50 protein-coding genes and 2 tRNA genes (1 of these 52 only partly in view) are annotated in these 57,252 nt (G+C 71.0%); 27 read left to right on the top strand and 25 right to left on the bottom strand.

What is annotated here, in order from left to right; genetic code table 11:
- Positions 1-1,715: the 3' portion of a carbohydrate porin gene (locus tag ABIC30_RS26865; RefSeq protein ID WP_026605318.1), read on the top strand. It extends 409 nt beyond the left edge of the window; only the last 1,715 of its 2,124 coding nucleotides appear in the window; its start codon lies off the left edge, out of view; it ends in the stop codon at positions 1,713-1,715.
- A 148-nt stretch (positions 1,716-1,863) separates the two neighbouring features.
- Here the strand turns inward: ABIC30_RS26865 and lipB are convergent, their stop codons facing one another.
- Positions 1,864-2,595 (bottom strand): lipoyl(octanoyl) transferase LipB, encoded by a 732-nt coding sequence (gene lipB / locus ABIC30_RS26860; protein WP_020095634.1) that lies wholly within the window; start codon positions 2,593-2,595, stop codon positions 1,864-1,866.
- An 88-nt stretch (positions 2,596-2,683) separates the two neighbouring features.
- Here lipB and ABIC30_RS26855 point away from each other — a divergent pair, with 88 nt between their 5' ends.
- Positions 2,684-2,989: a FliM/FliN family flagellar motor switch protein gene (locus ABIC30_RS26855; RefSeq protein ID WP_020095633.1), complete on the top strand. Its 306-nt coding sequence runs from the start codon at positions 2,684-2,686 to the stop codon at positions 2,987-2,989.
- Positions 2,990-3,107: 118 nt separating this feature from the next.
- A tRNA-Leu gene (locus tag ABIC30_RS26850) sits at positions 3,108-3,192 on the top strand.
- A gap of 230 nt (positions 3,193-3,422) precedes the next feature.
- Here ABIC30_RS26850 and ABIC30_RS26845 read toward each other — a convergent pair.
- Entirely contained in the window at positions 3,423-4,400 is a 978-nt protein-coding gene (locus ABIC30_RS26845) for a helix-turn-helix domain-containing protein (RefSeq protein WP_354456370.1), read from the bottom strand.
- A gap of 577 nt (positions 4,401-4,977) precedes the next feature.
- On the opposite strand from ABIC30_RS26845, the gene ABIC30_RS26840 reads away from it, so the two are divergent.
- Positions 4,978-6,528: a DEAD/DEAH box helicase gene (locus ABIC30_RS26840; protein WP_020095631.1), complete on the top strand. Its 1,551-nt coding sequence runs from the start codon at positions 4,978-4,980 to the stop codon at positions 6,526-6,528.
- A gap of 170 nt (positions 6,529-6,698) precedes the next feature.
- Here ABIC30_RS26840 and ABIC30_RS26835 read toward each other — a convergent pair whose 3' ends face one another.
- Entirely contained in the window at positions 6,699-8,837 is a 2,139-nt protein-coding gene (locus ABIC30_RS26835) for a molybdopterin-containing oxidoreductase family protein (protein ID WP_020095630.1), read from the bottom strand.
- A 228-nt stretch (positions 8,838-9,065) separates the two neighbouring features.
- Here ABIC30_RS26835 and ABIC30_RS26830 point away from each other — a divergent pair, with 228 nt between their 5' ends.
- From ABIC30_RS26830 to ABIC30_RS26815, 4 genes are all read left to right on the top strand, one after another.
- Entirely contained in the window at positions 9,066-9,251 is a 186-nt protein-coding gene (locus tag ABIC30_RS26830; protein WP_026605317.1) for a YegP family protein, read from the top strand.
- A 162-nt stretch (positions 9,252-9,413) separates the two neighbouring features.
- Positions 9,414-9,683: a hypothetical protein gene (locus ABIC30_RS26825; protein ID WP_020095628.1), complete on the top strand. Its 270-nt coding sequence runs from the start codon at positions 9,414-9,416 to the stop codon at positions 9,681-9,683.
- A gap of 149 nt (positions 9,684-9,832) precedes the next feature.
- Positions 9,833-9,970 (top strand): hypothetical protein, encoded by a 138-nt coding sequence (locus ABIC30_RS26820; RefSeq protein ID WP_020095627.1) that lies wholly within the window; start codon positions 9,833-9,835, stop codon positions 9,968-9,970.
- A gap of 26 nt (positions 9,971-9,996) precedes the next feature.
- Positions 9,997-10,449 (top strand): acyl-CoA thioesterase, encoded by a 453-nt coding sequence (locus ABIC30_RS26815; protein ID WP_020095626.1) that lies wholly within the window; start codon positions 9,997-9,999, stop codon positions 10,447-10,449.
- Here the strand turns inward: ABIC30_RS26815 and ABIC30_RS26810 are convergent.
- Entirely contained in the window at positions 10,442-10,981 is a 540-nt protein-coding gene (locus tag ABIC30_RS26810) for a superoxide dismutase family protein (RefSeq protein WP_020095625.1), read from the bottom strand. The two genes, ABIC30_RS26815 and ABIC30_RS26810, sit on opposite strands and share 8 nt — an antisense overlap.
- Positions 10,982-11,090: 109 nt before the next feature.
- Here ABIC30_RS26810 and ABIC30_RS26805 point away from each other — a divergent pair, with 109 nt between their 5' ends.
- From ABIC30_RS26805 to ABIC30_RS26730, 16 genes are all read left to right on the top strand, one after another.
- Positions 11,091-11,882 carry a TlyA family RNA methyltransferase gene (locus ABIC30_RS26805; RefSeq protein ID WP_020095624.1) on the top strand — a complete coding sequence of 264 codons (792 nt, stop codon included), beginning with the start codon at positions 11,091-11,093 and terminating at the stop codon, positions 11,880-11,882.
- Complete coding sequence (locus ABIC30_RS26800) at positions 11,879-13,144, top strand: class I SAM-dependent RNA methyltransferase (protein ID WP_042672474.1); 1,266 nt, start codon at positions 11,879-11,881, stop codon at positions 13,142-13,144. Before ABIC30_RS26805 ends, ABIC30_RS26800 begins: the two co-directional genes overlap by 4 nt.
- Before the next feature lie 53 nt (positions 13,145-13,197).
- Positions 13,198-13,470 carry a hypothetical protein gene (locus ABIC30_RS26795; RefSeq protein WP_020095622.1) on the top strand — a complete coding sequence of 91 codons (273 nt, stop codon included), beginning with the start codon at positions 13,198-13,200 and terminating at the stop codon, positions 13,468-13,470.
- A gap of 490 nt (positions 13,471-13,960) precedes the next feature.
- Complete coding sequence (locus tag ABIC30_RS26790; RefSeq protein WP_103986039.1) at positions 13,961-15,889, top strand: methyl-accepting chemotaxis protein; 1,929 nt, start codon at positions 13,961-13,963, stop codon at positions 15,887-15,889.
- Positions 15,890-15,943: 54 nt separating this feature from the next.
- Positions 15,944-17,527: a chemotaxis protein CheW gene (locus tag ABIC30_RS26785; RefSeq protein ID WP_020095619.1), complete on the top strand. Its 1,584-nt coding sequence runs from the start codon at positions 15,944-15,946 to the stop codon at positions 17,525-17,527.
- A gap of 50 nt (positions 17,528-17,577) precedes the next feature.
- On the top strand, positions 17,578-18,633 hold the full coding sequence (cheB, locus tag ABIC30_RS26780) for a chemotaxis-specific protein-glutamate methyltransferase CheB (protein WP_091980855.1): 1,056 nt from the start codon (positions 17,578-17,580) through the stop codon (positions 18,631-18,633).
- 19 nt (positions 18,634-18,652) lie between these two features.
- Positions 18,653-19,252, top strand: a complete 600-nt coding sequence (locus ABIC30_RS26775) for a HEAT repeat domain-containing protein (protein ID WP_100253164.1) — start codon at positions 18,653-18,655, stop codon at positions 19,250-19,252.
- Positions 19,253-19,264: 12 nt separating this feature from the next.
- Positions 19,265-20,128, top strand: a complete 864-nt coding sequence (locus ABIC30_RS26770) for a CheR family methyltransferase (protein ID WP_091927700.1) — start codon at positions 19,265-19,267, stop codon at positions 20,126-20,128.
- A gap of 1 nt (position 20,129) precedes the next feature.
- Positions 20,130-20,501, top strand: coding sequence for a response regulator transcription factor (locus ABIC30_RS26765; protein ID WP_020095615.1), 372 nt, complete (start codon positions 20,130-20,132; stop codon positions 20,499-20,501).
- Complete coding sequence (locus ABIC30_RS26760; RefSeq protein WP_354456369.1) at positions 20,498-23,080, top strand: chemotaxis protein CheA; 2,583 nt, start codon at positions 20,498-20,500, stop codon at positions 23,078-23,080. Before ABIC30_RS26765 ends, ABIC30_RS26760 begins: the two co-directional genes overlap by 4 nt.
- A complete protein-coding gene (locus ABIC30_RS26755) occupies positions 23,080-23,349 on the top strand; it encodes a hypothetical protein (protein ID WP_042672513.1) in 270 nt (89 codons plus the stop codon). Before ABIC30_RS26760 ends, ABIC30_RS26755 begins: the two co-directional genes overlap by 1 nt.
- A complete protein-coding gene (locus tag ABIC30_RS26750) occupies positions 23,346-24,143 on the top strand; it encodes a ParA family protein (protein WP_234081280.1) in 798 nt (265 codons plus the stop codon). Before ABIC30_RS26755 ends, ABIC30_RS26750 begins: the two co-directional genes overlap by 4 nt.
- A 51-nt stretch (positions 24,144-24,194) precedes the next feature.
- Positions 24,195-24,563 (top strand): response regulator, encoded by a 369-nt coding sequence (locus tag ABIC30_RS26745; protein WP_085986780.1) that lies wholly within the window; start codon positions 24,195-24,197, stop codon positions 24,561-24,563.
- Positions 24,564-24,656: 93 nt separating this feature from the next.
- Positions 24,657-25,904 carry a methyl-accepting chemotaxis protein gene (locus ABIC30_RS26740; RefSeq protein WP_042672510.1) on the top strand — a complete coding sequence of 416 codons (1,248 nt, stop codon included), beginning with the start codon at positions 24,657-24,659 and terminating at the stop codon, positions 25,902-25,904.
- 138 nt (positions 25,905-26,042) lie between these two features.
- The gene (locus ABIC30_RS26735) at positions 26,043-27,047 is read left to right on the top strand and encodes a magnesium transporter CorA family protein (protein ID WP_012320756.1); all 1,005 of its coding nucleotides are present in this window, start codon (positions 26,043-26,045) and stop codon (positions 27,045-27,047) included.
- Between the two features lie 97 nt (positions 27,048-27,144).
- Positions 27,145-28,830, top strand: coding sequence for a methyl-accepting chemotaxis protein (locus ABIC30_RS26730; protein ID WP_234081282.1), 1,686 nt, complete (start codon positions 27,145-27,147; stop codon positions 28,828-28,830).
- 15 nt (positions 28,831-28,845) lie between these two features.
- Here the strand turns inward: ABIC30_RS26730 and ABIC30_RS26725 are convergent, their stop codons facing one another.
- The 5 genes from ABIC30_RS26725 to ABIC30_RS26705 all read right to left on the bottom strand — a co-directional run bounded on the left by ABIC30_RS26725 (position 28,846) and on the right by ABIC30_RS26705 (position 34,601).
- Positions 28,846-29,166: a DMT family transporter gene (locus ABIC30_RS26725; protein ID WP_020096241.1), complete on the bottom strand. Its 321-nt coding sequence runs from the start codon at positions 29,164-29,166 to the stop codon at positions 28,846-28,848.
- A 128-nt stretch (positions 29,167-29,294) separates the two neighbouring features.
- Positions 29,295-30,980, bottom strand: coding sequence for a B12-binding domain-containing radical SAM protein (locus ABIC30_RS26720; protein WP_020096240.1), 1,686 nt, complete (start codon positions 30,978-30,980; stop codon positions 29,295-29,297).
- Positions 30,981-31,244: 264 nt separating this feature from the next.
- Positions 31,245-32,087 (bottom strand): SDR family NAD(P)-dependent oxidoreductase, encoded by an 843-nt coding sequence (locus ABIC30_RS26715; protein WP_234081285.1) that lies wholly within the window; start codon positions 32,085-32,087, stop codon positions 31,245-31,247.
- Positions 32,084-32,851 (bottom strand): enoyl-CoA hydratase-related protein, encoded by a 768-nt coding sequence (locus ABIC30_RS26710; RefSeq protein ID WP_331327263.1) that lies wholly within the window; start codon positions 32,849-32,851, stop codon positions 32,084-32,086. Before ABIC30_RS26710 ends, ABIC30_RS26715 begins: the two co-directional genes overlap by 4 nt.
- A 10-nt stretch (positions 32,852-32,861) precedes the next feature.
- On the bottom strand, positions 32,862-34,601 hold the full coding sequence (locus ABIC30_RS26705; RefSeq protein WP_354456368.1) for an acyl-CoA dehydrogenase family protein: 1,740 nt from the start codon (positions 34,599-34,601) through the stop codon (positions 32,862-32,864).
- A 137-nt stretch (positions 34,602-34,738) separates the two neighbouring features.
- Here ABIC30_RS26705 and ABIC30_RS26700 point away from each other — a divergent pair, with 137 nt between their 5' ends.
- On the top strand, positions 34,739-35,737 hold the full coding sequence (locus ABIC30_RS26700) for an L-threonylcarbamoyladenylate synthase (RefSeq protein WP_234081292.1): 999 nt from the start codon (positions 34,739-34,741) through the stop codon (positions 35,735-35,737).
- Positions 35,738-35,870: 133 nt separating this feature from the next.
- On the opposite strand, the gene wrbA is transcribed toward ABIC30_RS26700, so the two are convergent.
- The gene (gene wrbA, locus ABIC30_RS26695) at positions 35,871-36,473 is read right to left on the bottom strand and encodes an NAD(P)H:quinone oxidoreductase (protein WP_091683025.1); all 603 of its coding nucleotides are present in this window, start codon (positions 36,471-36,473) and stop codon (positions 35,871-35,873) included.
- A gap of 135 nt (positions 36,474-36,608) precedes the next feature.
- On the opposite strand from wrbA, the gene ABIC30_RS26690 reads away from it, so the two are divergent.
- A complete protein-coding gene (locus ABIC30_RS26690) occupies positions 36,609-37,481 on the top strand; it encodes a LysR family transcriptional regulator (protein WP_234081294.1) in 873 nt (290 codons plus the stop codon).
- Between the two features lie 6 nt (positions 37,482-37,487).
- Here ABIC30_RS26690 and greA read toward each other — a convergent pair whose 3' ends face one another.
- On the bottom strand, positions 37,488-37,961 hold the full coding sequence (gene greA / locus ABIC30_RS26685; protein ID WP_020096234.1) for a transcription elongation factor GreA: 474 nt from the start codon (positions 37,959-37,961) through the stop codon (positions 37,488-37,490).
- Between the two features lie 129 nt (positions 37,962-38,090).
- Here greA and ABIC30_RS26680 point away from each other — a divergent pair, with 129 nt between their 5' ends.
- Positions 38,091-38,900 carry a class I SAM-dependent methyltransferase gene (locus ABIC30_RS26680; RefSeq protein WP_100253155.1) on the top strand — a complete coding sequence of 270 codons (810 nt, stop codon included), beginning with the start codon at positions 38,091-38,093 and terminating at the stop codon, positions 38,898-38,900.
- Positions 38,901-38,912: 12 nt separating this feature from the next.
- Here the strand turns inward: ABIC30_RS26680 and acuI are convergent, their stop codons facing one another.
- The 14 genes from acuI to ABIC30_RS26610 all read right to left on the bottom strand — a co-directional run.
- Complete coding sequence (gene acuI, locus ABIC30_RS26675) at positions 38,913-39,899, bottom strand: acrylyl-CoA reductase (NADPH) (protein WP_026605425.1); 987 nt, start codon at positions 39,897-39,899, stop codon at positions 38,913-38,915.
- A gap of 73 nt (positions 39,900-39,972) precedes the next feature.
- Positions 39,973-40,557 (bottom strand): hypothetical protein, encoded by a 585-nt coding sequence (locus ABIC30_RS26670; RefSeq protein WP_020096231.1) that lies wholly within the window; start codon positions 40,555-40,557, stop codon positions 39,973-39,975.
- Between the two features lie 212 nt (positions 40,558-40,769).
- Complete coding sequence (locus tag ABIC30_RS26665) at positions 40,770-41,867, bottom strand: cell wall hydrolase (protein ID WP_103986048.1); 1,098 nt, start codon at positions 41,865-41,867, stop codon at positions 40,770-40,772.
- 425 nt (positions 41,868-42,292) lie between these two features.
- Positions 42,293-46,504, bottom strand: coding sequence for a DNA-directed RNA polymerase subunit beta' (rpoC, locus tag ABIC30_RS26660; RefSeq protein ID WP_026605423.1), 4,212 nt, complete (start codon positions 46,502-46,504; stop codon positions 42,293-42,295).
- 176 nt (positions 46,505-46,680) lie between these two features.
- Positions 46,681-50,805, bottom strand: coding sequence for a DNA-directed RNA polymerase subunit beta (gene rpoB, locus ABIC30_RS26655; protein ID WP_020096228.1), 4,125 nt, complete (start codon positions 50,803-50,805; stop codon positions 46,681-46,683).
- A 245-nt stretch (positions 50,806-51,050) separates the two neighbouring features.
- Complete coding sequence (gene rplL, locus ABIC30_RS26650) at positions 51,051-51,428, bottom strand: 50S ribosomal protein L7/L12 (RefSeq protein WP_020096227.1); 378 nt, start codon at positions 51,426-51,428, stop codon at positions 51,051-51,053.
- Positions 51,429-51,477: 49 nt separating this feature from the next.
- The gene (rplJ, locus tag ABIC30_RS26645; protein WP_026605422.1) at positions 51,478-51,996 is read right to left on the bottom strand and encodes a 50S ribosomal protein L10; all 519 of its coding nucleotides are present in this window, start codon (positions 51,994-51,996) and stop codon (positions 51,478-51,480) included.
- A gap of 539 nt (positions 51,997-52,535) precedes the next feature.
- Positions 52,536-54,179: a B12-binding domain-containing radical SAM protein gene (locus ABIC30_RS26640; RefSeq protein ID WP_020096225.1), complete on the bottom strand. Its 1,644-nt coding sequence runs from the start codon at positions 54,177-54,179 to the stop codon at positions 52,536-52,538.
- A gap of 258 nt (positions 54,180-54,437) precedes the next feature.
- On the bottom strand, positions 54,438-55,136 hold the full coding sequence (gene rplA / locus ABIC30_RS26635; protein WP_020096224.1) for a 50S ribosomal protein L1: 699 nt from the start codon (positions 55,134-55,136) through the stop codon (positions 54,438-54,440).
- An 11-nt stretch (positions 55,137-55,147) separates the two neighbouring features.
- Positions 55,148-55,597 carry a 50S ribosomal protein L11 gene (rplK, locus tag ABIC30_RS26630; protein WP_010686899.1) on the bottom strand — a complete coding sequence of 150 codons (450 nt, stop codon included), beginning with the start codon at positions 55,595-55,597 and terminating at the stop codon, positions 55,148-55,150.
- Between the two features lie 218 nt (positions 55,598-55,815).
- Positions 55,816-56,349: a transcription termination/antitermination protein NusG gene (gene nusG, locus ABIC30_RS26625; RefSeq protein ID WP_012320778.1), complete on the bottom strand. Its 534-nt coding sequence runs from the start codon at positions 56,347-56,349 to the stop codon at positions 55,816-55,818.
- A 76-nt stretch (positions 56,350-56,425) separates the two neighbouring features.
- Positions 56,426-56,722, bottom strand: coding sequence for a preprotein translocase subunit SecE (secE, locus tag ABIC30_RS26620; protein ID WP_020096222.1), 297 nt, complete (start codon positions 56,720-56,722; stop codon positions 56,426-56,428).
- A gap of 182 nt (positions 56,723-56,904) precedes the next feature.
- A tRNA-Trp gene (locus ABIC30_RS26615) sits at positions 56,905-56,981 on the bottom strand.
- Positions 56,982-57,157: 176 nt separating this feature from the next.
- On the bottom strand, positions 57,158-57,252 hold a 95-nt coding region (locus ABIC30_RS26610; protein WP_454102806.1), incomplete at its 5' end, for an EF-Tu C-terminal domain-related protein.

The following is a 57,252-nucleotide window of genomic DNA, read 5'->3' as shown; positions in this document are numbered from 1 at the left end:
ACGCGAACGTGGACCCGGCCTTCAACATCGTGCGCGCCAAGACGGATCTCTACGGCACCCTGCGCGCCCGGCTCGGCTACAGCTTCGACCGCTACCTGATCTACGGCACCTTCGGCCTCGCGGGGGCGAACGCGCGCATCCTGGCGAATTACCCGGACCTCGACACGGGCGGCCAGACCACCGCGCGGCGGGACCTCGGCTACGTCGGCTTCACCCTCGGCGCGGGCGTGCAGTACGCCATCACCGACAGCCTCGCGCTGGGCATCGACTACCGCTACATCGATCTCGGAGGCAGCCGGCGCTTCCCGCTGGGCATGGTGCCCGGCGACGCGGGCGGGCCGGTCACGACCCGGGCGCGCTTCACGTCCAACGAACTGTTCGCGCGGCTGATGTGGTTTCCGGACGGGCTGAAGGTCCCGCCGGACCCGGACGAGACCGCCCCGCACGATCCCGACAACGGCGATACTGGCCGCTTCTCGCTCCACGGCCAGACGACGCTGATCGCGCAGGGCGTTCCCGGCTTCCGCTCGCCCTACGAGGGCGCGCAGAGCCTGATCCCCCATCAGGCCCGGCAGACCACGACGGCCACGATCTTCCTCGGCCTCAAGCTCACCGACAGCACCGAGATCTACTACAATCCCGAGTTCAGCCAGGGCTTCGGCCTGTCGCGGACGCTCGGCGTCGCCGGCTTCGTCAACGGCGAGGCGCAGAAGGCCGGCGCCCCGTTCCCGAAGCTGCGCTCGAACCGCTACTACGTGAAGCAGACCTTCGGGCTCGGCGGCGAGACCGTGGAGGTGCCGGACGGACCGAACCAAGTGGCCACCCGCTACGACGCCGAGCGGATCACGCTGATCGCCGGCAAGTTCGCGCTGGGCGACTTCTTCGACGGAAACATCTACGCGCACGACCCGCGCGTGGACTTCTTCAACTGGTCGCTCTGGGGTTCCTCGGCCTGGGACTTCCCGGCCAATCTCCCGGGCTTCACGCAGGGCGTCTACGCCGAGTACAACCGCCCCGAATTCGCGATCCGCGCCGCCTACACGCAGGTGCCCAAGGAGCCGTCGAGCGACGTGCTCGACCCGCGGGTGTTCCGGCGCGCGGGGCTGAACGTCGAGTTCGAGGAGCGGCACGTGCTCCCGTGGCTGGAGCAGCCCGGCAAAATCCGCATCGGGCTGTTCTCGAATGTCGGCGTCTCGGCCAACAACCGCGACGTCGTCACCCTGACCCAGCTCGGCCTGTTCGACGACATCAACGACGCCGTCGCGGCGACCCGGCGTCCCCGCCGCAAGACCGGCGGCTACATCAACCTGGAGCAGGCGCTGACGCCCGAACTCGGGCTGTTCGCCCGGGCGAGCCTGAACGACGGGGGCACCGAGAACATCTCGTTCACCGACATCGACCGGAGCTTCTCCGGCGGCCTGTCGCTGAAGGGCAAGGCCTGGGACCGCCCCGACGACACGGTCGGCATCGGCGCCGCAATGAACGGGCTCTCGCCCTCGCACCGGGCCGCCTTCGCGGCCGGCTATCTCGGGCTGCTGATCGGCGACGGGCGTCTCAACTACGGCACCGAGCGCGCGCTGGAGACCTACTACGCCCTGAACCTCACGAAGTTCGTCACCCTGACCTTCGACTACCAGTTCATCGACAATCCCGGATACAATCGCGACCGCGGGCCGGCGCACTTCTTCGCCTCGCGGCTGCACGCCGATTTCTGATCGGCGCCGGTGAGACGGCCTCCGGCCGGAGCGTTCGGACGCTATGCGTATTCGCGAGCGAAGCGATCCGGTCCGGGCTCCGGACGACACGCCCCCTGGGTCGCTGCGCTCGCGACGACGGCGGCATCGCCCGATGGCGCGGCCCTGCTCACTCCGCCGCCTCGATCGCGGTCGCCCCGAAGATCGCCTCGAAGGCGGCGCGGAGCTGCATGTCGACCTCGGCCATGCTCACCGGCAGGCCGAGGTCGACGAGGCTCGTCACGCCGTGCTCCCGGACGCCGCACGGCACGATCCCGTCGAAATGCGCGAGGTCGGGCTCCACGTTCAGGCTGATGCCGTGGAAGCTGACCCAGCGGCGGACCCGGATGCCGATCGCCGCGATCTTGTCTTCGCCGCCGGGCCCCTTCTCGGGCCGGCGCACCCAGACGCCGACCCGGTCCTCGCGGCGCTCGGCGCGGACGTTGAAGGCGGCCAGCGTCTCGATCAGCCACGCCTCCAGGCTCGCCACGTAGGCGCGCAGGTCGCGGCTGCGCCGGTCGAGGTCGAGCATCACGTAGGCCACCCGCTGGCCGGGGCCGTGATAGGTGTACTGCCCGCCCCGCCCCGTCGCGTGGACCGGGAACCGGTCCGGCGCGACGAGATCCTCCGGCCGGGCCGACGTGCCCGCCGTGTAGAGCGGCGGGTGCTCCAGCAGCCAAACGCATTCGGGCGCCGCGCCGCGGGCGATCGCCTCCGCGCGCGCCTCCATCCAGGCGAGGGCGGCGGCGTAATCCACTGCCGCGTCGCTCACGCGCCAGCCCACCGGGCCGGCGACCGGATCGGTGCCGGGCCGCTTCGGGAAGGCGGGCGGGCTGACCGTGAGGCGGGGCGCGTTTACCAAGAGTTCACCATCCTGCGTCGATGGTCGAAGCCTCAACATCCGCGGCCGGCGGTTGCAAGGTTCCGGCTGCGAGACGGGATGGCGGACGGTGGCGGTCTTCGAGACCCTGAAGGTCGATCTGACGGTGGTGCTGGGCCGGGCCCGCATGCCGCTGCACATGCTCCTCCGGATGGGCCGCGGCGCCGTGATCGAGCTCGAAGCCAGCGACAGCGACATGGTCGAGATCCTGGCCAACGACCACCCGATCGCGCGCGGGCAGATCGTGGTGACGGGCGACCGCATCTCCGTGGAGGTGACCGAGCTGATCCGCAAGGCGGCCTCGATCGTCGAGCCGGGCGTCAGCATCGGCGACGGCGCGGCGCCTTTCCTGGAGGGCGGCTACGATTCCCCGTGACTGCGCTTGTCGGCGGCCGGACGATCTGTTATCCGCTGCGCCGCGCGACACGAAAGCGGCCCCGGGTTCTCCCGCGGCGCGCGACGGTCGGGCGAACGGACCGGTCTTCGCGTCCGATGCGGCCATGGCGGAATTGGTAGACGCGCTAGCTTGAGGTGCTAGTCCCGAGAGGGGTGGAGGTTCGAGTCCTCTTGGCCGCACCACATTGTTTCGGTTGCCCGGACCTGCGGCAACCCGGATGTGGTGCATGACAGGGCGGTGCGCCGCCGATCACGATACACCATTATCTGAGCCGACGCGCCGGGTCGCGACGCGCGTGCCGTTCGCACGCCGGGCGCAGGCGCCTGCGCCCGGCCAGGGGTTGCGCGAGGACCGCGCGCATCATTCCGCGCCGGGACGTCGCGGGATCGGCGGAGGCCGGCCACCGTCCCGATCAGGGAGCCGACGGAGCACCGGAAGCCCGCAGCAGGGCGGCCTCCCTGTACCCGCGCGGGGTCAGGCCGTGGCGGTCCTTGAACCGGCGGGAGAAGTGCGCCTGGCTGGTGAACCCGCAGCCGTAGGCGAGCATCCCGATCGACAGGTGCAGGCAGGCTGGGTCGGACAGCCGCTTGGCCGCCGCCGCCAGTCGGCGCTCCCAGATCCAGTCGGAAATGTGCTGGCCGCGCTCGTGGAACAGCTCCTGGAGCCGGCGCAGCGAGACCCCCGTGGCGGCCGCGAGCTGGGGCGGGTCCAGTCCCGGATCGTCCAGATGGGCCTCGACATGCGCCTTCGCGCGCTGAACGACGACGCTGCCGTGGACGGGGCGAGGCACATCCTGCGCGAGCCGCTCGGCGAGGCTCGCCACGATCAGGTCGACCGCGATCGCCGACATGCGCTCGGCGGCGTCGGGCGTGAGCTGGTGCCGCACCCGGATCAGGTCGTGGATGAAGCCGGTCGCCAGCGTGGCCGAGGCGAGGTCCGCCCCGACCGACAGGCCGGTGTAGAGCCGTGTCGAGCCGAGCACGCCTTCCAGGCGCTCCCGCGGCAGCTCCAGGAACAGGGCCTGGCTGTCCCTGTGGGTCGTCAGCACGGAGGGGCGATGGTCGAGCACGACCATGTCGCCCGGCCGCTGCACGGCCTCCCGGCCGTCCTGAACGCTCGTCGACAGGCCCGCGAGCTTGAACAGCACCACGACCATCCCGGCCCTGTCGTGGCGCCGGGCCGCGCTGGGCGTCGTCTCGCATCGCAGGGCGCTCTGCGTCAGGCGCGAGAGGTACAGCGCGCCGATCTCCGCGACGTCGAGCCTGCCCCGGAACGGCCCGTCGTCGAGGCGCTCGACCTCGATCGGCACGAGCCGCTCCCCGAGAAGGTCTCGCCAGAGCTTGAAGCCGCTCCGGGGGTGGAGACCCTCCGTCGAAAACACTGTCTGCATAGGCAATATCTGAAGTCGCGGCCGCGCAGCGATCGTTGAATACCGATCGCTGCGTATCTTTAGATACACTTTCACGCTCGGACGATCCAACGATACCGTCAATTCTGAAACAATTATATCTCAACGGACAGATCAGAGGCGATCCTCGGTCACAACGACGATAAACGCCCGCCCCGACCACATCGGGAAGACGTGATCGACACGTATCGGCAGCCGAGCCGCGTCTTCGGGCGATCCCGAGTGCACGGGGCACGGCACCGTCGGACGAGCGCCTGCTGTTCACCGGCGCGACGGCGGCGCTCAGCCTGAGCGGACCGCAACCCGGCCCTGCATTGACTTCGCAGCCGCACACACGCATATCGGCGATGCAGCGTCAGCGGCCGCCACGGCCCGCTTGAGGGGGCTGCGTGACGGATCGGGCGCCACCCGGCGTGATCCGGCCCCCCTCTTCATAACGTGCATGCACCCGGGCCGCCCCATCACGCGGGCTGCCCCCTGCCAACGGACCGGCTCATACACGGCACAGCTCGCGAGCGACGCGAGGCGCCCGGCCGGCCCTGCTGCATCGGATACATCCTTGACCCAATTCACCGATTTCGGCCTCGCCCAGCCCGTGCTGCGGGCGCTCAGCGAGGCCGGCTACGTCGCGCCGACCCCGATCCAGGCCCAGGCGATCCCGCCGGCCATGGCGGGCCGCGACCTCTGCGGCATCGCCCAGACCGGCACCGGCAAGACCGCGGCCTTCGCGCTGCCGATCCTGCACCGCCTCTCGCTCTCGGACCGCCGCGCGCCGCGCCGCGGCTGTCGGGTGCTGGTGCTCTCGCCGACCCGCGAGCTCGCCAACCAGATCGCCGAGTCGTTCACCGATTACGGCCGGCACCTGTCCTACACCACGACGGTGGTGTTCGGCGGCGTCACCATCAGCCGCCAGGAGCGGGCGCTGGCGCCGGGCGTCGACGTCCTCGTCGCCACCCCCGGCCGGCTGATCGACCTCGTCGACCGCCGCTCGCTGACCCTGGAGGGCGTCGAGATCCTCGTCCTCGACGAGGCCGACCAGATGCTCGACCTCGGCTTCATCCACGCCCTCAAGCGCATCGTGAAGATGCTGCCGCAGAAGCGCCAGAGCCTGTTCTTCTCGGCCACCATGCCCAAGAACATCGCGGGCCTGGCGTCCCAGTACCTCACCGATCCGGTCCAGGTCGCGGTGACGCCGGTCGCCACCACGGCCGAGCGGGTCGAGCAGGAGGTGATCTTCGTCCATACCGGCGCCAAGCAGGCGCTGCTGGGGCACATCCTGCGCGATCCGGCGATCGAGCGCGTGCTCGTCTTCACCCGGACGAAGCACGGGGCGGACCGGGTCGTGCGCGGCCTCGACAAGGTCGGCATCGCGGCTGCCGCGATCCACGGCAACAAGAGCCAGCCCCAGCGCGAGCGGGCGCTGGCCGCCTTCAAGGACGGCTCCTGCCGGGTCCTGGTCGCCACCGACATCGCGGCCCGCGGCATCGACGTCGAGGGCGTGAGCCACGTGGTCAACTTCGACCTGCCTAACGTGCCGGAGAGCTACGTCCACCGGATCGGCCGCACGGCCCGCGCCGGCGCCGACGGCCTCGCCATCTCGTTCTGCAACGACGAGGAGAAGGCCTACCTGCGCGACATCGAGCGCGTGACCCGGCAGAAGGTCCCGGTGGCGGGCTTCCCCGAGGGCTTCACCCCGCCGTCCCGCCAGGAGGCCGCCGAGATTGCCCGCGAGGAGGAGCGCCGGCCCGAGCGTCCGCAGCAGCGCCCCGGCGGCGGCCGCCAGGGCCAGCGGCCCCGGCAGCAGCAGGGCCGTCCCCAGCAGGGCCGGCCCGAGGGCGGCCGCGGCTTCGGCGGTCCCGGCCAGGGCGCGCCCCGGCAGGGCCGACCCCAGGACGGCCGCGGCGACAACCGCGGTGACAATCGCGGCCACGCCCCGCAGGGCCGCGACGCCCGCGCGGACCGGCCCGCCCGCCCGCAGGGCGAGCGCCCGAATCAGGGTCGCCCGAGCCGCGACGCCCGGCCCCAGCGCGCCGATGCCCGTCCGCGCAGCGGCGGTGGCGGCGGCGAGGGTCGCAGCATCGGCTGGCTGGAGCGGGCGCCCCGTTCCTGAGCGAAGATGGCCTGAGTGACGATCGAGCCGCCCGGGACGGATCCGTCCCGGGCGGCTTCGTTTCCGGTGACCGCGCCGGACGAGCGGCGAAACCGCAACCGGATGACGGCTCGACCCTCCGTGTGAACCCGGCGCGGCGATCGGGAGCGGATCGCCGCGCGCGGAGCCGTTCAGTTCGCCCGTGAGACCTCGACGAGGTTGTCGGAGAACGAGGGCGCGTGGCCCATATCGGTGAAGGCGCCGGACGAGATGCTGTTCACCGTGCCCTCGTTGAGCTGGCGCCAGTAGCCCAGCGTCGCCACCACGATCCCTGCCTTCACGTCGTCGGTGATGCGGGCCACGCCCTTGAAGGCGCCGCGGTCGTTGGCGACCTGCACCCGGTCGCCGTCCCGGATGCCGCGCGCGCCGGCGTCGGCTTGGCTGATCATCACGAACTGCTCGCCCTGGCCCTTCTGCTTGTCCTCCATGTTGGCGTAGCAGGAGTTCAGGAAGTAGTGGCTCTTGGGCGAGACGATGTTGAGCGGGTAGCGCTTGGCGAGTTCGGGATCGTTCGTGTGCGACTCGCGCGGGCCGAGGTAGTCCGGCAGCGGGTCGAGCGCCTCGCCGGGCTGGAAGCCCTCGTACATCTGCCGGAAGGGCGGGGCGACGAAGTTCGTGGCGCCCTCCACCTTCAGCATGCACTTGCCGGTCGGTGTCGGGAAGTTGCCCTCCCGGTGCGGCGCCCGGTCGTCCGGCGTGCCGACCTTGAGCCGGGCGAAGCCGTGCTCGCGCATGTACTGGAGGTCGATGCCCTCGCAGGCCGGCGATGACCAGTCGACGTAGTGCTCAAGGCACTCGCTGTCGCTCCACTTGAAGTTCTCCTCCTCGAAGCCGAGCCGGGCGGCCAGCCGGCGGAAGATCTCGTTGTTGGGGATCGCCTCGCCCGGCGCCTCGGCGCACTTGGTGTTGTAGGTCAGGTAGAGGTGCCCCCAGGAGAGGATCATGTCCTCCATCTCGGCGCCCATGGTGGCGGGCAGCAGGATGTCGGCGTAGGAGGCGGTGTCCGAGATGAAGTGCTCGGCCGAGACCATGAACAGGTCCTCGCGCATCAGCCCCTCGACGATCTTGTCGGTCTCGGGCGCCTGCGTCACGGGGTTCGAGTTCCAGCACATCATCGACATGATCGGCGGGTCGAGCTGCATCTCGCCGGTGAGCGCCCGGCCGATCTGAAGGTTCGAGACGACCCGGGTCCCCTCCGGGATCAGGTCCGGGCGGCAGATGACGTCGAACTTGTAGGGATGCTCCCAGACGCCGAACTGCGTGATGCCGCCGCCGACATGGCGCCACGCGCCGGTCAGCGCCGGGATGCAGGTCACCGCCCGGATGGTCTGGCCGCCGCCGTAGTGCCGCTCCAGCGCCACGCCGATGCGGATGCCCACCGGCTGCTCGGTCGCCATCTCGCGGGCGAGCTTCCGGATGTCGTCGGCGGAGACGCCGGTGATCGCCGCGGCCCATTCGGGCGTGCGCGTGCTGGCCCGCTCCTTCAGCTCCGCGAAGCCGACCGTGTGGTTGTCGACGTAGTCCTGGTCGACGAGGCCCTGTTCGATGATCGAGTTGATCAGCGCCATGGCGAGCGCGCCGTCGGTGCCGGGCTTCGGCGCGATGTGCCAGTCGGCGGCCTTGGCGGTGCGCGACGCGTAGGTGTCGATCACCACGACCTTGGCGCCCTTCTTCTGGGCGTCCTTCACGATCGCCCAGTGGTGCAGGTTCGTGCTGACCGAGTTGCAAGCCCAGATGACGATGTACTTGGAATGGATGTAGCTGTCCGGGTCGAGGCCGGCCGTCGGACCGACGGTGAGGAGCCAGGCCGTGCATGAGCCCTCGCCGCAGAAGGTCCGCTCGGTCACGGTGGCGCCCATGCGGTTGAAGAACGCGTCGCCGCCGTTCAGCCCGTGCACGAGGCCCTGGTTGCCGAGGTAGCTGTAGGGCGCGATGGCCTGCGGCCCGTACTGGTCGATGATCGCCTTCCAGCGGGTGACGATGGTGTCCAGCGCCTCGTCCCAGGTGATCCGCTCGAACTGCTTCGAGCCCTTCGGGCCGACGCGCTTCATCGGGTAGAGTAGCCGGTCGGGGTGGTAGTGGCGCTTCTCGTAATCCTTCAGCTTCACGCAGAGACCGCCGCGGGTCATCGGGTGGTCCGGGTTGCCGCGCACGCTCAGGAGCTCGCCGCCCTTCACCTCGAACAGCATCGAGCACGTGTCGGGGCAATCGTGCGGGCAGCCTCCGTAGAAGACCTCCGAGTAGGCCTCGGGCTGGACGATCTCGTTCATACTCTCTTCCTCACCGGCCGCGGGCGTCCCGTTATTGTTCAGGCGTCCCGGATCCCGATCGGCGAAGCGTACAATGAGAGGAAGAAAAATTCTAACTCGAATCCCGGCGGCCGATCGCGCACGCGCGCCGCTCGGTGGCCCGTCCGCCCCGCGGCGCCCTCACCGCCCCGCCTTCCCTTGCGCGGGCGCGCCCCCATCTGAGGGATGGACGAAGCGGGGGCCTGCGACATGCGGTTCGAACTCTACCGGGACGCCAAGGGCGAGTGGCGCTGGCGCCTGCGGGCGCGCAACGGCGAGGTGATCGCCGATTCGGGCGAAGGCTATGTCCGCCGCGAGGATTGCGAGCACGGCATCGCGTTGGTCCGCCAGAGCGCCGAGGCGCGCATCGAGGACATGACGACGAAGATCGCCTGACCCCGCGCGTCTCAACCTGCGATCAACCCTGTCCGAAACGTCGCAGCGGTTAAGCTGCAACGCTTCCGCTCGCCCACGCGTTGCAGCGGTTCGGACCGAGCGGAGCCCGTCGCCCTGCGCGGTTCGTCGACCAGGACGAATGACACAAAGGGAGTCGAGACCGTGCTGAGGAAATTCCTGCTCGCGGCCCTGCTGGCGCTGGGCTTCGCGGCCGCGGCGCCGGAGGGCGCGTCCGCCGCGCCCATCGGCCCGGGGCTGGCTCTGCCCGCCGAAGCCGCGCCGGCGGTGGCCGAGAAGGCCCAGTACTACTACCGTCGCCGGTTCTACGGCCCGCGGCCCTACTGGCGCCGCCCGTACTACGGCCGCCGGTTCTACTACGGCCCGCGGCCCTACTACCGTCGTCCCTACTGGCGCCGTCGGTTCTACTACTGATCGGCTCTCCGACCTGACCGGCCCGGCGGCTCCAGCGAGCCGCCGGGCTTTTTCACGCCCCGATTCGGGGTGCGCGACCGCGAGCCTTGCTTTATCGTGCCGGTAACGGGACCGCCGACGGCAGATCGGCGCACCCGAGAGGAAGCTCGATGAACGATATTGCGCAACGCGCCGAGCCCGCGGCGGCGGCGCCGGACCTCTGGCAATCCATCCCGCTCGAATGCATCCTGAGCGCGGTCGCCGTTCTGCTGGCGGCGGGGCTCAAGCTCGCCGGCGTGATGTCCTGACGGCGTGCGGGGGGCGGATGGACGGCATGCAGCACGTCGCACTCTCACCGGCCGGAGGCGCGCCGCCCGCTGAGGTCGATCTGCCCAAGGGCGATCTCACGGTGCGCACCATCGCCATGCCGGCCGACACCAACGCCAACGGCGACATCTTCGGCGGCTGGGTGCTGTCGCAGATGGACCAGGCCGGCGGCATCGCGGGCGTCGACCGGGCGCAGGGCCGGGTGGTCACCGTGGCGCTGGAATCGATGACCTTCATCCGGCCGGTCCGGGTCGGCGACGTGCTGTGCGTCTACACCCGGGTGTCGCATGTCGGCCGGACCTCGATGAAGATCGAGGTCGAGGCCTGGGCACGGCGGTTCTGCACCCAGGTCCGCGAGCGGGTCACGCAGGCCACCTTCACCTTCGTGGCCATCGACGAGGACGGCCGGCCGCGGCAGATCCCGCCGGCCGTGCCGTCCCCGTCCGCGACGACTACTTGATCACCCCGCAGGCGACGCGGTCGCCGGCACCGCCGATCGGCTGGGTGTTGTGGTCGTCCTCGTTGGCGTGGATGATCAGCGCCGCGCCGTCCCCGTCCTTCAGGCCGCCCTCGCCGTTCAGCGGCGTCTCGCTGGAGACCTCGGCATTGGCCGAGCCGTCCTGCGCCGCGTAGAGGTTCGGCAGGTCGCCCTCGTCGGGGCCCTCCGCGTTGAGCAGCCCGTGCTTGCTCTGGTCGTGGTTCACGTGCGCCTTGGAGTTCATGAACTTCGGGTCCGAGCAGTCGCCCACGGCGTGGAAATGCATCCCGTGCCAGCCGGGCGGCAGGCCACCGGGCTGGATCGTCACGCGCAGGACCAGGGCATTTGCCCCGTCGCGGATCGCCAGCGTGCCGATCGGGTCGCCCTTCGCGTTCTTGATCGGCGCCGTGTAGGTCTCTGCCGGTTTGGCCGCCTCCTTGGGAGGCTCCTGTGCCAGGGCGCCGCCGGCGGCGGCGGTCCCGAGCAGTGCGAGCAGCGGCAGGGTGCGGGTCATGCGGTGGCTCTCCTTTACGGCCCGGTCTAGTTAGGGAGCGCGCCGGCCTTCGACAGGGCGGCGGCCCGAAACCTCCGCCGCAGACCTGCCGGAACCGCACGAAGCCCCGATGACCCGAGACCGGACCAGCCCGGACCGCGCGGCCCCCGCGGACGATCCCGCGGAGAACCCTGCGCCGCGGCGCGCCGACCTGTATCTCGTGGCGCACGGCCATTTCGAGAGCCGGGCCCGGGCCCAGGCGGCGATCCGTGCCGGGCTCGTGCGGGTCGACGGGCGCCCGCTCGCGCGCGCCTCGGACCCGATCGCCCCGGGGGCGCGGGTCGAGGCGGAGCCCGAGCACCCCTACGCCTCCCGCGGCGGCCTCAAGCTCGCCGCCGCGCTGGACGCGTTCGGCGTCGATCCGGAGGGCCGGGTCGCCCTCGACGTCGGCGCCTCGACGGGCGGCTTCACCGACGTGCTGCTCGCCCGCGGCGCCCGCCACGTCCACGCCCTCGACGTGGGCCGAGGCCAGCTCCATCCGCGGCTCGCCGGGGACCCGCGCGTGACCAACCGCGAGGGCACCGACATCCGCGGCCTCGGCCCGGAGGCCCTCGTCCCGCCCCCCGACCTCGCGAGCGTGGACGTGAGCTTCATCGGCCTGCGCCTCGTGCTGCCGGCCCTCCCGGGCCTGCTGAGGCCGGGCTCGGCGATCGTCGCGCTGATCAAGCCGCAATTCGAGGCCGGCCGCGCCCGGGTCGGCCGCGGCGGCCTCGTGCGCGACCCGGCGGTCCACGCCGAGGTCTGCGCGGCCGTCCGCGGGACCCTCGAGGGGCTCGGGGCCGCGATCCTGGGCCTGATCGACTCGCCGGTGCCGGGCGGCGACGGCAATGCCGAATTCCTGATCGGTGCGAGGTTGCCGTGAGCGAGCCAGCGGATAGCGAGACGGTCACGATCCGGGAGCTCGGCGCCCGCGGCGACGGGATCGCCGAGGACGGGACCTTAGTCCCCTACACGCTGCCCGGGGAACGCGCGGAGATCCGCCGGGAGGCGCGGCGCGGCGCCCTGCTCGGCCTAGCGCAGGCCTCGCCCGACCGGGTCGAGCCGTTCTGCCCGTACTACATGCGCTGCGGCGGCTGCCGCACCCAGCACCTCGCGCGGACCGCGGAACTCGCCTGGAAGCGCGACCTCGTCGCCCAGGCCCTGTCCCAGGCGCGCCTCGACGTGACGCCCGGGCCGGCCATCGACGCCCACGGGGCGGGACGCCGCCGCCTCACCCTGCACGTGCGGGAGATCGGCGGCCGGGCCGAGGCTGGGCTGATGCCGGCGCGCAGCCACGCGCTGGTGCCGATCGACCATTGCCCGATCACCGTGCCGGCGCTCCACCCGGCCCCGGAGGTCGCGCGCCGCCTCGCCGCCCCGCTGGGCCACGGGCGCAAGCCCCTCGACGTCGCCGTGACGGCCACCGACCAGGGCCTAGACGTCGACCTGCGCGGTCACGGACCGGTCAGCGCCGGCGTCGGCGCCGCGCTGGTGCGGATCGCCGGCGAACTCGGCCTCGCTCGGCTCTCCCTGCACGGCGAGCGCCTGATGGAGGCCGAGCCGGTCTCGGTCACGGCGGACGGCCCCGCCGCGGCGACCCGCCTCTACCCGGCCCCCGGCGGATTCCTCCAGGCGACCGCGGCCGGTCAGGCGACGCTCTGCGACCTGACTCTGGCGGCCCTCGGCCCCCGCATCCGGCGCGTCGCCGACCTGTTCGCGGGCTGCGGGCCGCTGACGCTGGCGATCGCCCGGACGGCCGCGGTCCACGCCGTCGAATCCGATGCCGCGGCCCTCGCGGGCCTCGAGCGGGCCGCGCGCGCCGCCGCGGGCCTGCGCAAGATCAGCGGCGAGCGCCGCGACCTGTTCCGGCGGCCCCTGCTGCCCCCCGAACTCGATGCCTTCGACGCGGTGGTGTTCGACCCGCCGCGGGCCGGCGCGGAGGCCCAGGCCCGCCAGCTTGCCGCCGCCCGCGTGCCCCTGGTGATCGGCATCGCCTGCGACGCCGGAACCTTCGCGCGGGACGCGGCGACGCTGGTCGCCGGCGGTTACCGGCTGGAGACCGTCACGCCGGTCGACCAGTTCCGCCATTCGGGCCATGTCGAGATGGTCGGGGTGTTCCGGCGCGAGCCCGCGCGGCGGCGCTAGGCCACGCAACCGGCGGCCACGTTTCCCGTTCTCCCGGCGACGGGAGACCTTCCATGATCCGCGGATTCCTCGGTACCGCGACGCTCGGTGCGCTGAGCCTCGCCCTCATCACCCCGCTCGCGGTGCAGACGCGAGCGCCCGACCAGACCGGCACGGGCGGCGGCCCGGTCTCGACCATCACGGCGCCGAACACCAACAGCCTCGGCGTCACCAAGCCGCCCGGCACGTCTCTCGGCCCCGGCGAGGTGCCGACCCCGGAGCAGCGGCGGCGCGAGCGCGCTCTGACCGACAAGATCGAAGGCAGCATCTGCGACGGTTGCAACTGAGATCGGGTCGGGGTCGCTCGGGCCGGGTTCCCGCTCAGACCATCGCCAGTCCGGGTTGCGGTGTTCGACCGGGCCGTGCCCCACAAACGGCTCTCCATTCGGCGCGACCTCGGGCGGCGCGGAACTTCAGATCGCGCTCGCTCCGGCCTGCGGGCCCCGCGGGTCCGCCGAGGGGCTTGGCCAAACCGCCGGCTCGATACAGCAGCGACCGGCGAACAGGATTGTTGCCAGCGCATATTTCCATATTGGTTGCAGTATATCCATATTCATAATCCAATGTCCTATCTTAAAGCCAGTCATTTTGTAGATATACTCCAAATATTGATCTTCATATGCACGGATATGGCGGCACCTACAGCGGATCATTGCTCAAAAATCGTGTTCTCGTTCATTGATTCGCAACTTGATGCTTCGTAAGACTTGCGCGTCGCGGGTCCTAGCCTGGGGGCGGCGACGTACAGCCGCGACTTCAAGTGAAGGAAACGCCGCCATGGCCCTCGTGAAGAAAGCCGCCCTGTCGGGATCGCACGCGCAGGTCCGGAAGGGCGAGCCGGCCAGTCTGAGCCAGCTCGGGCGCCTCAACGAGGAGAGCCGGCGCAAGGCCCGGACCTTCGCCAAGCAGCAGAAGGCGGCGGAGCGCATCGCGGCGGCGACAACCCAGCTCGCCAGCGGCGTCGCCGAGGCCTCGTCGGCGGCCGAGGAGCTGCGCAAGGCGATGGAGCAGATCGCCGCCGGCGCCGAGGAGGCGGCCGGGGCCTCCGAGCAGTCGCAGCGCGCCGTCACGACCGTGTCGGAGGTAATCGGCACCGCCCGCACCGAGGCCGAGACCTCGCGCCAGAAATCGGAGGCGCTCCAGGGACTCATCGCCGGCGTGAGCCAGCAGATCCGGCTCAGCGTCGGCTCGATCGCCACGGCGGCCGAGCGTCAGGCGGCCTCGGTCACGCTGATCGTCGAGCTGGAGCGGCAGGCGGCCAATATCGGCGACATCGTCCGCGCCGTCGCTCGCATCGCCGACCAGACCAATCTCCTGGCCCTGAACGCCGCCATCGAGGCGGCCCGGGCCGGCCAGCACGGCAAGGGCTTCGCGGTGGTCGCCGACGAGGTCCGCACCTTGGCGGAGACCTCCGAGCGCAGCGCCCAGGAGATCCAGGCGCTGATCGGCCGGATCCAGGAAGACGTGAAGGTCATCGCCGAGGGCATCAACCGCGCGGCCGAGGGCGCGCGCCAAGAGGTCGCGCGGGGCGAGACGATCACCGCCCAGCTCGAGGCGGTGCGGCAGGCCATGGTCGAGATCATGCGCGGCGCCGAGACCATCGCCCGGGTGGCCGTCGAGTCTGAGAAGGCCGCGGTCGAGGCGCAGAAGGGGTCCGAGCTGATCGCGGCGGCGGCCGAGGAGCAATCCTCCGCCTGCCAGCAATCGCTCAAGACCATCGAGCAGCAGACCACCGCCCTCGGGGAGAGCGAGCAGGCTGCCACCGAGCTCGCGACCCTGGCGGACGAGCTGAAGAACGCCACCGACGTCGGCAAGAGCGCCGAGGAGGTCGCCTCGGCGGCCGAGGAGCTGTCCTCGGCGGTGGAGGAGATCAACCGGGCCGCCGCGCAGATCACCACGGCGCTCGACCAGATCGACCGGGGCGCCCAGCAGCAGACGGCAGCCGCGCAGCAATCGGCCGCCGCGATCGCGCAGATCGAGAAGGGAGCGCTCCTCGCCCAGGACAGCGCCCGCGACGCCCTGGAGAAGGGCGGCCTGATCACGAGCCAGCTTCAGGAGAACCGGGCCGCGGTAGACGGACTGGTCGCGGGCGTCGGCAATGCCCTCGCGGAGACCGACCGGAGCCGAGAGCAGATCAACGCCCTGGAGCAGGTGAGCCGGAAGATCGACAAGATCGTCGACGCGATCACCACGGTGGCGATCCAGACCAACATGCTGGCGGTGAACGGCTCGATCGAGGCGGCCCGGGCCGGCGAGTTCGGCAAAGGCTTCATGGTGGTCTCCACCGACATCCGCAACCTCGCCCGGGATTCCTCGGAGAACGCGGAGCGGATCAAGGACCTCGTGAAGGCGATCCAGGACCAGATCGTGGTGGTGCGCCGGGACCTGGAGGCGATCTCCGCGGCGGCCGCCGCCGAGGTCGAGAAGAACCGGGCGATCACCCGCGACCTCGAGACCACCGCCGACGACATGGGCGTGGTGCTCGACGGCAACCGGCAGATCCTCCAGGGCGCCGACCTGATCATCCGCAACGTCGAGGAGGCGAAGCGCGGCGTCGACCAGATCGCCACGGCGGCCCGCCAGGGCGGCCAGGCGGTGAACGAGGCGCAGCAGGCCGCCCGCGAGCAGGCGAACGGCGCGGAGGAACTCGCCGCCGCCATCGAGGAGGTCGCGTCGCTGGCCGACGAACTCCAGAACCAGGACTGAGACGCGCCCGGCCGGGACGGCCCCACCCGAATCCTGCTCAGCCCGGAGCCCGCCATGTCCAACGACGCCTCAGCCTCGGCCGCGACCGACCGGTCGGAGACCGCCTCCGCGCTCCAGTTCGTGACCTTCCACGTCGCCCGCGAGACCTACGCGGTGCCCCTCGCGGAGGTGCAGGAGATCATCCGCCTGCCCGACATGGTCGACGTTCCCCTGGCACCCCCCGCCCTGGTGGGACTGGCCAACCTGCGCGGCTCGGTCCTGCCGGTGGCGAGCCTGCGGCGGCTGTTCGAGCTGCCCGACCGGGTCCACGACGACGCCGCCCGGGTGGTCGTGGTCGGCCAGGGGTCCGGCGACGGCGGCGGCGCTGGCGGGACCTCCGGCTTCGTGGTCGACCGGATGGCGAGCGTGATCACCGCCGAGCCCGGGGAGATCGAGGGGACTGACGGCCTCACCGCCACCGCGGCGACCGAGCTGCTCGCGGGCGTGATCAAGCGGCCGGCCGGCATCGTGCTGATCATCGATCTCGGGCGCCTGCTGCAGCGCAGCGGGTCCGTGCGCGCCGGCGCAGAGGGCGGGTCGGGCGGACGGAACGCGGTCGGGCCGATCGAGGCCGGCGGCGCGGCCTCGGCGCGGCCGGAGGGCGAGGCCGGGCTCTCCGACGAGATCCAGCTCGTGTCCTTCGAGCTCGCGGGCCAGGAATACGCCCTGCCGATCGAGCAGGTGCAGGAGATCGTCCAGGTCCCCGACCGCGTCAGCGAGCTGCCGAAGGCCGAGCGCCACGTCATCGGTGTGATCAACCTGCGCGACCGGTTGCTGCCCCTGGTCAGCCTGCGGGCGCTGTTCGGGCTGCCGGGCGTGCCCCTGGGAGAGCAGAACCGGATCGTGGTGGTCGCCTCCCGGGAAGCCGCCGGCTCCGTCGGCATCGTCACCGACACGGTGAAGGAGGTGCTGCGGGTGCCCCGCGCGGTGGTCGACCCGCTGCCCGACCTGCTCGCGCAGGGCGACGCGCTGCGCGAGGTCGAGGCGATCTGCCGGCTCGGCGGCGGCAGGCGGCTGGTCTCGATCCTGTCGGCCGCCCGCCTGTTCGCCACCACCGGGATCGCCGGCGGCCTCGCCGGCCTCGGAGCCGCAGAGGAGGGACCCGTGCAGGAACGTCAGACCGCGACCGCGCCGACGCGCGCCGACGAGGAGGAGCAGTTCGTCGTCTTCCGCCTGGCGGACGAGGAGTACGGCGTGCCGATCGACGCCGTGCACGAGATCGTCCGCGTCCCCGAGCAGCTCACCCACGTGCCGCGGACGCCCGGCTTCATTGAGGGCATCGTCAACCTGCGGGGGGCGGTGCTGCCGGTGGTCGACCAGCGCCGCCGCTTCCGGCTCCCGGAGGCCGCGCGCAACGACCGCCAGCGCATCATGGTCTTCGCGATCGCGGGGGTGCGGACCGGCTTCATCGTCGACTCGGTCTCGGAGGTCCTGAAGATCCCCCGCTCGGCCATCGTGCCGGCGCCGGACCTCGCGCAGGACGAAGACAGCGCCGTGGAGTGGGTCGCCAACCTCGCCGCCGCCAAGCGGATCATCCTGATGGTGAACGTCGACCGGCTCCTCAGCCGGCACGAGGTCGCGGATCTGCAGGCGGCCTGAGCCGCCGTCTCCGGGCCCGGTCCGAGGCCGCTCCTGCCACGCAACCCGCCATGCCCAAGCTCCTGATCGTCGACGACTCCGCTCTGATGCGCAAACACCTTCGCCTGATCTTCGAGGAGACGGGCCAGTTCGAGGTGCGCACGGCGCGCAACGGCCGCGACGCCCTGGACCAGATCGACAGCTTCGAGCCCGACGTGGTCACCCTCGACATCAACATGCCCGAGATGGACGGACTCACCTGCCTCGGCGAGATCATGGCGGCGCGCCCGCGCCCGGTGGTCATGGTCTCGTCGCTGACCCGCGAGAGCGCCGCCGTGACCCTGGAGGCGATGCAGCTCGGCGCCGTCGATTACGTGGAGAAGCCCGGCGGCACCGTCTCCCTCAACATCGGCGAGGTCCGGGACGAGATGGTCGCCAAGGTCCGCGTCGCGGCCCGGGCCAAGCCCGGCCGCGCCCGCGGCCTCCTCGACCGGGTCCGGCGCGGGCGCGGCGAGATCGCGAAGCGCCGCCCGGCGCCCCGGACCGCGGCCCGCGTGGAGGGCTGCGTCCTGATCGGCGTGTCGACCGGGGGACCGCGGACGCTGGAGGAGATCCTGCCGGAGCTTCCGGCCGACCTGCCCTGGCCGGTCGTGATCGCCCAGCACATGCCGGGCTCCTTCACGGGGGCCTTCGCCCAGCGCCTGGACCGCCTCTGCGCCCTGGGGGTGGTGGAGGTGACCGCCCCGGTCCCCCTCGCGGCGGGCCGCGTCTACATCGGCCGGGGCGACGCCGACGTGGTGATCGAGCGCCGGCTCGGCCGGCTCGCGGTCGCCACCGTCCCGAGCGACCCGGCCCTGCGCTGGCACCCCAGCGTCGACCGCCTCGTCCGCAGCGCCCGGGATCACCTGCTGCCCGAAGCCCTGATCGGCGTCGAACTCACCGGCATGGGCGACGACGGCGCCGCCGCCCTGGCGGCCCTGCGGGCTGCCGGCGGCCGCACCATCGCGGAGGCCGAGTCGAGCGCCGTCGTGTTCGGCATGCCGGCCGAGCTGATCCGCCTCGGCGGCGCGACCCTGACGCTGCCCGCCCGCTCCATCCCGGCCCAGCTCGTCGGCTGGCTGTCCTGAGATCGACACCGAGACTGCCATGGCCCTGGTCCGCAAGCACCCCGCCCTCCCCGCGCCGGCGGAAGCCCTGGAGGATCCCCGGATCGCCCTGGAGGGCCCGACGGCCGCCGGGCGCCGCGACGCGGCCCATCGCCTGGCCGCCGATCCCGACGCCGCCGGCCTGCTGGCCGACCGCCTCGGCCGCGAGGCGGACCGGAGCGTCGGCGAGGCGATCCTCGGCGCCCTCGGCCGCATCGGCACCCCGGCGGCGGCCGAGCGCCTGTTCGGCCTGCTGGGCTCGGAGGACGTCTGGCTGCGCAACGCCGCGATCGAGACGCTGCAGGAGATGGACGCGGCGGTGCTCGGCGCCCTCGAGCGGGCCCTCGCCGATCCCGACAGCGACCGCCGGATCTTCGCGGTGAACGTGCTGGTCTCCCTGCGCCACCCGGCGGCCGCGACCTACGCCCGCCGGGTCCTGGCCGAGGACGGGCACGTCAACGTCTGCGCCGCCGCCCTCGACGTGCTCGCCGAGATCGGCACGCCCGAGATGGTGCCGGAGATCGAGGCCGCCGCCGCCCGCTTCCCCGACGCGCCGTTCCTGCGCTTCGCGGCCAGGGCCGCCTGCCGCCGCATCACCTGACCGGCGGCCGGCATGACCGCACCGTTCCCGCCGCCGACGCCCGTCGTCACCGATGCCGACTTCGTCCGCTTCCGCGACTTCTTCTACCGCAAGACCGGCATCATGTTCGCCGACAACAAGCGCTACTTCGTCGACAAGCGCCTGCAGGAGCGGATGCTCGCGAGCGCGCTGCCGGTTTTCCGCGACTACTTCAACACCCTGCGATTCCAGGCCAGCGGCCAGGAGTTCCAGACGCTCGTCAACCTGATGACCGTCAACGAGACCTACTTCTACCGCGAGGAGTACCAGTTCCGCTGCCTCGTCCGGTCGATCCTCCCGGAGGTCACCCGGCGCAAGCGGCCGGGCGAGCCGGTGCGGATCTGGTCGGTGCCCTGCTCGACCGGCGAGGAGCCCTACTCGATCGCCTTCCAGCTCCTCGACACGTGGCCGGAGGTCGACCGGTACGACATCGAGATCGTCGCCTCGGACATCGACACCGCCGTGCTCGACCAAGCCAAGCGCGGCCTCTACGGCGACCGCGCGGTCCAGCACGTCCCCCGGGCGACCCTGGAGCGCTACACCCGGCGGGTGCAGGGCGCCCACGAGGTGATCCCGGACATCCGCGAGTCGATCGCCTTCGCGCGGGTCAACCTCTCGGACCCGCTCTCGACCCGGCAGTTCCGCGGCTTCGACGTCGTGTTCTGCCGCAACCTGCTGATCTACTTCGACGACGCGTCCCGCCGCGGCGCCGCCCAGACGCTCTACGAGGCGCTCGATCCCGGTGGCTTCGTCTGCCTCGGCCATTCCGAGTCGATGAGCCGGATCTCCGCGCTGTTCGACCTCCGGAAGTTCGCGGAGGCGATCGTCTACCAGAAGCCCCTGAGCGCGGAGGCCTGACATGGCCAGGATCCTCGTCATCGACGACGCCACCACGGTGCGCCTGTACTACCGCGACGTGCTGGAAGAGGCCGGCTTCGCGGTCGAGGAGGCCGTGAACGGCTACGAGGGCCTGGAGAAGGCCGTCGCCGAGGGCTTCGACCTCGTCCTCGTCGACGTGAACATGCCCAAGATGGACGGCTACGCCTTCCTGCGGCAGGGCCGGACCATGCCGGAGCTCCAGGCGGTGCCGGCCGTGATGATCTCCACGGAGAGCGCCGGCGCCGACCGCGCGCGGGCCTTCGCGGCGGGCGCCAACCTCTACCTCGTCAAGCCGGTGCGCCCGGACGCCCTCGTCGCGGTCGCCACCGTGATGGCCGGAGCCGCACCGTGACCAACGCCCTGCTCGCCCAGTTCATCCCCGAGGCCCGCGAGCTCCTGGAGCGCGCGGGGAGCGGCATGCTGGCCCTGGAGAAGTCGCCGGGCGCCGAATCCCTCGACGACGTCTTTCGGGCGGTGCACACCCTCAAGGGCACGTCCGGCCTGTTCGAGATCGCGCCGCTGACCCATCTGGTCCACGCGGCCGAGGACCTTCTGGTCGAGGTCCGGGCCGGTACGCTCGTCCTGGAACCCGCCATCGTGGACGGGCTCCTCGACAGCCTCGATCTGGTCGGCCACTGGATCGACGTCCTGGAGAGCCGCGCGGTCCTGCCGGACGACGCCGACGCCGTGATGGCGAGCCGGGTGACGGCCCTGCGGGCGTGGCTCCCCGCGGCGATCGAGGCCACCGTCGCGCGGGCCGATTACGGGCCGCCGGACTGGCTCGCCGACCTCCCCGAGGCGGACCGGCAGGCCGCCTGGAGGCGCGCCGCGGCCTCGGGCGCCCCCCTGACCGTCTGGCACTACGAGCCCGACGAGACCTGCTTCTTCCGCGGCGACGACCCGGCCCATCTGGTGGCGCAGGCCCCGGGCCTCGTCGCGCTGCGGGTACGGCCGCGCGCCGCAACTCCGTCGCCGGAGACCTGCGATCCGGTGCTGAGCTGGCTCCGCTTCGAGGTTCTGTGCGTCGCCGACGCCGAGGCGGTCGCCGATCATCTGCGCTACGTCGCCGATCAGGTCCGGGTCGGCGCGATCCGGCCGGACGACCTGATCGTCCTGACCGGGACGGAGGATGAGGCCGAGGTGTTCGGCGACTTCGCCGCGCGGGCCGGGACGCTCCTCGCCGAGGACGCCCGGGCGGACCTCGCCGCCGCCGCCGCCGCCCTACTGGGGATCGTCGGCGCCGGGACCCGGCAGGCCTGCGCCCTGCGCTGGATCGCGGCGCTGGCCGCCACGGCGGAGACCGAGACGCTGCGCCGCCTCGCCGCCGACCTCGGCGGCCCGCGGCCGGCCTCGGGTTCGCCGCCGACCGATCGGCCGCCCGCAGAGGCGCCCGCCCCGGACCTCGCCCTGCGCCAGCAGGCAGAGGCGATCCTCGCCGCGCAGGCCGAGATGCTGGCCGTGCCGACGGACCCGGCCGTCGCGGAGGGCCGGTTCGAGTCCGTGCGCACGGTGGTGCGGCGCTGCCTGCCGCATCTGGTGCCCGGCCGGGCCGCCGCCCTGGAAGCAGCCCTGGGCCGAGCGCGCGCGGGCGCCACCGAGACCCTCGGCGCCGTCCTCCGCGGCGTGGCGAGCGGCGCGGCCGCCGCACCGCCGATGCCGACACCCTCCGGAGATCCCGCGCCGCGGCCCACCGCGGCCCCGCCGCCGGCGACCGGGCCGCGCGATGCCCCGGAGGGATCCGGCCCCGACGCCAAGGGTCCGGCGCGCATGCTGCGGGTCGAGCAGGGCAAGGTCGACGCCCTGATGAACTTCGCGGCCGAGCTGACGGTCGCCAAGAACGGGCTCGCCTATCTCGCCGGACGCGTCGAGCAGGTCAGCGGCTCGCGCCAGCTCGGTCGGGAGATCAAGGAGCAGTACGCGGTCATCGACCGGATCGCCCAGAGCTTGCAGGTCGGCGTCATGGCGATCCGCATGATGCCGGTGAGCCAGGTTTTCCAGCGCTTCCCCCGGCTCGTCCGCGACATCACGCGCAAGCTCGGCAAGGAGGTCGAGCTGGTGATCCTGGGCGAGGAGACCGAGGCCGACAAGAACGTGCTGGAGAGCCTCGCCGACCCGCTGATCCACATGGTCCGCAACGCCCTCGATCACGGCATCGAGACCCCCGCGATCCGGATCGCCGCCGGGAAGCCGGCGCGCGGCACCCTGCGGCTCGCGGCGCGGCAGGAGAACGACAACGTCATCATCGAGGTGGCCGATGACGGCCGCGGCATCGACCCGGAGGCGGTCCGCGAGAAGGCGCTGCGCAGCGGCCTGATCGGCCCGGATCAGGCCGCCCAGATGACCGCGGAGGATCTCGTCAACCTCGTCTTCGCGCCCGGCTTCTCGACGCGGGATCAGGTCTCGGACCTCTCGGGTCGGGGCGTCGGGATGGACGTCGTGCGCAGCGCGGTGCGCAGGGCGGGCGGCGACGTCTGGCTCGCGAGCCAGCCGGGCGCGGGCACCTGCGTGACCGTGCAGCTGCCCCTGACCATGGCGGTGACCCGCATCGTCACCGTGGTGGCGCGGGGCCAGCAATACGGGGTCGCCATGGACGCGGTGGCCGAGACCGTGAAGGTTCCGCGGGACCAGATCCACCGGATCAAGCAGCGCGAGACCTTCGTCCTGCGAGACGCGATGATCCCCCTGATCCGGCTCGCCGACAGCCTGGGCCTCCCGGCGGCCTCGGACGCGCCGCCGGAGGAGGAGGCCGTCATGGTCGCCCGTGTCGGACGCGAGCGGGTCGGCATCGTGGTCGACGGCTTCCGCGAGCGCATGGAGGTCATCGTGCGGCCCCTCGACGGTCTCCTCGCCGGCCTCGCGGGCTTCTCCGGGACGGCGCTCCTCGGCGACGGAAGGGTTCTCCTCGTCCTCAACCTGTCGGATCTGCTCTGATGGCCCTCGAACACAGCGGCGCCCGCATCCGGCTCTCGGGCCACTGCCCGGTCGAGGATGCCGAGCCGCTGCTCGATATCCTGCGCGCCACCCCGGAGGCCGTCGTCGACCTCACCGGCGCGGCGTGGCTCCACACGGCGGTCCTCCAGGTGCTGATGGTCGCGGCACCCGCCCTCCGCGGCCGGCCGGCCGGAGCCGTGCCGGCGGCCTGCCTGGCCGCGCTGCCCGAGGCCGCCGCGGAAGGCGCCGCGGAGGCCGAGCGCGGATGACCGAGCCGGGGACCGGGCGCATCCTCGCCGTGGCGAACCGCAAGGGCGGCACCGCCAAGACCACGACGGCCGTGAATCTCGCCGCAAGCCTCGCGGAGCGCGGCCGGCGGGTGCTGCTCGTCGACCTCGACAGCCAGGGCCATGCCGGCCTCGGCTTCGGCGTGCGGGCGAGGCCCGGCGAGCCGACGGTGCACGACCTGTTCCGCGGCACCGGGGTGACGGATCTCGGGCGCGCCGTGCGGCGCACCGCCGTGCCGAACGTGGACGTGCTGCCGGCCGATCGCGGCTTCTCGGGCCCCGACGGCGCCGTCGCGCCCCTCGGCCTCGCGGCGGCGCTGAAGCCCCTGGCGACGGATTACGCGGTGATCCTGATCGACACCGCACCGACGGCCGACGCCCTGCTGATCAGCGCCCTGGCGAGCGCGCACCACGTCTTGGTTCCGACACAGCTCAGCCACCTCGCGGTGGACGGCGTCGGGCAGTTCGCGCGCGCGTTCTTCCGGGTGGCGACGAGCCTCAATCCCGGTCTGCGCGGCCTCTCGATCGTGCCGGTGCAGGTGGATCTCCGGATCACGATGCAGCGGGAGGCCCTCGAGCAGCTCGCGAGCCGGTTCGGCCGGGAGCGCCTCCTGGCTGGGATCCGTACGGACATCGCTCTGGCGGAGGCCTTCGGGTGCGGACAGCCGGTTCGGTACGTGAAGCCCCGTGCGCGGGCGGTGCAGGACTTCGAGCTGTTATGCGACCACGTCATGGAAAAATGCATTGCCGGGCAGATTGGAACGATTAAAACTTAGCCGTTCGCACAGACATGGAGTTCAGAGCGAGAAATGAATACGATATTACTGGTGGACGACTCACCCACCATTCTTTCGAGCATGTCAGGAATACTTCGCAGTTCGGGATATGAAACCGAACAGGCTGCCGATGCCGAGACGGCACTCGCGAAGGTCAAGGCAGGCCTGAAGCCGGCCCTCGTGATCACGGACTTCCACATGCCCGGCATGGACGGCGTCCAGTTGATCCAGGAGTTGCGGAAGCTCGCGCCGACCCGCTTCACGCCGATGCTCGTTCTCACGACGGAATCGCAGCAGGAGAAGCGCGACGGCGCGCGCCAGGCGGGGGCGACCGGCTGGCTGGTGAAGCCGGTCCAGGCCGACAAGCTGCTGCAGGTCCTCACACAGGTCGCCCCCGCGATTCAGCGCCGCGCCGCCTGATCCGGGCGACCCCTCTCCGCTGAAGCCCGCTCCGCGGGCCTCGGCCTCGCCCGGCCCCGCGCCACCGTTTCCGACCGAATGACCGTTCCCGCGATGCAGATTGCTGCCCGTCCCTCCGCGAAGACCGAGCTGCGGACGCTCCTGCTCAGTGCCGCGGCCGGCGGCGCGGTCGGGGCCGTGCCGCTGATCCTGGGGATCGCGCAGCCGGCGCAGCTCCTCTTCGCGGCCGCCGCCGCGCTCTGCGGAGGCCTCGTGACCCGCGGGCTGCAACCGTCCTGCCGCGCGGTCGAGCCGGATGCCTCGCCGATGGCGGTCACGCTTCGGGCCGAACCGGCGGCCGCCCCGGCGCACGGAGCGGCCTGCGCCGAGGCCGTGGCCCGGGATCTCGGCGACCTCGACCCCTATTTCGCCGTGACGGGCGAGCAGCTGCGCAGCATCGTCGCGCAGACCGAGGCGGCCGCCGCCGCGATCCTCGCCTCGCTGCAGAGGCTCGACGCCGCCCAGGCGCGCAGCGCCGCCTGCATCGGCGGCGCGCACGACCGCATCGTCGGCTTCGCCGAGCAGAGCGACGCCGCGCTGCAATCCCTGGCGGCGGCCCTCGGCGCCTATCTCGACCGGCGCCTGAACGAGACCCGCGAGGAACGCGGCACCGTCGAAGTGGCCGTCGGGCAGATGCGCGGGCTCGATGCCCTGATCCTCAGCCTCGAGAAGGTCGGGGCGGCGACCCGGATGCTGGCGCTCAACGCCAACATCGAGGCGGCCCGCGCCGGGGCCCACGGAGCCGGATTCCGGGTCATCGCCCGGGAGCTCCAGGATCTCGCGCAGACCTCCCAGACCGCGATGGCCGAGGCGCGCGTGCAGGTGGCGGACGCGCAGCAGACGATCAGCCGGGTGCTGATCGCCGATCGCGGGGACGACGCGACCCGCACCGAGCAGGAGCGCCTCCGCGCGCTGATGGCCGAACTCGGCGGGATCGCCGAGACGACCACCCGGGTCCTCCTCGGGATGGCGCGGACGGACCTCGCCGAGGTCAAGGCGCAGAATGCGGCGGTGGGCGACGAGGTGCTGTCGGTCTTCGGCCAAGTTCAGTTCCAGGACGTCGTCCGCCAGCAGATCGAGGCGGTCGATGCCGCCAACGCGGCGCTGCAGCTCTGCCTCGACGGCCTGCGCCGGCGACTGATCGGCACCGGGCCGGGGCGGGCGAGCGCGCCGGCGGCGATCCTCGAGACCGCGCGGGCGCGCTACGTCACCCAGATCCAGCGCCGCGTCGACGCCCAGGCCCTTGACCAAGTCGTCGACCAAGCCCTCGACCCGGTAGCGCCCGACATCGAGCTGTTCTGACGGGTCGGGCCGCGATGTCACGGAAGCGTCAGAAAACAGCGCCACATCCGCGGCACAGCTTGCATCGACCGTCGCGGTGCCGGATGCGGGCTGCGGCCCCGCGCTGTCCCGTGACCGATCCGCATCCGAGACCCGTACGTGATCTTCATCCACCAGCCCGCCGTCGGCGCCGGAGCCACGCTGCTTGAGCGCCGCGTCATCGATCTCCAGGACACAATCCCCGAGGACACGGTCTGGCTCGATCTGATCCGCCCGAGCCGCGAGGAGGAACTGAAGGTCGAGTCGTTCGCGGGCATCGAGGTGCCGACCCGCGAGGAGATGAAGGACATCGAGCCCTCGGAGCTGCTCTACGTCGAGGACGGCGCCCGTTACATGACCGGCCGGGTGCTCTCGAAGGTCAGCGACGCCGAGGAGCCGGGGCTGGCCGGCATCACCTTCATCCTGCGCGGCAACCGGCTGGTGACGGTGCGCCACGAGGAGCCGCAGGCCTTCCGCATGTACACGCAGCGCGCCGGGCGCTCCATGGGCAACGGCGGCGCCTCGACACCCTCGGGCGAATCGATCCTGGCCGGGCTGATCGAGGCGGTGATCGACCGCGCCGCCGACGTGCTGCAGCTCCAGGGCGAGCGCATCGACCGCCTGTCGGGCAAGATCTTCGAAGTGCAGGAGGATCCCTCCGCCCGCAACACCGCGCTGCAGGACACGCTGCGGGCGCTGGGCCGGCACGGCGATCTCATCTCCAAACAGCGCGAGAGCCTCGTCTCCATGGAGCGGATCCTGCTCTCGCTGTCGGCGACCTACCGGACCAACAAGGCCCCGCGCGACCTGCGCGAGGACGTGCGCTCGACCCTGCGGGATCTTCAGTCCCTCGAGGAGCACGCCACCTTCCTGTCGACGAAGATCCAGTTCCTGCTCGACGCGACCTTGGGGCTCGTCAACCTCGAGCAGAACAACATCATCAAGCTGTTCTCGGTCATGGCGGTCGTCTTCATGCCGCCGACCCTGATCGCGTCGATCTACGGCATGAATTTTAAGTCCATACCGGAACTAGATTTCGCCTTCGGATACCCGATGGCGCTGATCATGATGGTCGTGGCGGCGGTATTTCCCTACTTCTTCTTCCGGTGGAAGAAGTGGCTCTGACAACAAACGCCGGTATAGAGCCGACAGAATCTTAAGACCTCCACGGGAGCATGGTTGGGCCTGAAGGCGCGGCGCGGCCGCGAAGACGGAACCTCCCATGCGCTTCTCCCTCAAGACGGTCCTCGCCGGTGCCATCGGCCTGCTCGCCCTCGCCGCCGTCGGCCAGGGCATCGCCAGCGTCGTGAGCCTGTCGGAGATCGAGCGGAACGCCGCGGCGATCTCGCAGCAGGCCCTGCCCGCGCAGAACCAGGCCGAGGCCATCGGGACGGCCGTGCGGGACGCGCGCCTGCGGCTCTACCGGCTCGCGGTGGCCTCGCCCGACGCGGCGGCCCTGGACAGGAACCAGACGGCGCTGACCGACGCCCTCGGCGAGCTGTCCGGCCTCCGGCAGGCCTATCAGGACCGCCTGACGAGCCCGGAAGCCCGGGCGATCTACGAGCGCTTCACCAACGCGTGGAACGCCTACCAGAACATCCAGCTGCAGGTGGTCGAGCTGATGATCGCGGGCGACCAGCCGGGCGCCCTCGCGCTCGTGCTCGATCCCGCGACGGGCGCGCAGAACGACGCCGCGGTGGCCAGCCTGACCGAGTCGATCGCGGCGGCGCGGGGCCAGACCGAGGCCAACGTCACCCAGACCGTGCAGGCGGCGACGCGGGCCAAGCTGATCGCGCTGATCGCCACGGTGGTGGGCCTCGCGGTCGCGGCGGCCGCGATGCTGTTCGCCCTGTTCGGGATCGCGCGGCCGATCCAGCGCATGACCGGCGCGATGGGCCGCCTCGCCGAGGGCGACGAGACCGTGCCGGTCCCGCATACGGGACGGCGCGACGAGATCGGCGCGATGGCGGCGGCCGTGCAGGTCTTCAAGGACAACCTGATCCACACCCGCGCCCTGGAGCGGGAGACCGCGCTGGCGCGCGAGGGCGCCGAGGCGCAGCGCCGGCGCGCGGTCCACGCCATGGCCGAGTCCTTCGAGGCCGCGGTCGGCGGCGTACTGGCCCGGGTGGCGGACGCCGCCCTCGGCCTGCGGGCCGACGCCGAGGCGATGAGCGGTACGGCCACGCACACCGCGGAGCGCTCGGCCACGGTGGCGGGCGCCGCGCAGGAGGCCGCCCAGCATGTCGGCACGGTCGCGGCGGCCGCCGAGGAACTCGGCGCCTCGGTGCAGGAGATCGGCCGCCAGGTCGACGGGTCCGCCGAACTCGCCCGGAGCGCGGTGGTCCAGGCCGGCGACACGGCCGGCCTCGTGCAGGAACTGAGCACCGCCGCGGGCCGGATCGGCGACGTCGTGCGCCTCATCACCGACATCGCCGGCCAGACGAACCTGCTGGCGCTGAACGCCACGATCGAGGCGGCCCGCGCCGGCGATGCGGGGCGCGGTTTCGCGGTGGTCGCCAGCGAGGTGAAGCAGCTCGCCGCCCAGACCGCCCGGGCCACCGAGGAGATCGCCGGTCAGGTCGGCCGTATCCAGGGCGCGACCGGGCAGACCGTGGACGCGATCGACGGGATCACGGCGCGCATCCGCGAGATCGACGGGGTGGCGACCTCGATCGCGGCCGCCGTCGAGCAGCAGGGCGCGGCGACCCGGGAGATCGCCCGGAACGTGGCCGAGGCGGCGTCCGGGACCGGCGCGGTCACCGGGACGATCGACGCGGTGGCGCGGGCGGCCGACGACACGGGCACGGCCGCCACGCGGATGCTGGCCTCGGCGTCGAGTCTCTCGGAGGAGGCCGCCGAGCTGCGCCGGGAGATCGACGCCTTCCTGCACACCGTGCGCGCGGCCTGAGGCTCGGCCTCAGGCTTAGCCGGGGCTCGACAGCTTCATCAGGACGAGCCCGGAGCCGATCAGGCCGGCCGCGAGGATCCGGCTGGCGCTCGCCTGCTCCCCCAGCACGGCGATGCCGATCAGGAAGGCGCCGACCGCGCCGATTCCGGTCCAGATCGTGTAGGCGGTGCCCAGGGGCAGCGTGCGCATGGCCAGCGCCAGGAAGCCGACGCTGCCGGCCATCGACACGGCCATGATGGCGGTCGGCCAGAGGCGCGTAAAGCCCTCCGACTGCTTCATCGCGAAGGCCCAGACGACCTCCAGCACGCCCGCGGTGACGAGATAGATCCAGGCCACGGCGGCCCTCCCGAAAGGGCCGGGCCGTCCCGGACTTGTGCCCCGCGTGGCGGGGGGAGGACGTGGCCTCGCGGCGGGTCAGCTAGCGATGATCGGCCGAGCCCGCAAGCGCAGCGGCCGCGGATCCCTCAGGCCACCGCGGCGAGGTGCTTGACCTCGGCCTTGGCCACCACCTTGCCGACCGGCGGCGCCTTGCAGGTCTCCGCCTCGGGCGCCAGGACCGGCGGCTGCACCCAGCGGCCGGCATCGAGGTCGGCGATCCGGCCGTTGATCTCGCGGATGACGTAGCGCGAGAACGGGTAGACGTGGAGGTAGATCACCATGTTGGTGACCACGGCCTCCAGGGCGGCCGGGTTGCGGCGGGCGGTCTCCAGGAACACGCTCCAGAAGTGCTTGGCGAGTTCCGGACGCCGCACGGTCATCCGCCAGCACACCCGCAGCAGCGAGTAGAGATCGTGGGCGATGTGGCCCCAGTTGAGCTTCTGGGCGGCGAATTTCGGCCGCTTCACCCGCCGGGCGACCACCCGGACCCGGTCGAAGAAGTTCGGCGGGTCGTAGATCTCCTGGAGGACGTCGCGGTAGTCGGCCAGCACGTCGCGCTGCGGCCGCAGGGTCACGAAGTTGATGCCCTGCGTGCACTGGTCGCCCTGGTCGGCGGTGGTCGCCGCGTAGTTCTCGTAGAGGCGGCCCTCCTTGCGCAGGCGGCGCGAGAGCTGCGTGTTCGGCAGCGCGAAGAGCAGGCCGACCATGGCGATCGGGATGCCGGTCTGGCCGATGCACAGCGACATCGCCTTGCTGATGCTGTCCTTCTCGGTGTCGAAGCCGACGATGAAGCCGGCCGTGACGAACATGCCGTGCTCGTAGAGCTTGTGCACGCTGTCGGCGATCGAGCGCTTGGTGTTCTGCTTCTTCTGCGTCTGGATCAGCGTCGCCTCGTCGGGCGTCTCGATCCCCGTGAACAGGGCGAAGAAATTCGCGTCCCGCATCATCCCGAGCAGCTCGTCGTCGTCCGCGAGGTTCAGCGAGGCCTCGGTGGAGAACTTGAACGGGTAGCCGTGCTCCTCCTGCCACTTGATCAGGTGGGGCAGGAACAGCTTGATCGCCTTCTTGTTGCCGATCAGGTTGTCGTCGACGAAGTCGACGTGCCCGCGGTAGCCGAGGCCGTAGAGCCGGTCGAGTTCCGCCAGCATCTGCGGCGTGGTCTTGGTCCGCGGGGCGCGGCCGTAGAGCTCGATGATGTCGCAGAACTCGCAGGTGAACGGGCAGCCGCGTGAGAACTGGACGCCGATGTAGAGGTAGTGGCTGAAGGTCAGCAGGTCGAAGCGCGGGATCGGGCTCTTGGTGACGTCGGCCTTGAACTTCTCGGCCGTGAGCCGGCCGCGGCGCTCGCCGGCCTCCCAGGCGGCCACGAACGTGTCGAGGATGCCCTCGGCCTCGCCCAGCACCAGGAAGTCGGCCTTGTCGTAGACCTCCGGCGTCGAGGTCGGGGCCGGGCCGCCGACGCAGACCGGGGTTCCGAGCGCCACGCAGCGGTCGATGACCACGAGGCAGTCCGGCTCCTGGGGCAGCATGCCGCCGGTCATCACGAGGTCGGCGGCCTGGATCTGCGCGTCCGTCAGTTCCTCGCAGTTGCGGTTGACGAGCGTCACCTGCCAGGCCGGCGGCAGCATCGCGGCCAGCGTGATGAGGCCCAGCGGCGGCGCCGGCGCGCGGGCGCCCTGCAGCTCCATGGCCTCTTTGAAGTTCCACATCGAGTTTTCGTAGAACTTCGGGAACACCATCAGCACGCGCGGGGCCGTGTTCGCTTCCGACATGCCAGTTTCCCTCGTTCACACGCACGGTCCCGGCCCGACCGGAGATCGGGGCGGGTACAGGATCGCTCCCCTGACCTGCGGGCGAATTAAGGCCGTTTTTCGCTCCCGCAGCAATCGGAGCCGCCGATCCCGACAGGACGCGCGTCCGGGCCCCGCGAATCAACCCCGCCGACGGGTCCCGGGGCGGATCCGGCCCGTTTGCCGCGGGGCTGCGCCATTCGGGCGACAGGTCCCGCCAAAACCGTCCCGGCCCGTCACGGCCTGTCACGGCCCGACGCGGAACCGCTCCGGCCGCGTCCCATCGGCGTCGGTGAAGCCGTAGATCCGCGCGAGGTCGCCGGCATGCAGCACGGCGCCCGCCCGGGCGGCGATGCCGGGGTCGGCGGCGAGCGCCGCGAGCGCCCGGCCGGCGTAGAGCGGGCTCTCGGTGGCGTGCTGGATGTGACCGAGGTCGCGCGCCCGCTCGGTGGCGACGAAGCCCGGCGAGAGGCCGAGGGCGGTGACGCCGTGGGGCGCGAGTTCCCGGGCGAAGGCCAAGGTCAGCCGGTTGGTCGCGGCCTTGGCGGAATCGTAGAACACGTCGCCGAGGTAATCCTCGGTCCCGAAGGAGACGAGCGCCAGCAGCCCGGCCCGCGCCGCCACCATGGCGGGGGCGACCGCCCGGGCGAGCAGCAGGGCCGGCAGCGGCCCGGCCTCGAGGAGGCCGATGTACGGCTCCGCCGAGCGGCGCCAGAACGGCGTGCCCCAGCCGGCCCCGTCCGGGTAGCGCTCGCCGTCGTAGCCCTCGTTGCCGCTCCACACGCTGCAGGCCGCGACGTCGATCCGCCCGAACCGGCGCAGAGCCCAGTGGACCAGCGCATCGGTGGCACGCTCGGAGCGGTGATCGCAGAGGTAGTGGTGACCGCGGCCGCCGGCGGCGTCGACCGCGCGGGCCGTGTCCTCGATCGCCTCGGCGCGCATCTCGGTGCGCGGGCCGGTCTCGCTGGAGCGGGCCGTGACGATCACCGTGGCCCCCGCCTCGCCCAGCGCCCGGGCGAGGCCCCGGCCGACGCCCCGCGACGCGCCCGCGACGAGGCAGATCTTCTGGGAGAGGTCGGGCGGGCTCACGCCGAGGCGGCGGGCTTCGACCGCGACAGGAAGGCGGCGAGCCGCTCCTGGGACTCGGGCGAGCGCAGCTGCGCGTCGAAGGCTCTGGCCTCCGCCTCCAGGGCCGCCTCGACCTGCGCCTGGTCGCCCCGGATCAGCGCCCGGGACGCCGTCAGCGCCCCGCGCGGCAGGGCGGCGAGGCGCGCGGCCTGCGCGATGGCCTGCTCGACCAGCATGTCGGCGGGTAGCACCGCGTTGACGAGGCCCAGGGCCTGCGCCTCGTCGGCCTCGAGCGGCCGGGACAGGAGCAGCAGCTCGGTCGCCCGGAGCCGGCCGACTCGCAGGGGCAGCAGGTAGCTCGACGCCGCCTCCGGCACGAGGCCGAGCTCGACGAAGGGCATGCGCAGGCGCGCCGCCGGGCTCGCGTAGACGAGGTCGCAGTGCAGGCAGAGGGTCGCGCCGATGCCGACCGCGATCCCGTCGACCGCCGCCACCATCGGGGTGCGGGTCCGGGCGAGCTGGCGGATGAAGGCCAGCGCCGGCGAGGAACTGAATCCATCACCGGCATGCCCCATGAAATCGGCGAGGTCGTTGCCGGCGCTGAACATGCCGGGCTGCCCGGCGAAGACCACGGCGCCGACCGCGTCCGACGCGTCGGCCTCCGTCAGGCCCGCGCGCATCGCGTCGTACATGGCGCCCGTGAGGGCGTTCTTCTTCTCGGGGCGGTTCAGGGTGATCAGGCGGACGCCGCCCGCGAGGTCGTCGATCGTGACGGGTTCGGCCATGATCCGCTCCTCAAACCGCCAGCGCCAGGGCGGCGTCGTCCGTGAAGGCGCCGCCCTCGACCACCGCCTGCTCCAGGCCGGAGGCGGCCACCAGGAGGTTCTCGGCGTAGAACCGGGCGAGCACGATGCGGGCCGCGTGCGCCGGGTCCGTCTCGCCAGCCTTTCGGGCAGCGCTCGCGGCGAGCGCGCCCCGGGCGAGGCAGGCGGCGCCCAGCGTCAGGCCGAACAGGCGCAGGTACGGCGTCGCGCCGGCGAGCGCCGCCTCGGGGCGGTTCGAGCTCAGCGCGGCGAGCTGGTGGCTCGTCGCCCGGTCGAGACTGCCGATCCCGTCGCGCAGCCGCGCCGCCATGTGGCCGAAGGCCGGGTCGCCGGCCTTGAGCAGTCCCTCCGCGGCGCGGCGCATCCAGGCGATCTGCGACCGCGCGGTGGCCCCGCCGTTCAGCGGCAGCTTGCGGGCGGTGAGGTCGATGGCCTGGATGCCGTTGGTCCCCTCGTAGATGCCGAGGATGCGGGCGTCGCGCATGAGCTGCGCCGCCCCGGTCTCCTCCACGAAGCCCATGCCGCCGTGGACCTGCACACCGAGCGAGGTCACCTCGTTGGCGAGGTCCGTCGCGAACGCCTTCGCGACCGGGGTCAGCAGCGAGGCGCGGTCCAGGGCCGCCTGCCCCTCCGGTCCCTTCGACGCGTCGAGGGCCGCGGCGGTGAGGTAGCAGATGGCGCGGGCGGCGGCCGTCGAGGCCTTCATGGTGAGCAGCATGCGCTGCACGTCCGGATGGGCGGCGATCGGGCTGGTCGCCTCGGCGGCGCCCACCGCCTTGCCCTGGCGGCGCTCCTGCGCGTAGGCGAGCGCCCGCTGGGTCGCGGCCTCGGCGATTCCGACGCCCTGCAGGCCGACATTGAGCCGCGCCGCGTTCATCATCGTGAACATGCAGGCCAGACCCTTGTTCTCCTGGCCGATCAGCCAGCCGGTGGCGCCGCCGCCGTCGCCGAACGCCATCGAGCAGGTCGGCGAGGCGTGGATGCCGAGCTTGTGCTCGATGCCGGAGCAGCGCAGGTCGTTGCGGGTGCCGTCCGGCAGCACTTTCGGCACCAGGAACAGGGAGATGCCCCGCGTGCCGGCGGGCGCCTCGGGCAGCCGGGCCAGGGCGAGGTGGACGATGTTGTCGGCGAGGTCGTGCTCGCCGTAGGTGATGTAGATCTTGTTGCCGGTGATCCGGTAGGTGCCGTCGCCCGCCGGCACCGCCCGGGTGCGCAGGAGGGCGAGGTCGGAGCCCGCCTGCGGCTCGGTCAGGTTCATGGTGGCGGGCCATTCACCCGAGACCAGCTTCGCGAGGTAGCGCGCCTTCAGGTCGTCCGAGCCGTGGGCCGCGAGCGCCTCGATGCCGCCCTGGGTCAGGAGCGGGCAGAGGCCGAAGGCGAGGTTGGCGCCGTTCCACATCTCGGTGCAGGCGGCCTCGATCAGCTTCGGCAGGCCCTGCCCGCCGTGGTCGGCCTCGGCCGAGAGCCCGTTCCAGCCGCCCTCCGTGAAGGTGCGGTAGGCCTCGCGCCAGCCGGGCGGCGTGGTGACCTCCCCGTCCGCGAAGGGAGTGCCGTGCCGGTCGCCGACCCGGTTGAGCGGCGCGATCACGCCGGCGGCGATGCGCCCGGCCTCGGTCAGGATCGCCTCGGCATCGTCGGGATCGACCGCGTCGAGCCCGGCCACGTGCCGCAGCGTGAAGAGCATCTCGGGGACCGGGGCGCGGTAACTCATACGATCCTCCCGTGTGGCGGCCCGCCCGCTCGTTCGATCCGGGGCGGGTTTGACCGCGCCCGCGCACCGGCGCTAGGGCGGGGCGAGGATAGGCGCGCGGGGCTCGCACCGCCATGACCTCGGAGACGGCTTCCCGCATGAATGATCCCGGGTCAACGGTCCCGGCCGCGACCCGGCGGCTCACCGCCGACGCGGCCGGCCTCGCGGAGGCCGCCGCTCTCCTGCGGGCTAGCCGCCTCGTCGCCTTCCCCACCGAGACCGTCTACGGGCTCGGGGCGGACGCAACCGACCCCGGGGCGGTGACGGGCATCTTCGCCGCCAAGGCGCGGCCGCGCTTCAACCCGCTGATCTCGCACCTGCCCGACGCGGCGGCAGCCCTGGCGGAGGGCGTCTTCGACGCGCCGGCGCGCCGCCTCGCGGAGGCCTTCTGGCCCGGACCCCTGACCCTGGTCGTCCCGGCGCACGCGGGCACGCGGGTCTGCGACCTCGCCCGCGCCGGCCTGCCGAGCCTCGCCCTGCGGGTTCCGGCGCACCCGCTCGCGCGGGATCTCCTGGCGGAGGTCGGGCGGCCGGTCGCGGCGCCCTCGGCCAACCGGTCCGGGCGGGTGAGCCCGACCCGGGCCGCCCACGTCCTCGACGATCTCGCCGGCCGCATCGCCGCGGTGCTCGACGGCGGCGACACGCCGGTGGGCGTCGAGTCCACGGTGGTGGCCTGCCTGGGCGGCACGCCGCGGCTGCTGCGGCCCGGCGGCGTCACCCGGGCGGCGCTCCGGGCGGTGCTCGGCCTCGACCCGGCGGCGCCCGTGGCGGCGGATGCCGACCGGCCGGCGGGCCCGGGCATGCTCGCCTCGCACTACGCGCCGCGGGCGCGGGTCCGCCTCGACGCGGTGCGGGTCGAGCCCGGCGAGGCGGTCCTGCTGTTCGGGTCCCGCCCCCCGACCGGTCACGAGACCGCGCGCGCCAGTCTCAACCTGAGCCCGGCGGGCGACCCCGCGGAGGCCGCTGCCCGGCTGTTCGGCGCCCTGCGCGACCTCGACGCCTCGGGGGCGGAGACCATCGCGGTCGCGCCGATCCCCGAGGACGGGCTCGGCGAGGCGATCCGAGATCGCCTCGCCCGGGCGGCCGCGCCCCGCTGACGGCGAAGAAATTTTCGCCGGCCGCGGAACAGATTTCGGCCTGATCCGTTTATTGATCACGAAGGCCTTCTCAGCCCCCAATGGCCTTTTTCCTTTCAGGCTCGGAGCAATCCGAGCCTTTTTTCTTGGCTTCTCAGTCTCGGGCCAGCTTGGCGGCAATGCCCGCCACGTGGCGGCCCTGGAACCGCGCGCCCTCCAGCTCGACAGCACTCGGCTGGCGGGACCCGTCGCCGTCCGCGATCGTGCTGGCGCCGTAGGGCGTGTTGCCCTTCACCGCCTCGACGCCCGCCTGCCCCTGGAAGCTGTAGGGAAGGCCGACCACCACCATGCCGTGGTGGAACAGCACCGTGTGGAAGCTCGTCAGCGTCGTCTCCTGGCCGCCGTGCTGGGAGGCCGTGGAGGTGAAGACCGAGCCGACCTTGCCGACCAGGGCGCCCTTCATCCAGAGCCCCCCGGTCTGATCGATGAACTGCTTCATCTGCGAGGCCATGTTGCCGTAGCGGGTCGGCGTGCCGAAGATGATCGCGTCGTAGTCGGCGAGTTCGGCGACGGTCGCGACCGGCGCCGCCTGATCGAGCTTGAAGTGGCTCTGCCGGGCGACCTCCTCCGGGACCAGCTCGGGCACGCGCTTCACGACGACCTCGGCCCCCGTCTCGCGGGCGCCCTCGGCGACGGCGTAGGCCATCTGCTCCACGTGACCGTAGGTCGAGTAGTACAGCACCAGAACCTTCGCCATCGGGTTATCTCTCCTGCGGGTCGGACGTCCGGCCGAATCGTCGGCCGACGGAAGGCCCCTGCATCGCGCATTTGCCGCCTTGCAAGAATGCGCCGACATGCAAGATTGATCTTGCACAGATGCAAGGTTTGGGGCGTGGCGCTCGATTGGGACGAATTCCGGTTCGTGAAGGCGGTGGCCGATCGGGGCGGCCTGACCGCGGCGGCGGCCGAACTGGGTATCAATCACTCTACGGCGTTCCGGCGCCTCGCCGCCCTGGAGGCGCGGCTCGGCGCGCGCCTGTTCGAGCGGCTGCGCACGGGCTACGTGCCGACCGCCGCCGGGCAGGCGATGATCGAGGCGGCCGGGCGCATCGAGCTGGACGTGGCACGGTTCTCCCGCGCGGTGGCGGGACAGGGCGAGACACCCTCCGGCGAGCTGCGGGTGACCGCGCCGGCGGGCTTCGCCGCCGAGCTGCTGATGCCGATGCTGGCGAGCTTCGCGGAGCGTTATCCTGAGATCCGGATCGAGCTCATCCTCGCCGAGGCGACCCTCAACCTGTCGCGCCGGGACGCCGACGTGGCGATCCGGATCAGCCGGGAGCCGAGCGAGACCCTGGTCGGGCGCCGCCTCGCCCTCACCGCCTGGGCGGTCTACGGCCGCGCCGACCGCGCTTACGGCGACCTGGCCCGCGAGACGTGGATTAGTCCGAGCCCGCTGGTGGCGGGGGGCTCGCTCACGCGGTTCGTGGAGGCGCGGGTGCCGTCCGACCGTGTCCGCCTGCGGATCAACGCGGTGCTGGGCCTGGAAGCGGCGGTCGAGGCCGGTCTCGGCATCGGTCCGCTTCCCTGCTTCACGGCCGACCTCAATCCGGCGCTGCGACGGCTGTCAGGGCCGCACCCGGAACTCGGGGCGGACCTCTGGATCCTGACGCATCCGGACTTGCGCCACGCGGCGCGAGTCCGGGCCTTCATGGAGCACGTTGCCGAGGCGTTGCTGCCGCTGCGGGCCCGGTTCGAGGGCCGTTGACCCGCCTCAGCGAATCTCGACGACCTCGACCTCGTGGCCGTTCACCTCGACCACGTCGCCGATCGTCTTGCCCGTGATGGCGCGGGCGAGCGGTGCCACGTACGAGATCGAGCCCTTGTGCGGGTCGGCCTCGTCCTCGCCGACAATCCGGAAGGTCTGCCGGGTCTCCTTGCCGGATTCGTCCTCGCGGACCACCGTGACGGTGGAGCCGAACTGCACGGTGTCGCCGCCCCTGGGCTCCACGAGCTGCGCGGTGTTCTTCCGGGCCGCCCAGTAGCGCAGGTCGCGCCCGATGCGGGAATCCTCCGCCTTGTCGGCGGGGTCCAGCGAGGCGACCTCCTTCTCGAGACGCGCGACCTCGGCCTCGATCTGCGCGAGCCCCTCCGGCGTGACGAAGTTCGTGTGCGGCGAGATCGGCCGGTCCGGCAGATTCTCGAACGCTTCCCCACCCTCGGGCTCTTTGACGAATGCGACGCTCATGAAGACGCCAACACGCGAGGTACGGCAAAGGTTCCCGCGCGACGGCGGTTCGGCCGGCCCGGCGTTTTCGCCGTGGCGCGACACGGGCACCGCTCGCTAGACTCTCCGGCGATTCACCCGGAGCCGTCGATGTCGTCCCTGTCCGCCGCCGAGGCCGTCGCCGCCAACCGCCAGGCCTGGGATGCCTCCGCGCCCCTGCACCGGAGCGACCCGTCTTGGGACCGGCTGACGCAGAACTTCGCGCGGGATCCCGGCTTCTCCTGCTTCGACCCGCCGATGGAGGCGGCCTTGCGGGCGATCGGCCTCGCCGGGACCTCCGTCGCGCAGCTCTGCTGCAACAACGGGCGGGAGACGGTGTCGCTGATGAATCTCGGCGCCCGGTCGGCGACCGGGTTCGACCAGTCGGAGGCGTTCCTCGCCCAGGCCAGGGACCTCGCCGGCATCGCCGGGCGCGACTGCCGCTTCGTCGCGGGCGACGTGCACGCGATCGACGCGGAGCACGACGGTGCCTACGACCTCGCGGTGATCACCATCGGCGTGCTGGGCTGGATGCCCGACCTGCCGCGCTTCCTGGCCGTGGCGGCGCGCCTCCTGCACCCGGGCGGCCGGATCCTCATCCACGAGGAGCACCCCGTCGTGAACATGTTCGAGCCGCGGGCGGAGCAGCCGCTTCTGGTCCGGCACTCCTATTTCCGCACGGCGCCGTTCGTTGGCGAGGACGCCATCGTGTACGGCGACGGGCCGGCCCCGCGGGTCGGACCGCATTACTGGTTCGCCCATCCCGTCGGGATGCTGATCGAGAGCCTGATCGGTGCCGGCCTCGCGATCGAGCGGTTCCGGGAGTTTCCTGACAACATCAGCAGCACGGCCTGCGACGTGCTCGCCGCCGACCGGCTCCTGCCGATGAGCTACCTGCTCCAGGCCCGGAAAGCCGCCTGACGGGCGCCGGACCTACGCCACCGTCACGACGGTCCGGCCTCGGACCTTGCCGGCCAGGATCTCCTCGCCGAGCCGGCCGACCTCCTCCAGGCGGACCGTGCTCGTCATGGCGGCGAGCTTGGCCAGGTCGAGTTCCCGAGCGAGGCGCGCCCAGGCCTCGCGGCGTTTCTTCTGCGGGGTGGTGACGCTGTTGATGCCGAGCAGCGAGACGCCGCGGAGGATGAAGGGCGCCACCGAGGTCGGCAGGTCCATGCCCTGCGCCAGCCCGCAGGCCGCGACGGCGCCGTCCGCCCGGGTCATGGCGAGCACGTTGGCGAGGGTCGTGGAGCCGACGGCGTCGACCCCCGCGGCCCAGCGCTCCTTGCCGAGGGGTTTGCCGGGCTTCGACAGCTCCGCCCGGTCGAGGATCTCGGCGGCCCCGAGGCCCTTCAGGTACTCGGACTCGCCGTCCCGGCCCGTGGAGGCGATCACGTGCCAGCCGGCCCGGGCGAGGAGCGCCACCGCCACCGAGCCGACGCCGCCCGAGGCGCCGGTGACGATGACCGGGCCGTGCTCGGGTTTCACACCGTGGGCGTCCAGCGCCATGCAGCACAGCATCGCCGTGTAGCCGGCAGTGCCCACCGCCATGGCCTGCTCGGCCGTGAGGCCCTGGGGCAGCGGAACCAGCCAGTCGCCCCGGACCCGGGCGCGCTGCGCGTAGGCGCCGAGATGTGTCTCGCCGACGCCCCAGCCGGTGAGCACGACCGCGTCGCCCGGCCTGTACTCCGGATGGTCCGAGGTCTCGACGATCCCCGAGAAGTCGATGCCGGGGATCATCGGGAAGCGGCGCACCACCGGCGACTTGCCGGTGAGCGCGAGGCCGTCCTTGTAGTTCAGGGTCGAGTGCGTCACCCGCACGGTGACGTCGCCGTCCATCAGGTCGGCGTCGTCGAAATCCCGGAAGGCGAGGCTCTGGCCGGCCTCGTTCTTCTCGACCACCCAGGCCTTGAACGTCCCCATCATCACCTCCCGTGCTGCGCGGTGAGGTGTGGCCGGGACGCCCGGAATCAAGGCGACGGCGGTCGTTACCGGCTCAGTATCCGTCGTACCGGCTGCCCGTGTAGAAGCCGAGACCGACGCCGATGTCCGAGGAGCTGGCCCCGGTGATGCCGAGGGCGTCCGGGATCGAGCCGACGAGCGGGCCGCCATAGGCCGCGGGCCGGTAGCCGTAACCGCCGCCGATCGGCGCCCAGCCGGCCCGGGCGGGCGCGACGAGGACGCGGCGGCTGACGCTGGCGTATTCCGGCGGGATCGTCTCGGGGATCGTCTGCGCCGGGCGGATCAGCACGGTCCGGGTGCGGACGGCGAAGCGCGGCGGCGTGGTCACCCAGCAGCCGATCAGCTCGCCGCCGGGGCCGCGGCTGGTCTGCCAGTAGCGGCCGCCGGGCGAGACCATCACGCGCTCCGACACCGTATCGTAGACCGGCGGCGTGGTCCGGTAGACCGTGCGGGGCGGGCGCACCAGCACGTTCTCCTGCACGGTGTCGTAGACCGGCGGCGTGACGACGCGGCGATAGCATTCGGAGCCGTAGCAGCCGCCGGCCTGGGCGGGTGCGGCGAGGAGCACGCCGCCGAGGGCGGCGGCGAGGAGAGCGGTGCGAGCGACCGGCGCGGTCATGGAAGTCCTCTGATACGCATTACTGCGAGACGCGGCGCGGACGCGGCGCTCGTCTCGACGTACCAGAGGCCAGACTCGTTGCCCGGCGCGCAAGCATTATCGGGAACGAAGGTAAAATTAACCCTTGGTTTCGACTGCTTAGGCGTCGCCTACCTAGGTAGGATTGTTCGGATCTTCGACAGTCTCTCTTATGAAGTCCGGTCCGGCCCGGGTCAGGTCTGGCCGGCCCGGAGCTGGTAGAAGATGTGCCGGCCGATCACGTCCATCTTGCGCAGACGGCGGGCCCAGCCCGGACGCACGTAGTCGGCGTGGTAGTGGGTCGCGGCGCCGACCTCCGCGAGGTAGGTCCGGCCCTCGATCACCGAGCGGGCGATGCGGGTGGCGGATTCCCAGGCGCCGGCATCGGTGATGCGCAGCGACTTGCCCTCGCAGGCGAAGGAGAACTGGCACCCCATGTAGTGGTGCCGGTTCTGGTAGACGACGCCGCAGACGCTCGCCGGGTAGAGGCCGCTCTTCACCCGGTTGAGCACCACCTGGGCGACGGCGGCCTGGCCGGCCTCGGGCTCGCTCCGGGCCTCGAAATAGACCGCCTCGGAGAGGCAGCGCTGCTCCTTGTCGAGGGCGTTCGGGTCGATCAGGTCGGCGTAGCGCCGGCGCGCGTCCTCGGGCACCGGCTGGGCGCTGTCGGGCCGCTCGGTGCGGAGCGCGAAATCGGGGAGCGCGAGGCTCGCCGCGGCGATCTCGACGGGGATGGCGTCGGCGGGTGCCGGCGTCGTGGAGGACAGCGCGATGGCCCGCGGCACCGGCGGGGTCGAGCCGTCGAAGCGCTCGGGGCCGCCATCCTCGGTGAGGTCGGCCGTCCCCGCGCCCGTGGAGGCGGCGGTGCCGCTGCCGGTGGTGAGGCCGAGATCCGGCACGGGGACGAAGGCGGCTTCCGGCTCGGATTCCGGGTCCCAGATCGCGGAGCCCTGCGTCAGCACGCCGGTGACGCTGCCGGTAACGTCGCCGAACACCAGGGCGCCGCCCGCCTCGCGCAGGTTCGCGGCCCGGCGCGCGAAGCTCTCGGCCGGCGGCCGGGCGGGGTCGCCCTTGCCGGCCCGCTGCACGACCGGGAAAACGTGCGCGCCGGTCTTGAAGGTCGCCTGGGGCGGCTCGTCGCCGAGGCGGCGGAGGGCCGATCCGATCAGCAGGGTGCCGGGCGGCAGCGGCGGGACCGTGTCGGCATCGATCACCCCGAGCCGGCTCGCCCCGATGGCGTTCTCCGTGCCGGCGTCGGCGGTGAACGACACCAGCAGGCCCAGACCGACCATCCAGGGCGTCAGGGCCGCCGAGAGCCAGCGCAGGCTCGATTCCCGTCCTCGTCTCGTGCCCACGACGCCAGACCCGCACTCACGCACCCGAACCGGCCCGATCCTCCCCGTTTCCAGGGTGTTTCTGCGGCCGCGCCGAATTTATCGCGCGGTATGGTTGAGCTGCCGTTAAGGCCGGACGGTCGCGCGCGTCTCGATACGGTTTCGGGGTTGCAGTCGACACTGCCCGGCCCGTCATCACGAGCGCAGCGAAGTGACCCAGGGCAGCGGGACGTCTTCCAGCGTGGCGCGACACTGGGTTGCTTCGCTGCGCTCGCAAAGACGGCGTTCGAGTTGGTGAGGGGACACGGCCGGACAAAGGCAGGCCGGAACGAGAAAGGGCGGCCCGAAGGCCGCCCTCTCGCGTCACGAACCTGCCGACGGCCTCACTCGGCGGCGGCGGGCGGAAGCTCCTCGACCGGCATGGCGCCGCTCTCGGCCTGCTTCTGCTGCAGGATCATCGCGTCGCGGCGGCGGGCGATGGAGCGGATATCCGCCACCATCGAGCCCGTGCCCGCCGGGATCAGCGACCCGACGATGACGTTCTCCTTCAGGCCCTCCAGGGTGTCGACCTTGCCGTTGACCGCCGCCTCGGTGAGGACGCGGGTGGTCTCCTGGAACGAGGCCGCCGAGATGAACGACTTGGTCTGCAGCGACGCCTTGGTGATGCCGAGCAGGACCGGAACGCCCTGGATCGGCTTCTTGCCCTCGGCGAGCAGCTTCTCGTTAAAGTCGGTCAACTCCGTCCGGTCGATCTGGTCACCCGAGAGGATGTCCGAGTCGCCGCCGTCGGTCACTTCGACCTTCTGCAGCATCTGACGGACGATCACCTCGATGTGCTTGTCGTTGATCGACACGCCCTGCAGCCGGTAGACCTCCTGGATCTCGTTGACGAGGTAGGCCGCGAGTTCCTCCACGCCCTTGATCGCCAGGATGTCGTGCGGGGCCGGGTTTCCGTCGACGATGTAATCGCCGAGCTCGACCACGTCCCCGTCCTGCAGGTGGATGTGCTTGCCCTTCGGGATCAGGTACTCGACCGCCTCCGAGCCGTCGTGCGGCGTCAGCGTGAGCCGACGCTTGTTCTTGTAGTCGCGGCCGAACGCGATGGTGCCCGACTTCTCGGCGATGATCGCCGCGTCCTTCGGGCGCCTTGCCTCGAACAACTCCGCCACCCGCGGCAGACCGCCGGTGATGTCGCGGGTCTTGGCCGAGTCGGTCGAGACGCGGGCGAGAATGTCGCCGGCATTCACCTTCGCGCCGGGATCGAAGCCGATGATGGCGTCGACCGGCAGGAAGTAGCGGGCGTCCGAGCCGCGGGGCAGCTTGAGCGCCTTGCCGTCCCGATCGACCACGACCATCGCGGGCTTGAGGTCAGAGGTCCGGGCCGAGCCGCGCCAGTCGACGACGACGCGCTTGGCGATGCCGGTCGACTCGTCGGTGGTCTCGGTCATGGACTGGCCGTCGACCAAGTCCTCGTAGGCCACGATGCCGTCGACCTCGGTGAGGATCGGACGGGTGTAGGGATCCCACTCGGCGATGCGCTGCCCACGCTTGATCTTGTCACCCTCGTCGACTCGGAGCTTGGCGCCGTACTGCAGGCGGTGGACCGCCCGCTCGACCCCGTCCGACCCGACGACCACCACCGCCACGTTGCGGCCGGTGGCGATCAGATCGCCATCGGAGTTCTTGGCGATCGCGCGGTTGCGGATCTTGATCGTGCCCTCGAAGCTCGACTCGATGAACGACGAGTCGGCGATCTGGGCCGCACCGCCGATGTGGAAGGTGCGCATCGTGAGCTGCGTGCCCGGCTCGCCGATCGACTGCGCCGCGATGACGCCGACGGCCTCGCCCATGTTGACGGGCGTGCCGCGGGCGAGGTCGCGCCCATAGCAGGTGGCGCAGACGCCACTCTTGGTGGCGCAGACCAGCACCGAGCGGATCTTCACCTCCTGGATGCCGGCGGCGTTGATCGCCGGAAGGTGCCGCTCCTCGATGGTCTCGCCGGTCTTGACGATCACCGTGCCGTCCGCGGCCACCAGATCCTCGGCCGTGGCACGGCCCAGGATGCGGGTGGCGAGCGTCGCCACGACCTGGCCGGCATCCACGATGGCGCGCATCTTGATGCCGTTGGTCGTGCCGCAATCGACCTCGCGGATGACGGCGTCCTGGGCCACGTCGACGAGGCGGCGGGTCAGGTAGCCGGAATTCGCGGTCTTCAGGGCGGTGTCGGCCAGGCCCTTACGGGCACCGTGCGTGGAGTTGAAGTACTCCAGAACGTCCAGGCCTTCCTTGAAGTTCGAGATGATCGGGGTCTCGATGATCTCGCCCGACGGCTTGGCCATGAGGCCGCGCATCGCCGCAAGCTGCTTCATCTGGGCAGGCGAGCCGCGGGCACCCGAGTGGCTCATCATGTAGATCGAGTTGACCTGCTTGTCGGCCCCGTGCTCGTCCTTCTGGACGGCCGAGATCCGGCCCATCATCTCGGCGGCCAGCTTGTCCGAGCACTTGGCCCAGGCATCGACGACCTTGTTGTACTTCTCGCCCTGGGTGATCAGGCCGTCGTTGTACTGCTGCTCGTAATCCTTCACGAGCGCGCGGGTCGTGTCGACGATCGACCACTTGTTCTCCGGCACGACCATGTCGTCCTTGCCGAACGAGATGCCGGCCTTGAACGCGTGGTTGAAGCCGAGCGCCATGATCCGGTCGCAGAAGATCACCGACTCCTTCTGACCGCAGTGGCGGTAGACGGTGTCGATCATCGCCGAGATCTCCTTCTTGGTCATCAGCTTGTTGACGACGTCGAAGGGCACCTTGGCGTGCTTCGGCAGGGCGCCGGAGAGGATCACGCGGCCGGGGGTGGTCTCGTAGGTCTTGGTCAGGGGCTCACCGTCCGGGCCGATACCGGTCCAGCGCCACTTGATCTTCGAGTGCAGCGACACGGCCTTGGCGGCGAGAGCGTGCTCCAGCTCGCCCATGTCGCCGTAGACGCCCTGCATCGGGTTCTTGGTGTTGCCCGGCTTGAACTCGCCCGGCGCGCCCTCGGCCACGATCGACAGGTAGTAGAGGCCGAGAACGATGTCCTGCGACGGCACGATGATCGGCTGACCGTTGGCCGGGTGCAGGATGTTGTTGGTCGACATCATCAGGACGCGCGCTTCCAGCTGCGCCTCGAGCGACAGCGGGACGTGCACGGCCATCTGGTCGCCGTCGAAATCGGCGTTGAACGCGGCGCAGACCAGCGGGTGCAGCTGGATCGCCTTGCCCTCGATCAGCTTCGGCTCGAAGGCCTGGATGCCGAGGCGGTGCAGCGTCGGCGCGCGGTTCAGCATCACCGGGTGCTCGCGGATCACCTCATCGAGGATGTCCCAGACCTCCGGCTTCTCCTTCTCCACGAGCTTCTTGGCCTGCTTGACGGTGGCCGAGAAGCCCTTGGCGTCGAGGCGGGCGTAGATGAACGGCTTGAACAGCTCCAGCGCCATCTTCTTGGGCAGGCCGCACTGGTGCAGCTTCAGCTCCGGACCCACCACGATGACTGAGCGGCCCGAGTAGTCGACGCGCTTGCCGAGCAGGTTCTGGCGGAACCGGCCCTGCTTGCCCTTGAGCATGTCGGCGAGCGACTTCAGCGGGCGCTTGTTGGCACCCGTGATGACGCGGCCGCGGCGGCCGTTGTCGAACAGGGCGTCGACGGCCTCCTGCAGCATCCGCTTCTCGTTGCGGATGATGATGTCGGGCGCGCGCAGCTCGATCAGCCGCTTCAGGCGGTTGTTGCGGTTGATGACGCGGCGGTAGAGGTCGTTGAGGTCGGAGGTCGCGAAGCGGCCGCCGTCCAGCGGGACCAGCGGGCGCAGGTCCGGCGGGATCACCGGCACGACCGTGAGGATCATCCATTCCGGCTTGTTGCCGGACATCTGGAAGGCCTCGATGATCTTGAGCCGCTTCAGGAGCTTCTTGGGCTTCAGCTCCGAGGTGGTGACGGCGATCTCCTCGCGCAGATCGTTGGCGATCTTGTCGAGGTCCAGCTCCTGCAGGATGCGCCGGATGGCCTCGGCGCCGATCATGGCGGTGAACGAGTCCTCGCCGTACTCCTCCTGCGCGCGCAGGTACTCCTCCTCCGACAGGAGCTGACGCTCCTTCAGGGGGGTGAGGCCCGGCTCGATGACGCAGTACGACTCGAAGTACAGGATCCGCTCGAGGTCCTTGAGCGCCATGTCGAGCAGCAGGCCGATGCGGCTCGGCAGCGACTTCAGGAACCAGATATGCGCGACGGGGGCGGCCAGCTCGATGTGGCCCATGCGGTCGCGCCGGACGCGCGCGAGGGTGACCTCGACGCCGCACTTCTCGCAGATGACGCCCTTGTACTTCATGCGCTTGTACTTGCCGCACAAGCACTCGTAGTCCTTGATCGGCCCGAAGATGCGCGCGCAGAACAGGCCGTCGCGCTCGGGCTTGAAGGTCCGGTAGTTGATGGTCTCGGGCTTCTTGATCTCACCGTACGACCAGGAGAGGATCTTCTCCGGGGACGAGATCGAGATCTTGATCTGATCGAAGCTGACCGGCTGGGCCTGCTGGTTGAAAAGGTTCATGACCTCTTGGTTCATGATCCGCTCCTTGTTGACGCCGGCAGCCCCGCGCCGGGCCACCGCGTCCTGAAAAAGATCCGGCGCCGCGCCCCGCGCGGGCGCTGCTCACCGTCGTCGAACCCCGGAAGGCCCCTCCCCTTCCCGCTCGACCGTGGCGGCGGGCAACCGCCGCCACGGGAGGTGTGGTCTCTCTCTTACTCGGCCGCGTCGGCCGGGGGCTCAAGCTGGTCGTTGGCGGCCTTCTTGGAGGACGTCAGCTCGACGTTGAGGCCGAGCGAGCGCATCTCCTTGACGAGCACGTTGAACGACTCGGGGATGCCGGCCTCGAAGGTGTCGTCGCCGCGGACGATCGCCTCGTAGACCTTGGTGCGGCCGGCCACGTCGTCCGACTTCACCGTCAGCATCTCCTGCAGCGTGTAGGCCGCGCCGTAGGCCTCCAGCGCCCAGACCTCCATCTCGCCGAAGCGCTGGCCGCCGAACTGCGCCTTGCCGCCCAGCGGCTGCTGGGTGACGAGCGAGTACGGGCCGATCGAGCGCGCGTGGATCTTGTCGTCCACGAGGTGGTGGAGCTTCAGCATGTAGATGTAGCCCATCGTCACCTTGCGGTCGAAGGGCTCGCCGGTGCGCCCGTCGTAGAGCGTCGACTGCGCCGAGCGGTCGAGACCGGCCATCTCCAGCATCTGCTCGATATCGGCCTCCTTGGCGCCGTTGAAGACCGGCGTGGCCATCGGCACGCCGCGGCGGACGTTGTTGCCGGCCTCGGCCAGCTCCTCGTCCGTCAGGCCGTCGAGCTCGCCCGGGGAGTAGATCGCCTTCATCTCCTCTCGCAGCGGCGCGATGTCCTGCGACTTCAGATAGGCATCCACCGCCTTCGACACCTTGCGACCCAGGCCCGCAGCCGCCCAGCCGAGGTGCGTCTCCAGGATCTGGCCGACGTTCATGCGCGAGGGCACGCCCAGCGGGTTGAGCACGATGTCGGCATGCGTCCCGTCCTCTAGGAACGGCATGTCCTCGATCGGCACGATCCGCGACACGACACCCTTGTTGCCGTGACGGCCGGCCATCTTGTCGCCCGGCTGGATCTTGCGCTTCACCGCCACGAAGACCTTGACCATCTTCATGACGCCGGGGGGCAGCTCGTCGCCGCGCTGCAGCTTCTCGACCTTGTCGAGGAAGCGCTGCTCGAGGCGCTTCTTCGACTCGTCGTACTGCTTCTGCATCGCCTCCATCTCGGTCATGAGACGGTCCTCGATGACGGCGAACTGCCACCACTGCGAGCGCGGGTAATCGTTGATCAGCTCGCGGGTGAGCGTGGTGTCCTTCCGGAAGCCCTTCGGGCCGGCCACCGGCGCCTGACCGATCAGCACGTCCGCGAGGCGGGCGTAGGTGTTGCGGTCGAGGATCGCCTGCTCGTCGTCGCGGTCCTTGGCGAGGCGCTCGATCTCCTCGCGCTCGATCGCCTGGGCGCGCTCGTCCTTGTCGACGCCGTGGCGGTTGAACACGCGGACTTCCACGATGGTCCCGGTGACGCCCGGCGGCACCCGCAGGGAGGTGTCGCGCACGTCCGAGGCTTTCTCGCCGAAGATGGCGCGGAGCAGCTTCTCCTCGGGCGTCATCGGGCTCTCGCCCTTCGGGGTGATCTTGCCGACGAGGATGTCGCCGGCGTTCACCTCGGCACCGATGTAGACGATGCCGGCCTCGTCGAGGTTCTTGAGCGCTTCCTCGGAGACGTTCGGGATGTCGCGGGTGATCTCCTCCGGCCCGAGCTTGGTGTCGCGGGCCATCACCTCGAACTCCTCGATGTGGATCGAGGTGAACACGTCATCCTTCACGATCCGCTCGGAGAGCAGGATCGAGTCCTCGAAGTTGTAGCCGTTCCACGGCATGAACGCGACGAGCACGTTCCGGCCGAGGGCCAACTCGCCGAACTCGGTCGAGGGACCGTCGGCGATGATCTCGCCCTTCTTGACGAACTCGCCGACGCGGACCAGCGGCTTCTGCGTGATGCAGGTCGACTGGTTGGAGCGCTGGAACTTCTGCAGCCGGTAGATGTCGACGCCCGGCTTGTTGGCGTCGGCCTCCTCGGTGGCGCGGATGACGATGCGGGTGGCGTCCACCTGGTCGACGATGCCGGCCCGGCGGGCCGCGATGGCGGCGCCGGAATCCCGGGCGACCACCGCCTCCATGCCGGTGCCCACGAACGGGGCGTCGGCGCGGACCAGTGGCACCGCCTGGCGCTGCATGTTCGAGCCCATCAGCGCGCGGTTGGCGTCGTCGTTCTCGAGGAACGGGATCAGCGCCGCGGCCACCGAGACGAGCTGCTTCGGCGACACGTCCATGAGGTCGACGCGCTCGGGCCCGACGACGATCACCTCGCCGGCCCGGCGGCAGACCACGAGGTCCTCCGTGAGCTTGCGGTTCTCGTCCATCTGGGCGTTCGCCTGGGCGACGTAGTACTTCGCCTCCTCCATGGCCGAGAGGTAGGCGACCTCGTCGGTGACCACGCCGTCGCGCACGCGGCGGAACGGGGTCTCGATGAAGCCGTACTTGTTCACCCGCGCGAAGGTGGCGAGCGAGTTGATCAGGCCGATGTTCGGGCCTTCCGGCGTCTCGATCGGGCAGATGCGGCCGTAATGGGTCGGGTGCACGTCGCGCACCTCGAACCCGGCGCGCTCGCGGGTCAGACCGCCCGGGCCCAGCGCCGAGAGGCGGCGCTTGTGCGTCACCTCGGAGAGCGGGTTGGTCTGGTCCATGAACTGCGACAGCTGCGACGAGCCGAAGAACTCGCGCACGGCCGCGGCCGCGGGCTTCGCGTTGATCAGGTCCTGCGGCATGACCGTGTCGATGTCGACCTGACTCATGCGCTCGCGGATGGCGCGCTCCATGCGCAGGAGGCCCAGGCGGTACTGGTTCTCCATGAGCTCGCCCACCGAGCGGACGCGGCGGTTGCCGAGGTGGTCGATGTCGTCGACCTCACCCTTGCCGTCGCGCAGCTCCACGAGCGCCTTGACCACCGCCAGCATGTCCTCCTTGCGGAGCGTGCGCACGGTGTCGGCGGCGTCGAGGTCGAGGCGCATGTTCATCTTCACGCGGCCGACCGCCGAGAGGTCGTAGCGCTCGGAATCGAAGAACAGCGAGTGGAACATCGCCTCGGCGGTCTCGAGGGTCGGCGGCTCGCCCGGGCGCATGACCCGGTAGATGTCGAACAGCGCACCCTCGCGGTTGGAGTTCTTGTCCACCGCCAGCGTGTTGCGGATGTAGGGGCCGATGTTGACGTGGTCGATGTCGAGCACCGGCAGCTCGGTGATCCCGACCTCCTCCAGGCTCTTCAGGAGCTTGTCGGTGACCTCCTCGCCGGCCTCGGCCCAGATCTCGCCGGTCTGCACGTTGACGAGGTCTTCGGCGACGTACTGGCCGACGAGATCCTCGTCGGTCGCCTTGAGGGACTTGGTGCCCTTCTCGGTGATCTGGCGGGCGTTGCGGGCATTCAGCTTCTTGCCGGCCTCGAGCACGACCTCGCCGGAATCGGCGTCGATCAGGTCGACGGTGGCCTTCATGCCCTTCATGCGCTCGGCGTCGAACGGCACGCGCCAGTCGGCGCCGTCCCGGTCGTAGACGACCTTGTTGTAGAAGGTCGACAGGATCTCCTCGCCGTCGAGACCCAGGGCGTAGAGCAGCGACGTCGCCGGCAGCTTGCGCTTCCGGTCGATGCGGACGTGCACGATGTCCTTGGCGTCGAACTCGACGTCGAGCCAGGAGCCCCGGTACGGGATGATGCGGGCGGCGAACAGGAGCTTGCCCGAGGAGTGGGTCTTGCCCTTGTCGTGGTCGAAGAACACGCCCGGCGAGCGGTGCATCTGCGAGACGATGACGCGCTCGGTGCCGTTGACGATGAAGGTGCCGTTCTCCGTCATCAGGGGCATGTCGCCCATGTAGACGTCCTGCTCCTTGATGTCCTTGACGGACTTCGCCTGGGTGTCCGGATCGACATCGAACACGATGAGGCGCAGCGTGACCTTCAGCGGGGCCGCGAAGGTGATGCCGCGCTGGCGGCACTCGTCGACGTCGTATTTCGGGGCCTCGAAGGTGTAGCGCACGAACTCGAGCAGCGCCGTGGAGGCGAAGTCGGAGATCGGGAACACCGACTTGAACACGCTCTGCAGCCCCTCGTCGGCGCGCCCGCCCTCGGGCTCGTCGACCATCAGGAACTGGTCGTAGGACGCCTTCTGAACCTCGATGAGGTTCGGCATCTCGGCAACTTCCTTGATCTTGCCGAAGAACTTCCGAATGCGCTTGCGACCGACCAGCGTGTTGGCCATGTGACCTCGCTCCTACCCGCGTGCCTCGCGCCCGGGGAAGCGTTCCCGAAAGGGACCTCCCGCACCGGGCCGTGACGCGCGCCCCGCCGAGCCGCGCCACCGAACCGAATCTCTTGCCGGTCCCGTTCCGGGACCATCCGCCGAAGCGGCCTAAAGCCCGCGGGCGCTGACCCGCGGGCTCCGGTCACGACAGGCTCGCGCGGAGCCTTCGTGGGGTGATGGGCCGGGACCGGCCCATCGTCGACTTACTTGAGCTCGACCTTGGCGCCGGCCTTCTCGAGCTGGGCCTTGAGCTTCTCGGCCTCGTCCTTGGCGACGCCTTCCTTGATCGGCTTCGGCGCGCCCTCGACCAGGTCCTTGGCCTCCTTGAGGCCGAGGCCGGTGATCGCGCGGACCTCCTTGATGACCTCGATCTTCTTGTCGCCGGCGGAGGCGAGGACGACCGTGAACTCGGTCTGCTCCTCGGCAGCGGCGGCGGCGCCACCGGCGGCCGGGCCGGCGGCCACGGCGACGGCAGCGGCGGCCGAGACGCCCCACTTCTCCTCGAGCATCTTGGCCAGGTCAGCGGCCTCGAGCACGGTCAGCGAGGACAGGTCGTCGACGAGCTTGGCGAGATCAGCCATTTTGAATTCCTCTCAGATATCGGTTTGAACGGATGGATTTTGAAGGGCCTCAGGCGGCCTCGTCCTTGTTGGCATAGGCCCCGAACACGCGGGCGAGCTTCGCCGCCGGCGCGTTGACGACCTGAGCGATCTTGGTCGCGGGCGCCTGCACGAGGCCCACGATCTTGGCGCGCAGTTCGTCGAGGGACGGGAGCGAGGCGAGCGCCTTCACGCCGTCCGGGTTCAGGGCGGTCTTCCCCATCGCGCCGCCGAGGATCACGAGCTTGTCGTTGACCTTGGCGAAATCGACCGCGACCTTCGCGGCAGCGACCGGATCGCCGGAATAGGCGAGCAGGGTCGGGCCCTTCAGGAGCGGCTTGATGGAGGCGACGTCCGTGCCATCGAGTGCGATGCCGGCGAGGCTGTTCTTGGCGACCTTCACGGTGGCGCCGGCCTGCTTCATCTGCGCGCGCAGCTTCTGCATGTCGGCGACCGTGAGGCCCTTGTAGTGGGCCACGACGACGACGGCGCTCTGATTGAACACGCCGTTGAGCGTCGAGACGAGATCAGCTTTAGCTGTCCGGTCCACTGGGCTCTCTCCGGTTGGCGGAACCCGGTCTCGGGTCCGCCGGTTGCACATGCCGCCCGGACGTGGTCTCGGCCTTCAGGAAGACCGGGAACGTCCGAACGACGCTTCGCGGCCCTGTCCCCGCGCGTGCCCCTTCGGGCCGCCTCGGGCGAGTTGGTTCAAACCGACACCCCTCCGCGGCCGGGGCCGGGGCGAGGCTTTTCGAATTCGGTCTTCCCCGTCTGTGCAGGCTGGCGGATTAAGCCGGCGAACCGGCACCTGCAGTCTCGGACAGGACATGGCCGGACAAGGCTCCGCGGGACTCGTCGCCCCTGGGATCCTTCCGGCCAGTGCCACCCGGTTGCCCGGGCGACATTTCGAGCGGAAACCGGCCGATCGGCCGCTCTCCTTCCGTGAGGATGAAATGCGTGAGGCGCGGTGTATAGAGCCTAGCAAGCCGCCTGCCAAGGGCCGGAGCGCGACTTTTCCGCCGCAGGCAAGGACTTGCGCGGGTACCCTGCCGCCGCTGCATCGCTCGGAGCCCTTCCCGGGATCCCCGGCTAGGCCGCCTCGCGCTCCGGCACCAGCTTGCGCCGCGCGGTCTCCCACCAGCTGCGGTCGCGGGCGGCCTTCGCCTCCGCGGCCTTCGCGGCGTAGAACGAGGCGTTGTGCTCGCCGCGCAGGGCCTCGCGGGTGAAGCGGATCAGGTGGTGGGCCACGAAGCCCATGTTGAACACCGCCTCGATCTGCCCGCGCTTCAGCGCGTAGCCGGCCGCGCTCCAGAACGGCCTGCGGTAGTCGGAGAAGATCCCGACGCGGGTGATGATGTTGAAGCCCAGGATGAGGCCGCGGCGCAGGTTGGTGAACGTGAGCTTGCCGGCCGTCGGCGTGGTGATGCGGTTCGGGTAGGTCACCGCGCACTGGTGCTTGAAGCGCTCGAAGATCTTCTCCGGCTCGTAGGCGTGCGCGATCGCCCGGCGCCAGCTGCTCACCACCGAATCGTGGGGGCGCTTGAACAGGACGTTCGACTCGAGGCTGGCGTCGTGGAGGAGCCGGCCCTCGCGCTCCAGCCGGTCCCAGAGCGGGGTCTTGGGCAGGGCCTGGAGCAGGTTGATGGTCAGGACCGGGATCGCCGAGCGGTCGATGAAGTCGATCAGGTTCTGCTCGGATTTGTCGGTGTCCGAATCGAGGCCCAGGATGATGCCGGAGGTCACCTCGAGCCCGTAGGAATTGAGGGTCTCGATCGCCTCGTACATCGGCACGGCGGCGTTGTGGGTCTTGTCGATGCCCTTGAGGGCGTCCGCCTCCGGGGTCTCGATCCCGACGAACACCGTCATGAAGTTGGCCTGCCGCATCAGCTCCAGGATCTCGGGCTGCTTGGCCATGTTCAGCGTCGCCTCGCAGGCGAACTGGAGCGGGTAGCTGTTCCGCTTCTGCCATTCCACGAGGTGCGGCAGCATCTCGCGGGTCGCCTTGCGGTTGCCGATGAAGTTGTCGTCGACGAAGTAGACCACCGCCGGGTGGCCCGGCTGGCTGACGATGGCGTCGAGCTCGGCGCACATCTGCTCCGGGCTCTTCAGGCGCGGCTGGCGGCCGTAGAGCTGCGGGATGTCGCAGAACTCGCAGCGGTAGGGGCAGCCCGAGGAGAATTGCAGGGAGCCGATCAGGTAGCGCTTGAGCGGCGCCGCCTCGTAGGCCGGTGCCGGGAAGTCCGCGAGCGGGAGGCGATCCTTGGTCTCCAGCACCACCTGGGCGGGCGGCGGCGTGAGGTCCGCGTCGAGGCGGGCGACGAGCTGGTCGGTGGCGTCGCCGATCTCGCCGATATGGAGGTAGTCGAAGTCGCCGTACTTCTCAGGCGCGCCCGAGACCGAGGGGCCGCCCAGCACCGTCACCTTCCCGGCCGCGCGGGCGCGGTCGCGGATATCGTGGATCTGCGGCTCCTGGATGTGCATCCCGGAGACGAAGACCGCGTCGGCCCAGGCGAAGTCGGCCGGGCCCGCGCGGCGGATATTCTCATCGATGAACCGGCATTCCCAAGCCTCCGGCATGTAGGCCGCGATCAGCAGCAGCCCCTGCGGCGGCATGAACGCCTTCACCCCGCCCATCAGCGGGTAGGCGTGGGAGAATGTCCCGAAGGACGGCGTGTAGGCGGGAAAGACGCACAGGATGCGTCGCTTGGAGGTGACCGTCAGGGTGCATCGCATGCCGGCCTATCTAGCACAGCCGCGGCCGTTGGCGCCCCCCTCGGCGGTTAAGAATGGCGTGAGGGACGCAGGTTCGGGCCGGCCCATCGCGGCTTGTCTTCCTGTCGCGTCACCGACCGTATTCCGCGCCTGCCACGCGCCCTGGACAGGCCTGCGTCGGAGACAGGTCCGAGACAGGGACGAGCACCGATCCCGCGAACGCAGAGCGCCCGGCCGTTCCCGGCCGGGCGCTCCGCAGCGTCGACGATTCGTCGCGCCTCAGGCGGTCAGGACCGTGTTCGGCTCGACCTTCACGCCCGGGCCCATCGTCGAAGTGACGGCGATGCGCTGGACGTAGGTGCCCTTGGCGCCCGCGGGCTTCGCCTTGGCGACGGCGTCCGCGAAGGCCTTGATGTTCTCGACGAGCTTGTCGGCGTCGAACGAGACCTTGCCGACGCCGGCATGGACGATGCCGGCCTTCTCGACGCGGAACTCGACCGAGCCGCCCTTGGCGCCGGCGACGGCGCCCTTCACGTCCATGGTGACGGTGCCGACCTTCGGGTTCGGCATCAGGCCGCGCGGGCCCAGCACCTTACCGAGACGGCCGACCAGCGGCATCATGTCGGGGGTCGCGATGCAGCGATCGAACTCGATCTTGCCGCTCTGCACGATCTCGAGGAGATCCTCGGCGCCGACGATGTCGGCACCGGCGGCCTTGGCGTCGTCCGCCTTGGCGCCGCGGGCGAAGACCGCCACGCGCACCGTCCGGCCGGAGCCGTTCGGCAGGTTGCAGACGCCGCGGACCATCTGGTCGGCGTGGCGGGGATCGACGCCGAGATTCATCGAGACCTCGACGGTCTCGTCGAACTTCGCGGTCGCCCGCTCCTTGACCAGCTTGATCGCCTCGTCGAGCGCGTAGAGCTTGGTCGCCTCGATGCCCTCGCGGGCGGCGCGGATGCGCTTGCCTTCCTTAGCCATGCTGCCCTCCCTTACGCGACGACTTCGAGGCCCATGGCCCGCGCGGAGCCACGGATCATCGCGACGGCCGACTCGACCGTGTCGCAGTTGAGGTCGGGCATCTTCTTCTCGGCGATCTCGCGAAGCTGCGCCTCGGTGATCTTGCCGACGGTCGGGCCCTTGCCCGGGGTCTTGGAACCGGAGGCCGGCTTCTTGCCGAGCTTCAGGCCGACGGCCTTCTTCAGGAAGAAGGTGACCGGGGGCTGCTTCATCTCGAAGGTGAAGGAGCGGTCCTGATACGCGGTGATGATCACCGGGATCGGGGTGCCCTTCTCCATCTGCGCGGTCTTCGCGTTGAAGGCCTTGCAGAATTCCATGATGTTGAGGCCGCGCTGACCGAGCGCGGGGCCGATCGGCGGCGACGGGTTGGCGGCGCCGGCCGGGACCTGAAGCTTCACGTAGCCCGTGATCTTCTTCGCCATGGGACTGCTCCCAATGAAAATCCGCCCCCGTGCGGCCTGAAGCGCGGCGGGTCGGACGGTTGCAGGTCGCGGTGCGAGCCGTGGATCCCGGAGGCGAAGCCGGGCGGTTCTCCCGCGGATGGTGCCGCATCCGCGAACGGGATGCGGCGGCTTCGCGGCCGCCGCTCAGCGAGGGCCGGGAAAGATGGGCGGCCGGGCGGCCGCCGGACTCAGGAGGCTCAGGCCTTCTCGACCTGGGCGTATTCGAGCTCGACCGGCGTGGCGCGGCCGAAGATCGACACGGCCACCTTGAGGCGGGAGCGGGCGTCGTCGATCTCCTCGACGGTGCCGTTGAAGCTGGCGAACGGGCCGTCGGCGACCCGGACGGTCTCGCCGATCTCGAAGGAGATCGAGGGCTTCGGCCGGTCGACGCCCTCGGCGACCTGGCCCTTGATCCGCTCGGCCTCGGCGTCCGGGATCGGCACCGGCTTCGACTTGTCGGCCCCGAGGAAGCCCGTGACCTTCGGGGTGTTCTTGATCAGGTGGTAGACCTCGTCGGTGAGGTCGCACTTCACCAGCACGTAGCCGGGGAAGAACTTGCGCTCCGCGTCGACCTTCCGGCCGCGGCGGACCTCCACGACCTTCTCGGTCGGGACCATCACCTCGTCGAACAGCTCGGTCAGCCCGCGCTGGGCCGCCTGGTCCTTGATGGACTGGGCAACCTTGTTCTCGAAGTTCGAGTAGGCGTGGACGATGTACCAGCGCTTCGACACGGTTCCGTTCAACTCCGACAAGTCCCCGGGGTCACCCCCGATCGGCGGCGAGCCGCCCCCAGACGCCCAGGATTTCTCAGACGCCCAGGATCAGGCCGACCAAGAAGCGCAGGGCCTGATCCACGACCGTGAAGAACAGGCTCGCGGCGACGACCATCACGAACACCATGATGGTCGTGATCGTGGTCTCCCGGCGGGTCGGCCACGTGACCTTGCGGGCCTCGTCGCGCACCTGGGCGAAGAACTCGCCCGGCGTGGCGCGCTTCTGCGGCGCGCGGGCGGGGGTCGCGGGCCGGGCGGGCGGCGGATTCGCGGGACCGCGGGCCGCGCCGCGCACTAGGTCCACCTTCTTGGTCGCTTCGTTCGATGCCATGGCGCCAGTGTCTGTGCGTGTTCGGCCCCGAGGCAGAGACCGCATCCGGGAATGCGAATGTCGGCGCCGAGGACCCGGATGGGCCCGCACCGACGGTCGCTTCAGATCTCGGATTGCGCCCGCTCTAGCGCAAGTCCCCTGGCTTGTCGACCGGGCCGCCGCGCGGGATCGGGCTGAATGTCTGGCAGGAGTGGAGGGACTCGAACCCGCAACCTCCGGTTTTGGAGACCGGCGCTCTGACCAGTTGAGCTACACTCCTAGCGCACCGCCCAATGCCCCATCGCGGCGCGGCTTGCAAGGGGTCGCTTGCGGGAAGCAGACGGGAAGCGGCGCCGACAGGACCCCGCCCGCCCGAAACGACGACGCCGGCCCCGTCGAGACGGGAGCCGGCGTCGGAGAGGCGGGGCGGCGCGCGGCGCCGCCCCGGATCGATCGTCAGTCGTTGATGGCGGCGACGACGCCGGCGCCGACGGTGCGGCCGCCCTCGCGGATGGCGAAGCGCAGCTTCTCCTCCATGGCCACCGGCACGA

The sequence above is a fragment of the Methylobacterium sp. 1030 genome (assembly GCF_040544715.1).
Classification (GTDB): domain Bacteria; phylum Pseudomonadota; class Alphaproteobacteria; order Rhizobiales; family Beijerinckiaceae; genus Methylobacterium.
This window is presented reverse-complemented; position numbering and strand designations above follow the sequence as displayed.

Coding starts and splice junctions, on each gene's coding strand:
- ABIC30_RS26705 (WP_354456368.1), bottom strand. CDS start 34,601: ATGAGTTACCGCGCCCCGGTCCCCGAGATGCTCTTCACGCTGCGGCAC.
- ABIC30_RS26665 (WP_103986048.1), bottom strand. CDS start 41,867: ATGGTCGGTCTGGGCCTGCTGGTGTCGTTCACCGCCGACGCCGGCACG.
- ABIC30_RS26820 (WP_020095627.1), top strand. CDS start 9,833: ATGAACGATATTGCGCAACGCGCCGAGCCCGCGGCGGCGGCGCCGGAC.
- secE (WP_020096222.1), bottom strand. CDS start 56,722: ATGGCATCGAACGAAGCGACCAAGAAGGTGGACCTAGTGCGCGGCGCG.
- ABIC30_RS26755 (WP_042672513.1), top strand. CDS start 23,080: ATGGCCCTCGAACACAGCGGCGCCCGCATCCGGCTCTCGGGCCACTGC.
- ABIC30_RS26710 (WP_331327263.1), bottom strand. CDS start 32,851: ATGGCCGAACCCGTCACGATCGACGACCTCGCGGGCGGCGTCCGCCTG.
- wrbA (WP_091683025.1), bottom strand. CDS start 36,473: ATGGCGAAGGTTCTGGTGCTGTACTACTCGACCTACGGTCACGTGGAG.
- ABIC30_RS26790 (WP_103986039.1), top strand. CDS start 13,961: ATGGCCCTCGTGAAGAAAGCCGCCCTGTCGGGATCGCACGCGCAGGTC.
- ABIC30_RS26670 (WP_020096231.1), bottom strand. CDS start 40,557: ATGACCGCGCCGGTCGCTCGCACCGCTCTCCTCGCCGCCGCCCTCGGC.
- cheB (WP_091980855.1), top strand. CDS start 17,578: ATGCCCAAGCTCCTGATCGTCGACGACTCCGCTCTGATGCGCAAACAC.
- ABIC30_RS26750 (WP_234081280.1), top strand. CDS start 23,346: ATGACCGAGCCGGGGACCGGGCGCATCCTCGCCGTGGCGAACCGCAAG.
- ABIC30_RS26730 (WP_234081282.1), top strand. CDS start 27,145: ATGCGCTTCTCCCTCAAGACGGTCCTCGCCGGTGCCATCGGCCTGCTC.
- ABIC30_RS26835 (WP_020095630.1), bottom strand. CDS start 8,837: ATGAACGAGATCGTCCAGCCCGAGGCCTACTCGGAGGTCTTCTACGGA.
- ABIC30_RS26830 (WP_026605317.1), top strand. CDS start 9,066: ATGCGGTTCGAACTCTACCGGGACGCCAAGGGCGAGTGGCGCTGGCGC.
- ABIC30_RS26740 (WP_042672510.1), top strand. CDS start 24,657: ATGCAGATTGCTGCCCGTCCCTCCGCGAAGACCGAGCTGCGGACGCTC.
- ABIC30_RS26720 (WP_020096240.1), bottom strand. CDS start 30,980: ATGTCGGAAGCGAACACGGCCCCGCGCGTGCTGATGGTGTTCCCGAAG.
- rpoC (WP_026605423.1), bottom strand. CDS start 46,504: ATGAACCAAGAGGTCATGAACCTTTTCAACCAGCAGGCCCAGCCGGTC.
- rplA (WP_020096224.1), bottom strand. CDS start 55,136: ATGGCTAAGGAAGGCAAGCGCATCCGCGCCGCCCGCGAGGGCATCGAG.
- ABIC30_RS26810 (WP_020095625.1), bottom strand. CDS start 10,981: ATGACCCGCACCCTGCCGCTGCTCGCACTGCTCGGGACCGCCGCCGCC.
- ABIC30_RS26770 (WP_091927700.1), top strand. CDS start 19,265: ATGACCGCACCGTTCCCGCCGCCGACGCCCGTCGTCACCGATGCCGAC.
- ABIC30_RS26765 (WP_020095615.1), top strand. CDS start 20,130: ATGGCCAGGATCCTCGTCATCGACGACGCCACCACGGTGCGCCTGTAC.
- rpoB (WP_020096228.1), bottom strand. CDS start 50,805: ATGGCCAACACGCTGGTCGGTCGCAAGCGCATTCGGAAGTTCTTCGGC.
- rplK (WP_010686899.1), bottom strand. CDS start 55,597: ATGGCGAAGAAGATCACGGGCTACGTGAAGCTTCAGGTCCCGGCCGGC.
- acuI (WP_026605425.1), bottom strand. CDS start 39,899: ATGGGGACGTTCAAGGCCTGGGTGGTCGAGAAGAACGAGGCCGGCCAG.
- ABIC30_RS26785 (WP_020095619.1), top strand. CDS start 15,944: ATGTCCAACGACGCCTCAGCCTCGGCCGCGACCGACCGGTCGGAGACC.
- ABIC30_RS26640 (WP_020096225.1), bottom strand. CDS start 54,179: ATGCGATGCACCCTGACGGTCACCTCCAAGCGACGCATCCTGTGCGTC.
- ABIC30_RS26845 (WP_354456370.1), bottom strand. CDS start 4,400: ATGCAGACAGTGTTTTCGACGGAGGGTCTCCACCCCCGGAGCGGCTTC.
- ABIC30_RS26795 (WP_020095622.1), top strand. CDS start 13,198: ATGATCCGCGGATTCCTCGGTACCGCGACGCTCGGTGCGCTGAGCCTC.
- rplL (WP_020096227.1), bottom strand. CDS start 51,428: ATGGCTGATCTCGCCAAGCTCGTCGACGACCTGTCCTCGCTGACCGTG.
- ABIC30_RS26815 (WP_020095626.1), top strand. CDS start 9,997: ATGCAGCACGTCGCACTCTCACCGGCCGGAGGCGCGCCGCCCGCTGAG.
- greA (WP_020096234.1), bottom strand. CDS start 37,961: ATGAGCGTCGCATTCGTCAAAGAGCCCGAGGGTGGGGAAGCGTTCGAG.
- ABIC30_RS26805 (WP_020095624.1), top strand. CDS start 11,091: ATGACCCGAGACCGGACCAGCCCGGACCGCGCGGCCCCCGCGGACGAT.
- ABIC30_RS26680 (WP_100253155.1), top strand. CDS start 38,091: ATGTCGTCCCTGTCCGCCGCCGAGGCCGTCGCCGCCAACCGCCAGGCC.
- ABIC30_RS26775 (WP_100253164.1), top strand. CDS start 18,653: ATGGCCCTGGTCCGCAAGCACCCCGCCCTCCCCGCGCCGGCGGAAGCC.
- ABIC30_RS26700 (WP_234081292.1), top strand. CDS start 34,739: ATGAATGATCCCGGGTCAACGGTCCCGGCCGCGACCCGGCGGCTCACC.